Genomic DNA, 41,128 nt, shown 5'->3' with positions numbered 1-41,128 from the left:
AAACGGCTGGCGGCCAAAACCATGAATTGCACTATGGGGCAACAGGGGAAACGTCCCGAAGACGACATGAAGTGCGCGTTCCGGTCTGCCGGCAACAGCCGCGACCAGCTCGATCGCAAAGGCTGAATGGCCTCTATTTCAGATCCGCGGCAAGCCGTCTGCCGTCCTCCCGGCGACTTTCGCTTCGTCGCCGGTGTAACGCGCCTTCGATCGCATCCAGACCGGTTCCCATTCGCGCCTTCGCAACAAGAGGCAGGCCTGTCCTGCCGCTCACTTCGGCGCAATTTGGTAGCGCGTTCCCGTCAGGACAGGCTGGATCACCGCGTCGATTGCTGCGGACGTTCATGCCGGCCCGTTTCCAACTTCTTGACGATTGGAATTATCAGTTATGATAATTGAAAGTCCCAGCCGAAGAGATCCAGGGGCCTCCAATGCAAGGCTGAGATGCAAAATCCAGACGGCCGTTTTGTCACCGCCCCCGTCAGACCGGGTCGAACATGCCCGTAAACTCCGGATCGCTAAAATAGGCAAGTTTCTCTGCAAAAATTGGCCGTTGTCCGGCAAGGAACAGCAATTGTCCTTTTGCCGGCAGATTACGCACCTCATCAGGGGTGAGTAGCAGCCGGCCGGTATGTTGTTGGCTGTAGGAGATCCCAGTCTTATCGGAATCGATCGCTCCCGCCATCGTCTGGAATAAGACCGTTTCCTGCCCGAGCAAATCAGAGATGAGGCGGGCGCTGTCATGACCGTTGACGACGTAACCAAAACCCATTTGCTCAAGGAAATGACCGCCACCCATGCCGATCACAAAGGTGACGTTGAACAGGATGAACATAAATCCAAGAAGCCGTTTCCAGATCCGGAACGGCATGGTGATTAAAGCCAGAAATGCCCAAAGCGGATCACGCGCGACGGCTCGCATCATGTTCTTGAACGCGTCCCAAGAAAGCCGCAACCGGTTCATGGAGCACCCTGCCCGCTGTCGCCACCCTCTCCCTTGTCCGTCAGTCCTTGTCCGATGAGATCGTCAAACAGCGCCTTGTCATTATCGCGTGTCAGAAAGCCCGGCAGTTCGCGGCGCAGCCATTCACCGAGCTGTTTGCTGAACTCCTGATCACTCGAGGAATCCAGGTGATGCAGAACGAGCGAGCCGATCAGGACCTTGCGGCGCATATCGTTGTTGCGCTCGGTTTTCGAGAGCCGGGCCTTCAGCGCAGACCGTTGCGCCTCCAGTTCAGCCAGGCGCTGTTTTATGGTTTTCCTTGCCACGATTATTCCTTTCGATTGCGGTCGCACCGGAACGGCCCCTGTTAGCCACGGCTTCGCTCCTGGAAGACAGACCAGTTTCTACGGGGAGATCGGCATAGCGACTGAAAGAGGAGGTTGGACCCTATGGTTCATGATGCCGACGTCACCAGCGCAGATGAGATTTTCGCCCAAGAGCGAACAGAATGATTTTGAAAATCTGTCCATCCCTCCTGGCGTCAGACGCCGACCGCGCCACCAGATCAGCAAATTTTTTCTGAATAATTCCGGCGATGCGGACACGCTCGCGTTGCTTACGTTCCGGCAAAAACTCAAAGCTGGTCTTCATGTCTGCTCCGCTGATCCACGGTGTCCCGTATGGGCGAAACCAGAGCTCGCCCGAACTCCGGTTTTGATAGCCGCCAGGCAAATGCCTGCCTTCCCCGACTATGCGCCTTCGGTCCTGGCCAGCCATCTCTGATTGATGCCAATGGTATTGGAATACCGGCCGTCCTCAATAGCGAACATTGAAGGGTTCATTATCTCAGGTTGAATTTTGCTGACCACTTTTAGCAGTCGAAATGCCCGTTCGATGTTGCTAGCGTCGCCACCGGTAAACAGACAAGGGCAAGGTCGGCAACCCCCGCGATCCGGAGGTTCGGATAGGACCTCTCGCGAACGCTGCGCAATGGGAGAGGATTCAGGCCTATATCCGACTCGGCATCGACGAAGGGGCGACCCTGCTGACGGGCGGCACCGGGCGGCCGGCTGGAATGGAAAAGGGCTGGTTCGCCCGTCCGACAATCTTTGCCGGGGTCAGGAACGACATGCGCATCGCCCGCGAGGAGATCTTCGGCCCGGTCCTCTGCCTTATTGCCTATGACAACGAAGACGAGGCAATCGAGATCGCTAATGACAGCGATTATGGACTTCAGGCATATGTGCTCGGATCCGACCTCAGGCGTGCCGAAAAAATTGCCGAAAGGTTGGTGGCAGGCCGCGTCGTCATCAATGGCGCTCCTCATGATCCCCGCGCGCCCTTTGGCGGTTTCAAACAGTCTGGCATTGGCAGGGAAATCGGTGCCTTCGGCCTCGATGGCATGCTCGAACCGCGCGCCATTCTCACTCCGTGACACCAATTTTCGCCAGGCACGTGACGGCGCGCTCCGGTCTGCTGCACCCCGCGGCGTCAGCCGTGTCGGAACCGGCGTTCTGTGACGCAACACCAGGTCGAACCTAGCAGCCGGGACACGAGCAACATCCACCAGTCTCGGGTGGGAAATAATCGCAAAACTTATCATATGGAGAGAAATATGACCTACATACTTCATCCGGCGGAAACCGCACGCGGCACCGCGATGGTGCTTGGGTCTGCCATGGCCGCCGTACTGATGGCCTTTTCCCCGGCCCTTGCAGCGGAAACTGCCAAACCAGCACACTCGCTGACAGCCCGGGAAGACGATAGCATTCACCCGTTCCACGTGCATATCGACCAATCACAGATTGACGACCTCAAGGCGAGAATCAGAAATGCACGCTGGCCGGACAGGGAGACTGTGGGGGATATCTCCCAGGGCATCCAGCTCTCGCGGGTTCAGGACCTCGTTCGATACTGGGGCAGCGGCTATGACTGGCGAAACGCCGAAAACGAGCTCAACGCATTGCCTCAGTTTATCACCAGTATCGACGGTGTCGACATCCACTTTATTCATGTGCGCTCACGCCACCCCAATGCCCTGCCTGTCATCCTTACCCATGGGTGGCCGGGTTCAATCTTCGAGTTCACAAAGGTTATCGGCCCGCTGACGGATCCGACCGCCTATGGGGGCAAAGCCGAAGACGCATTCGATGTGATCATTCCGTCGATACCCGGTTATGGTTTTTCAGGTCACCCAACAGATCTCGGCTGGGGACCGGATCGTGTTGCACGCGCTTGGGACGTTCTTGTGAAGCGTTTGGGCTACACACGTTATGTCTCCCAAGGTGGCGACCATGGCTCGGTCATTTCCGATGCTCTCGCACGCCAAGCTCCAAAGGGTCTGCTTGGCATCCACCTCAATATGCCGGCCACAGTTCCCGGAACGCTGATGAGGGGTATCAGCAGCGGTGACGCTGCGCCGGCAGATCTCTCGCCTCCCGAACGAGATGCCTACAACGCTCTGCAGACGTTTTTCGGCAGAAACGCTGCTTACGGCGCGATGATGGTCACGCGACCGCAGACGATCGGATATTCTCTCTCGGACTCTCCCATTGGTCTCGCATCGTTCATCTATGAGAAGTTCGCGCAGTGGAGCGACAGCAATGGTGAACCCGAAAGTGTTCTTTCAAGGGACGAGATGCTCAACGATATCACCTTATACTGGTTGACCAACAGCGGCGCCTCTGGCGCACGCTTCTATTGGGAAAACAACAACAACAACTTCAGCGCGGACGCTCAGAAGACCCGCGACATTAAGATCCCCGTCGGTATCACGGTGTTTCCCAAGGAGATCTACCAGGCGCCCGAGAGCTGGAGCAGGCAGGCCTATCCGTCACTCGCCTATTATCATCAGGTGGATCACGGCGGGCATTTTGCAGCCTGGGAGCAGCCCGATATTTTCTCCCGTGAGCTGCGGGAAGCTTTCCGAAAACTGCGCTGAATCCCGTCAGACAAGCGCGGGATCAGCCCGCGCTTCACCACCTATTGCGTCTGGTCTTTCTATAACGCAAAGAAGCCGCCCCCGATTTGGGGCGGCTTTATACCAAGCCGAGCCATTTCAGGCGGCAGCAGCAATCCGTTCCTTCATCCACTGATCCAGCGACAGTCGCAGGGTTAAACGTTCGACCTCATCGGTTGAGGCAATTCCAATCAGGTATCTTGCGGCATCGACGGCCATGGCGCAGCCGATCGGAAGACGATTATCTTCGCAAAACTCATTTAAAACCTTGCGGATCTCCAGGAGCGATACGACTTCGTTGGACATCACGGTTCTCCATACTTGATAGCGACGTTGTGCCAATCGATGGGCAAGTCTTGTGTCTGGAGTTTTTCGTCAAAAGCCGGGAATGGTACCCGGATGTAGTTTCACCGGTTTGCGATACAATGAGCGACTGTCAACGGTGGCGATCGAAGCACGCGGCTGGCACTTTGGTGCTGGGACTTGACTGCTTCAGCCCGGCGTCGCCCTCAATATCCCGCCCTGTTCTGCACGAGAGCGGAAGCTCAAGCTGGATATCCTCCATCTCCGGCAGGCTCGCGATCCCGTCACGAAGGACAGGAGTTTCATCAGCTGGTCTGAACGGCATCGAAATCTCCATCTCCGCAGAAACCGGCCGCCGCCCGCTTTCGCCGGCAGCGGCGCCTTACGCGATCAGCCTTTCACAAAAGCCAGCAGATCGGGATTGATAACGTCTGCATGGGTGGTGAGCATACCATGCGGGTAACCTTTATACACCTTCAGCGTCCCGTTCTTCAGAAGCTTGACCGACAATTCGGCGGAGGCCGCAATCGGCACGACCTGATCGTCATCGCCGTGAAGGACGAGCGTGGGCACCGAGATTGCCTTCAGGTCTTCCGTCTGATCGGTTTCCGAGAAAGCCTTCACGCCATCATAATGAGCCTTGGCGCTGCCCATCATACCCTGACGCCACCAGTTCTGGATAACACCGGGATAGACCTTCGCGTCCGGACGATTGAAACCGTAGAAGGGGCCAGTCGGGACATCAAGGAAGAATTGGGCGCGATTATCGGCGACGCCCTTGCGGAAACTGTCGAAGACTTCGATCGGCAGGCCGCCGGGATTGGACGGCGTCTTCAGCATCAGCGGCGGAACGGCGGAGACAAGCACGGCCTTAGCGACGCGGCCCTGCGGCTCGCCGAATTTTGCGACATAGCGCGCAACCTCGCCACCGCCTGTCGAGTGCCCAATATGAACCGCATTTCTGAGATCGAGATGTTCGACGACGGCAAAGGCATCGGCGGCGTAATGATCCATATCGTGCCCGTCGCTCACCTGCTGCGACCGGCCGTGGCCGCGGCGGTCATGCGCCACGACGCGATAACCGTTCTCTACGAAGAACAGCATCTGCGCGTCCCAGTCGTCGGATGACAACGGCCAGCCATGATGGAAGACGATCGGCTGGGCATCCTTCGGGCCCCAGTCCTTGAAAAAGATATCGACACCGTCCTTGGTCTTTACGAATGATTCCGTCATTGGAAATGCTCCTTCGGTGGGAGATGGGGTGGAGTTTGAAAAAGCTGTCGATGGCATGGCCATCGCCGTGGAAAGTGCCGCGCCCGCCAGCAGAAGGTGCCGTCTGGAAAGCGCGAGCTCGATGGGATTGCCGGCCATTTCCTGTCCTGCGTTCAGCGCGCACGGCGCGTGGTTTCAAACAGGAACCATGTGCGCCGCTCGGTCTCGTCGATCCAGTTCTCGATGAGACTGGTGGTCGCGTGGTCGTTGAGGTCGGAGGTAAGGCTGTGCGTTTGCCGCAGGATGGCGGTCAGCTGTTTGTTATCCTCGCGCAGTTCGGCAAGCATATCCTCAGGCGTGACGAAGTCGGCGTCATTATCGAGGAGGCGCTGAAGGCGGGCGATATGTCCGATGGAGCGGATGGTGGTACCGCCGATCTTGCGCGCCCTTTCGGCGATGTCGTCGGTCATGGCAAAGATCTGGGCGCCCTGTTCGTCCAGCAGCGTGTGATAGTCGCGGAAATGCGGACCGGAAACATGCCAGTGGAAGTTCTTGGTCTTGACGTAGAGCGTAAAGACATCCGCCAGCAGGGCGGTCAACGCCGCGGCAATGTCGCGGCTTGCCTCCGCTCCGAGATCGGTCGGGGTTGCAAGTGGAAGCTTGCGGTTTCTGGAAGCTGTTGTCGTGTCCATGATCGTTCTCCTTTGGCAATTGACCGCCCGTTGTTGAGCGTCCCTGTTGCGGCTTTCTGATCGGCCTCGAGAATAGGGAGAAGAACGGGTGAGGAGAAATCCGCTGCTGGTACAGTCTACCCGATACCTAAGTGTAGTTTCGGCTAGCGCCGGCCCGGGATAACGTTTGCCCGTCGCCCCGCCCCTCGGCGATTGGCTCACAGAAGCCAGAAGCTCCGGCGTCCCCTCCCCGGAGCCGCGGATCTCCCTCCCGATCCGCAAAAGGCCGCCCCCGCCGCAGGAGGCGGCCTTTTTCATTTCGCCCTCTGGTGACCAGGCAACCTATGCATGAGTATGATGTTTAAGCGTGCGTACGTGGGCTAGCGTCGTGGCGCACGACAATCCCCAGGCTGCAAAATCGAAGGACATCCCACATGACAGAAGAACGCCCGGAAGGTATTGAAAAATATGATCATCCCGCCGGCGGTTGGGATGCGTTGAAAGCCGTCGCGAAAACCCTCGCCCACCAGCAGATCGTCGCCCAGGGCACCATGACGCTGCTCAAGGCAAATCAACCCGAGGGTTTCGACTGTCCCGGCTGCGCCTGGCCCGATCCCAAACACACCTCATCGTTTGAATTTTGCGAAAACGGCGCCAAGGCGATCACATGGGAATCGACCGCCAAACGATCCGGACCTGAATTTTTCGCACAGCACACGGTCTCCGAATTGTGGCAGTGGACCGACCACAAGCTCGAGGATGCCGGAAGGCTGACCCTTCCCCTGCATTACAATGCCGAGAGTGATCGCTATGAGCCGATCGCCTGGGACGATGCGTTCCGCCTGATCGCGCAGGAGCTCAACAAGCTTGGCGACCCAGACATGGCGGAATTTTACACGTCAGGCCGGGCGTCCAACGAGGCTGCTTTTCTCTATCAGCTTTTCGTGCGCGCCTTCGGGACGAATAATTTTCCCGATTGTTCCAACATGTGCCATGAGGCAACCAGCGTCGGCCTTCCGAAATCCATCGGCGTCGGCAAAGGCACAGTGACGCTGGAGGACTTCGATCATGCGGATGCGATCTTCAGCTTCGGCCATAATCCGGGCACCAATCATCCCCGCATGATGACGACGCTGCATAATGCCGCAAAACGCGGCGTGCCGATCGTCGTTTTTAATCCGCTGAAGGAACGGGCTCTGGAGCGTTTCGCCGCGCCGCAGGACCCGATCGAAATGGCGACGCTCTCTTCCACTCCGATCGCTTCCGCCTATTATCAGCTGCGCACCGGCGGCGATCTCGCCGCCCTGAAGGGCATCATGAAGGCGGTGTTTCAAATGGATGCGGAAAGCCTCGATGCAGGCGGAGCCGGCGCACTGGACCGGGCCTTCATCGAGCAACATACCTCAGGCCTCGACGTGCTGCGCAGCGATATTGATGCCACCTCATGGGATACGATCTGCTCGGTCAGCGGGCTGACGAGAGAGGCGCTAGAGAGCGTTGCCCGGGTTTATGTCAACGCCTCCAATGTCATTATCTGTTACGGCATGGGTATAACACAGCACGCCAAGGGTACGAGCAATGTCCAGCAGATTGCCAATCTATTGCTGCTGCGCGGCAATATGGGGCGCCAGGGTGCGGGGATAGCGCCCATTCGCGGCCATTCCAATGTTCAGGGTGATCGCACTGTCGGCATCACCGAAATCCCGAACAAGGCGCTGCTGGATGGAATGGAACGCGCCTTCGGTTTTCGCCCCTCCGCCGAAAAAGGCCACAATGCCATAGAAGCCGTCGAGGCAATCATCGCCGGAAAATCCCGGGCGCTCATCTGCCTTGGCGGAAACCTCGCCGTCGCTATGTCGGATACCGCCGCGACCTTCGAAGGTATGCGCAAACTCGATCTCGCTGTCCACATTGCAACGAAGCTCAATCGCTCGCATCTTCTGACGGCACGGACATCGCTGATTTTGCCCTGTTTCGGGCGAACCGATCTGGATACACAGGCCTCCGGCCCGCAGGCGGTGACCGTCGAGGATTCAATGTCGATGGTGCATGCCTCACGCGGTTTCCTCAAACCGCCAGGCGAACTTGTGCGGTCGGAGCCCGCCATCATCGCCGGCATCGCCAAGGCAACCATCGGAAACCGTCACGGCATTGACTGGGACTGGCTGATTGCCGATTACGATCGCATCCGCGACAAGATCGAAGAGGTCTTCCCTGACTTCAGGGATTTCAATAGCCGGGTCCGCGTGAAGGGCGGCTTCCGCCTTGATGTCGCAGCCTCCTTCCGCCGCTGGAACACAGAGAGCGGCAAGGCCAATTTCCTTGTCGCCACCGGGATCGAGGAAGATCCGCTGATCTCCAATCCGGACGCCCTCGTGCTGACGACCATCCGCAGCCACGACCAGTACAACACAACGATCTACGGCATGGATGACCGTTATCGCGGCGTCTTCGGCCGCAGGGACGTCATCTTCATGAATCGGCAGGACCTCGCCGAACGGGGCCTGAAGGATGGCGACCGCATCGATATTCACGGTATCGCCAAAGACAGTGAGGGGCGCCACCTCGTTCAGGGTTTCACGGCTGTTGAGTACGATATCCCGAAGGGCTCGGCAGCGGGTTATTATCCCGAGATGAATGCGGTGGTCGCGCTAGGCCGCTATGATCGCCTTTCGGGAACGCCTTCCTATAAAGGCGTACCGATTACGGTGAGTGCAGCAGCTGTCTGACGAGCAAAGGGCCGGCGCGTTGCAGAGGCCATGGGTGCCTGTGGACGACAGGTCCTGGATGCATATTTTTGCATATGGCCCCGCACCCATTTCCCGCTATCCTGATGTTAAGACGGCGGTGGCAACCAAGACCTATGTATAGGTCAGGTTGTGCTAAAAAAACCGTATTGTCGGCAAAAATCGCATCGGGGGAACAATGTCGATTGCGTCAATGATGTTTCGCGCGAGAGAGCCGGAGGATGGAGCCCACCATCTGCTTTTTGGAGTTGTGGCGCTGGTGCTGGCGGCCGGAGTATTTTACGTCGACACCTATACCGACATCGAAGGCGCGATCGCCGTTCTTTATGTGATCACGGTTCTTCTGGCCGCGCAGGCAGTGAGCTGGTCAGGACTCATCGCGATCTCCTGCACCTGCGCCATTCTATCGCTGCTGTCCTATGCGGCGACCCATGCGCAGGACGCCGACTTCCAGTCTGCCCTTCGATTGGTGGTCGCCCTTGCGGCACTGGCCGTTACCACCATGCTGCTGCTGAAAACCGAAACCGCGCGGCTGGCGATGCTGTCCGTCAACGCGGCGCTCAAAGAAAGCGAGGAGCGCTATCGCTCCATTTTCGACCGCACGCGCGTGGCGCTCTGGGAGCGGGACTATTCGAAGCTTCACGCCCTGTTGATGGGCCTCAAGCAACAGGGCGTCACCGATATGCGCGCCCACGCACGCGCCAATCCGGGTTTTACGCAGCAATGCATCGACCTCATTACGGTCGTTGCGTCGAATGAGGCCGGAAAGGAAATGCTCGGTTACGACTCCTCTCTGCGCGGAACCCTTCAGCGGTCGATCGTTTCGTCTTCCGGAAAATTCGTCGATGTCCTGCAGGCGATCATCGATAACCGGCGTGTTTTTGAAGACAAGGTGGTGGTGCGCACGGAAAGCGGTGAAGACAAGCTGGTGCTTCTTTCCATCAGCTTTCCGGCCGAGGCGGCAGCCTTCAATCGCGTGGTGGTGAGCATGGTGGATATCACCCAGCGCGAAATGGCGCTGAAGGCGCTGGCCGAAGCACAGGCAGAGCTGACGAAGGCTTCAAAGGCCGCGGCGGTGGGCGCCATGTCAGCATCGCTCTCCCACGAATTGAACCAGCCGCTTGGGGCCATCATCGTCAATGCACAGACATTGCTGCGGTGGCTCGACCGCGATCCGCCGGATCTCGCCGCGGCCCGCCGTTCGTCCGAACGCATGATCCGTGACGGCCAGCGCGCCAGCGACATCATCCAGAACACACGCAGTCAGCTCGCCCATACCAGCGGCAAGACGGAAACCTTCGATCTCGACGAGTTCATTGACGAAACGCTCAGCCTTCTCGAACACGAGCTCGCGCGCAGTGGCACCATCGTCCACGTGGATAAACAGGCCACTCCGCCAATAACGGCCGTCAGGATCGAATTGCAGCAGGTCCTCATCAACCTTCTCACAAATGCCATTCAGGCGATGGACGAGGCAGGCAGCATCAATCGAACCATCACGGTCCGGAAAAAACGCGAAGACGGTCACAATATCCATATTGCCGTTCACGACAATGGACCGGGTTTCCCCGCGCAGATGAAGGAAAAGCTGTTTTCACCATTCTACACGACAAAGGAGACAGGGATGGGCATGGGGCTATCGATCTGCCGCACCACTCTGGAAGCGCGCGGCGGCAGGCTGACCGGTGATAATCACCCCCTCGGCGGGGCGGTCTTTACCATTTCCATGCCGATCAGCCAGGAGATGGACCATGCCTGACCCACGCAAGCAGGCGAAGGAGCCACCCCAACCCGTCGTTTTCATCGTCGACGACGACGTGTCGATGCGTGAGGCGCTGACCGATCTGTTTCGCTCCATGAAGTTTGATGCCGAAGCTTTCGACAGCGCCACCGCCTTCCTCGAAAAAGCCAATCTGAACCGGCCGGGTTGCCTGCTGCTCGATGTGCGGCTTCCGGGCATCAGCGGCCTCGACTTCCAGATGCAGCTGGAACGCGTCGGCAACAGGATGCCGATCATTTTCATGACCGGCTTCGGCGATATCCCGATGAGCGTGCGGGCGATGAAAGCAGGCGCCGTGGATTTCCTGACAAAGCCCTTCAAGGAACAGGACATCCTGGACGCCGTCGCGGCAGCGATGGAACGGGATGCATCACGACGCCGCGAAAGCGCCCAGAACGAGGCCGTCTCCTCTCTTGCCGAACAACTGACGCCGAGGGAACGCGAGGTCATGAGCGCCGTCGTTCGCGGTCTGATGAACAAGCAGATCGCCTATGAGCTAGGCATCAGCGAGGTCACGGTAAAACTGCACCGCGGCAATGTGATGCGCAAGATGGAAGCGAGATCGGTCGCCGATCTCGTTCGCAAGGCGGAACTGATCGGCGAGAAGATGCGCCCACCTGTATCTTAGTATGGTATCTTTGAGGGCGGCATGGGCGCATAGAGGAAGAAAGAAAAACAGAAAAGGTCGCTTTCATTGCCCCCCGTTCCCGTCATTGCCGTCGTTGACGACGACCCTGCCATCCGTGAAGCCATGGACGATCTCATCATGTCCTTCGGTTACCAATGCCGCCTGTTTGCTTCTGCCGAACAGTTTCTGGACGCGCAGCAGCAGGCGGACATAGACTGCATCGTTGTGGATGTGAAGATGCCCGGCCTCTCCGGCATCGAATTGCAGAGTGAGTTGAACCGGCGCGGCGAGCATGCGCCGATGATTTTCGTGACCTCCTATGAGGATGACCGCACCCGCAACGCCGCCCTGAGCGGCGGCGCCCTCGCCTTTCTGCGCAAGCCGGTCAATATCGGCAAACTGATGGGATGCCTGGAATCGGTTCTCGGACCGCAGCCCTGACCTTCGGTTGACGCTCTCCCTTCGAACCCTGTTTTTTATGCCCCGGCCCCGTGGCACGCATTGCCGTTGACGGAATTCCTCCCGGCGTTTGCCATTCCGCCACGACCTTCCGCCATACCAACTAGACCTCTGTATAGGTGCCCGCAGCGCTGACCCGCCGTAGCCTTGTCCCAGTCAAACGCCTCCCTCCCGGACGGTCCTGACGACACGATCATCCATTTTGAGGAGCAGGGCATGACCTCCATCAGTCAGAAGACAGACGAGCGCAAACCTCGACATCTCAAGCTCGCAACGGTGCTGGCATTGGGCGCGACCGCAGTGCTCGCCGGCAACGCTCTCCTGATCAGGAATACCGAGCCGGCGCTTGCCGTCTCTGAAAACGTTGCATCGGCCAGCGCCTTCCGCATCCTCACGCCGCAGGCGATCGACAGGCTGGCCGGACTTTCGGGTCCTGTTGCTCCAGGGGAGGATGCGGCAACAGGCGTGTCAGCTCCGGCAAATGACGAAACGTCCTGCATCGCCATCCGCGCCGCCCGAAAAACGGACCGGTACGAGGCGCTCGAGCCAAAAGCCTTCTGTCAACTGCAGCACCGTCTCTTCAATGCCGAGCTGATTGATCGCATCGCCGCGCTCCAGCTCGCATCACAACCCGACGATACCGATACCTCGTCGCAACTCGCCATGAACAAGGAGTTCTGAAATGGAAGCTTTGACCAGACGCGCAGTCCTCGCAATCGGCGCCGTCGGCGGCACCGCGCTCGCTGCCAGCACCGCCGGGGCAGCATCTTTCGGCAATCCCGATCAGCCTGCGGAGGGAGCAATCAACGCCAATGCCGCGGGGCTCAGCGATCCCGGCCCGAAGAACCCTGTTATCAACGACCAGTTCCCCTCCTTCCAGAGTCCGCCCGCGACGGATGTCGGCGACATGCAGCTCTTCTGGGGTTCGTTCAACAATGCCGCCAAGCGTATCCAGAACGGAGGCTGGGCACGTCAGGTGACCAAATCCGATTTCGCGATTTCGGATGCCGTGTCCGGGGTCAACATGCGACTGGGACCGGGCGGCATTCGCGAGATGCACTGGCACCGCGCTGCAGAATGGGCGATCATGACCAATGGACGCTGCCGTATCACCGTGCTCGATACCGAAGGCCGTGCTTATGTCCAGGACGTCGAGGCCGGCGATCTCTGGTATTTTCCGGCCGGTTATCCCCATTCGCTGCAGGGACTTGGTCCCGACGGGTGCGAATTCGTCATTGTGTTCGACGAAGGCGACCAGTCCGAATATGGCACCCTGCTACTGACGGACTGGCTGGCGCATACCTCACCTGAACTGCTGGCGAAGAATTTCGGCGTCGAGCAGGATGTGTTCCGCAATATTCCACTGCAGAACCTCTGGATTTTTCAGGGCAAGGAGCCTGGACCTCTCTCCAGGGATCAGGAAGCCGTTGCCGGTGCAGGACTTCCCCCTTACCCCTTTACTTACAAGCTCACGGCCTCCAAACCGCTGAAGGAGAACGCTGCTGGCGTCATTCGCCTTGCCGACAGCAGCGCCTTTACCGTGTCCAAAACCATCGCCGCCGCCATCGAAACAATCAAGCCCGGCGGGGTGCGCGAAATGCACTGGCACCCCAACGCGGACGAATGGCAATACTGGATCAAGGGTGAAGGCCGGATGACCGTGTTCGACGCCGGTCCGCGCAGCCAGACCGCCGATTTCCGCGCCGGCGACATTGGCTACGTGAAACGGAGCCAGGGCCACATCATCGAGAATACCGGCAAGACCGACCTGCAGTTCGTCGCGGTCTTCAAGACGGCAGAGTATCAGGAAGTCAGCCTCTCTTCCTGGCTGACGCATACCCCGCCGGCGCTCGTTGCCCAGCACCTGAACGTCAGCATCGAGGATGTCGCCAGGTTTCCCGCAAACCAGCCGGCAATCATGCCAGGCTGAAGATCCTCTCCTTCCGCAGGGGCCGGCGTCTCGGCATATCCGATCCGCCGGCTTTCTCCCGTCGAGATGAACGAACGATCGCCAGATCGATATCAAAAGGCAGGTACGGCCATGAAACCCCTGAAAATCCGCATCGCTGGCGGCTCGCTTGCCGGGCTTTTCACCGCGATACTGCTTCAGCAGGACGGACACGATGTGAAGGTGTACGAACGCTCGTCATCCGGGCTTGCCGGGCGCGGCGCGGGACTGGTGCCTCAACAGGACCTGTTCGACGTTCTGAGGGAAATCGGCTGCGAAGACGTTGCCCAGATCGGTGTAGTTGCGAAGGAGCGCATCTACCTCGATGCCGGCGGACGCATTGCCCAGCGCCAGCAAACACCGCAGACGCAGGTCTCATGGGACTACCTCTTTGAGAGCGTATCCTCACGCCTCCTCTCCGATACCTATCGTCTCGGCCATCACGTCAACACTGTTCGCGAAGACCCGCAGGGAGTGACGCTCTCCTTTGCCGATGGCATGGAGGAACGTGCTGACCTCGTTATCGGCGCGGATGGTTTGGGTTCGGCCATCCGCAGCGCCGTCAACCGCCATTCGGCAAACGCCTATGCGGGCTACGTCGCCTGGCGCGGGCTGATCCCCGAAACAAGACTGCCTGCCGACGCCGCCCTGCTGCTGGACCGTTTCGCCTTCTACATCACGTCCGGAATTCATGTTCTGGGTTATCTCGTGCCGGGATCGCGCGGCGAGACCCGGCCGGGACAGCGTCGCTACAACTGGGTCTGGTATCGTCCAACGCCTGTAGAAGATCTTGCCCGAACCTTCACGGGCCGGGACGGCAGGCATTTCGAGCATTCACTCCCCCGCGGCGAGCTTTCCGACAGCCGGAGGGCGCAACTGCGCGAAGAGGCTTTTTCCCTTCTGCCGCCGCAAATGGCGCTTGCCGTGGACGTAGAGGAGACGCCATCGATCCAGGGGATTTTTGATTACCAGGCGGAACACATGGTCTCCCGGCGTATCGCTCTGGTCGGAGATGCTGCCTTTGTCGTCCGTCCCCACACGGCAATGGGTGTTTCAAAGGCGGCAGGCGATGCAATGGCGCTGCGCGACGCCCTGCGGCAAACGGACGATCTTCCTGCCGCCCTTGCGCGGTATCAGAAAACCCGCCTGCCGGTGGGCAAGGCAATCGCCGCCTATGGACGCCGACTTGGCGAAACCGCGATGTGAATACGGGTGAAAAATCGGCCACGCTCCCGCCTTGCGCCCCTGCGTGTTTGCGTTACGCTTGCAACCGGGAATTTCTCAATGGAGGGAATAAGGCATGTGCAATAGCTGCGTGATCGAGAACATCAAACAGAACATGCTGTCACGGCGTCTGCTGTTCAAGGGTGCCGTGGCGGGTGTAACGGCGATGGCGGCGGGAAGCCTCGCGGCCCCGGTTCTGGCGCAATCGCCCAGACAGGTCGTCGATCTCACCCATACCTACGATTCCACGTTTCCGACGTTCGATGGAAAACCCGGCATTGAGATGGAGTGGGCAGCAGATATCGCCAAAAGCGGCTATCAACTCCATAAGCTGACCATCTTCGAACACACCGGAACGCATATCGATGCGCCTTTCCACTTTAGCGCAGACGGCGCCAGCGTCGATCAACTCGAGCCGCAAAAGCTCGTCGCCCCTCTGGTCATCATCGACATTACGGATCGCGCGAGGGAGGACGCCAATTCCACGGTCGAGGCAGGCGACATCGAACGCTGGATATCGGAAAATGGCGACATTCCGGCAGGCGCAATCGTGGCTTTGCGCTCCGGCTGGGCAACGAAGGTGAAAAGCCCGGCCTTCCGTAATGACGATGCCGGAAAATTTGCCTTCCCTGGCTTCGGCAAGTCGGCCACCGACCTCCTGCTCACGCTGGATACAGTCGCCATCGGCGTCGACACACTCTCGCTGGATCCGGGCAATTCTGCAGACTTCGCTGTCCATAATTCCTGGCTACCCGCTGGGCGCTACGGGATCGAGGGACTGAACAATCTGGAAGCACTCCCGGCCAAGGGGGCGACCATCGTCGTCGGCGCGCCTGCCCACCGAGGCGGAACAGGCGGACCAGCCCGTATTTTGGCTCTGGTCTGACGCCGGTAGAGTTTGCCGCAAACCCGAAATCCGAGACGGATACCATCCGCTTGCCATCGCAGGTACAAAAGGGATTCTAAAATGAAAGGCCTTCGGAAGACCCTCGTTTTGCTCCTTTCGCCATGCCTGTTGAGCAGGGTTCAAGCTCTTGCCGCCGACAGCGTGGTCGTTCCCGGCTACGCCCCGGAAACGGAGGCGGAATATCTCTACCGTTCCCATAAAACCACCTCCACCGACATGTCGTTGTGGTTCGACAGGCCGGCAGCGATCATGCGCGGAGATTTTCGGCAGCGCATGACGGTTCTGTCGCGGGATGCGGAGGGTATGCGCGTGCGCTGGTCCCTCAGCGCAGATTTGCCTCAGGACGCCGAAGGCGCTGCAGACACTTACGCAATGAACGCTCTCTATCGGAACACTCTGTCGGCCTATGGCGTCCGGCACGTGGAATATGAAGCGGGACTTAACGGCTTTCCTGGCAAACTCGTCGGATTGGATGCGATCCTCGGCAACCTGCACAGCACCTCGGTTGTCGGACCGGATGGCAGCGTTGCGAACCAGACAGCGGGTTTGCGCGATATTGTCGAGGGCATCAAAAGCAATCCAATCCTGGTTATTCATAATCTCGCACCGGAGGCAGAGCTTCTTTCCACAGTACAGGAGCAGGATAGTTCCACATACGAGATCGGCCAGTCAGGTACGGCGTCGGTGGTGGAATATGCACGGGGAACGCCCATTCCCGTCGCCATCGAATGGACGCTCGAGACCGCAGATATCTCCGGACAAACAGCCACCTTCAGCCTCCAAAAAACCTACGACCGCGTTGCGCTCCAGCAATCACAGGCTTCTGCGGTGGAAGGAGTGATCTCAAGCTTCGGTGAAAAGGCCAAACAGCTTGGCGACGAGCAACTGGCGGCCGCCAGAAACGCAAGCAAAAACGTGCAGATGACTGTCGTCATGTCACTGCGCGATGGATCGACCCTCGAAGCGACGGAAACCGTTTTGGCGGAAAGCGGCGGCATTAAAATCAGGACCCAAACCCATGTATGGCGTGAGGACCTGCCACGAAATCTGCCAGACCTGCCGGACTGGAACAGTCACACCGTATCTGCAGCCTCCATTGATCCGTTGCCGGAACGTGGCGCCAATGCTGCGGCCCTCACGTCAGGCCTTACCGCGCCAACGGCACTTGAAGAAGGCCAGGCGGCCTATGACAGCGGCAATTATGGCGCCGCCCTGCGCTCGTGGAAACCGCTCGCCGATGGGGGAAGCGCGGCCGCGCAATATAAGGTTGCCGTTCTTTACCAGGCGGGTCTGGGCGTCGACTGATACGGCACTCGCCGCCGCATACATCCGCAAAGCGGCGGATCAGGGCTGGGCGGAAGCGCAAAGCAGCCTTAGCGATCTCTATGCGGTCGGCCAGGATGTTCCGCAGGACCTGGAACTCGCCGTGTCCTGGGGCCGCAAAGCAGCAGAACAAGGGCTGGCTGTCGCCCAGTACAATCTGGGGTACAGCTACGAAAGCGGCCAGGGTGTCGCTCAGGATTATGCAGAGGCGTTGATCTGGTATCGCCGTGCCGCCGATCAGGGTTTCGCAACCGCTCAGTACGCTGTCGGCCTGCTCTACGATCAGGGTCTCGGCGTTACCCGCGACTATGGTGAAGCAGTCAGCTGGTATAAAAAAGCCGCCGATCAGGGGCTTGCCGTCGCCCAGGGCAATCTAGGGAACATGTATGCAATGGGACATGGCGTTGCGCAGGATCGGGCCGAGGCCATCACATGGTTCCGCAAGGCCGCTGATCAGGGACTTGCGACTGCGCAGGAATCGCTAAAAAGGCTGGAGCAACCCTAGCTGTGGCCGGGTCGCCTTCTGACCGGGGGACGATGATGCCCCGGTCCTCAGCCAGATACTTTCCGTAGCGATTTTTCAATCTGCCCGCCGCAATAAGCGTCGCCATAGTCGTCAAAGGCGCGGCGGCTCAGGGCGGCCAGCGGGGCCGTCTCTTTCATTCGGCTGGAATAGGCCCAGATGACGGGCGACGTATCCTCGATTATGCGCCTGATGACTGGAAAGCGGTCTGCAACTGTCGTCCAGAGAATGGCCGTGACGACATCTGCGACGCCGGGTATCTCCGTTCCCAGCATGAACCCCGAATCGCCGGTCAGACCGTGTCTCGCCCCCGTGTCCTCGAAAATACGGATCCACTCCTGCAACCGGGGAACGAACGCCTCCCATTTTTCAGGGGTCCACATCTCGCGCCCACCGTCGAGCGTCAGTTCATCGATCACATCGTTGGCATCGTTTACGATCTTGGCAGTGAGCGCGCGGCCCTCGGCGCCCGGCGGCAGAAGCTGCAACCGCTCGCCGAGATAAAGGGCGATTGCGGGCATCTGCGAGAGAGCGAAATTGCGCTCTCGATCGATCAGCACCGGCGGTCCCATGAACGCTATGGGCTGCTTGCCGGCATCACGGCCCATGATCTCCTCGATTGCACCGGCATCGTGTTCGTCCCAGGTACACCCGCCATGCGCTAAAAGACCGCGAATGAACTGGCCTCGGAACGGGACCGGCCAGTAATAGAGTTCGAAGTTGCTCATTGCGGGCTCCTCATTGCGGTGCGCGGCGCGGGCGGCAGGTACGGAATTGGCCTCCCGGTTTTGACATCACCGGTGTGAAACGCGGATCGCACCCGCGTCACCGAGGCTGCGCTGGACAGCTGCAATCCGGCTGGATGCAATATCGGCGGACACCTCGATCTCGCCCTCATGCGGCGCATCGCTGCGAGGCAGGTCACCACGTGAAGATTGGGTGCCGGTCGTATTCTGCTCTGATGTGGACTGGATGAAGATATCCGGACGGGAGATCCCGTGCTGCTGGACCAGATGCTCGACGGCGATATCGGCTGCCTCGCGTGTTTCGAAAATGGCGCGAATGGTGACGGTGGCATCGTCGGCCATGGCTGTTCTCCCTTCAGGCTTAACTCAAACACCCAAACGCCCGGAGAGGCTGGTGGTTTCCAGGCTCCGTCAGTTTTTGCTCGGAGATACGCGTCCGTAGCGGAAAAGTAGTGCGCGGATCGACGATGCGGCACGGCAACGCCGAAGCATCACTTGCTCCGGCGTTGCTTTTGTCATGCGACCAAGCCCTTGGTAAGTTCCAGGGCCTGCCGCTCGAACAACCGGCGATAAATGCCGTCATTGAGCCGGATCAGCGCCTGATGGTCGCCCTCTTCAACGATCCTGCCCTTGTCGAATACGAGCAGACGGTCCAGAGCCCTGACGGTCGAAAGCCGGTGGGCGATGACCAGCGTGGTGCGCCCTTCCATCAGGCGTTCCATAGCCCGCTGGATCTGCACCTCGCTTTCGCTGTCGAGGCTTGAGGTTGCCTCATCAAGGATCAGCACCGGCGCATCCGCCAGAAAGGCGCGGGCGATCGCGACCCGCTGGCGCTCCCCGCCCGACAGCTTGACGCCACGTTCGCCCACCATGGTCTCATAGCCCTTGGGCAGCGACATGATGAAGTCATGGGCGCTGGCCTGTTTCGCCGCCTGCTCGATTTCGCGCCGCGACGCGTCCGGCCGGCCATAGGCGATGTTTTCCGCCAGTGTGCGGTGAAACAGGATCGGCTCCTGCTGCACGATGGCAATCTGCCCTCGCAGGCTCGCCTGGGTGACATCGGCAATGTTCTGCCCATCGATGCGGATTGCACCGGACCTGATATCGTAGAGGCGCTGGATGAGCTTGACGAAGGTCGTCTTGCCAGAGCCGGAGTGGCCGACCAGTCCCACACGCTCACCGGGCTTTATGGTGACTGAGAAGTCATCATAAAGCGGCGTGGCGTGCGCGCCATACTGGAAGGTGACGTGATCGAAAACGATCTCGCCTTTTCCAATATGAATCGGTTTCGCATCCGGCTGGTCCTCGACGCCAAGCGGCATCTTGGAAAGCAGCACCAGCTCTTCCATATCGTTGACGGCGCGCTGCAGGTTGCGGATATCCTGCCCCACGTCCCGCAGATATCCCTGCAGCACGAAGAACATGGCCAGCACGAAGGTGATGTCGCCCGGCGTCGCCAGTCCCTGTCGCCACATGATGAGGCCGGTGCCGAGAATGCCGGCCTGCATGGAAACCATCATGAAGCTCTGGATCGTGCCGTTTATCGTGCCGCGTTTCCATGTCCTGCGCGTGCGGGTATCCCACTTCACCAGCACCTGGCCGAGCCGCGTTTCTTCACGCGTTTCCGCGCCAAAGGCCTTCACGACCGAATTGCAGCTGATGGCATCCGCCAGCGCGCCGCCAAGCCTCGTATCCCAGGCATTGGCAAGCCGTGCGGCCGGAGAAACATATCCCATGGAAAGCCCCACCGTCACACCGACATAAATCAGCGAGCCGAGACCGACGATGAGGCCCATGACGGGCCAGTAACTGCCGAGCACGAAGGTGGCGCCCACCAGCATGACGAGCGATGGCAGAAGCGCGATGAGCAGGAGGTCATTGAGCGAATCGAGCGCCCACATTCCGCGCGTGATCTTGCGCACCGTGGAGCCGGCAAAGCTGTTCGCGTGCCAGTCCGTGGAGAAACGCTGCACCTTGTGGAAACCGTTATTGGTAACATCCGCCATGGTTTTCAACGTCAACCGGATGATGCCGTTGAAGATGAACCAGCGCAGCGCGACGCTGGTCAGCCCCAGCGCCACCACGATGACGAAGGCGCGCAGCGCCTGATCCGCCGCATCGCCGCCGGCGATGGCATCGACGATCCGCCCGGAGAAGACCGGCACCATGACTTCGGCCAATGTGCTGGCGATGACCAGAACGATGATGAAACCCACCAGCGCCGGCCGGTGGCTCCAGTGGTGAAAGACAAAGCCGAGCACATGGCGATAGGCATCGGCGCGGAAATCGAGCTTCTTGCGAGACATTTTTACCAGCACGGCGCCATTCTGCTCGGCGACCGGTCCTTGAAATGGAAGTTGGAAGGCACAGCCCGGGCCGGAGACAAAATGATCCCGTCAGATCAATCGGACTGTGAAGGAAAACAAAACCGCATGTCGGGCGCGCAAAAGGCGGGCCGCGAATGGATATGACCTAGTGTCTGGTCATTCCCTGCGGGAGGGTTTCGATGAATGCTGGTATCATGCAACGCCTCCCTTGGTTCGATCTGACGCGGTAAAGAAATTTCTAGCTGAACCTGGTAGACTTGCCAAGCCGGTTTTTGCAACCTTGTGGCAAGTGATGCGAAAACGCCACATTGGCGCTTGGCGACTATAGCCGTGGCCGATGCGGCCCGGCCACGGCCTTATGATGCCAAAAGCCCCGCCGCGCCCCTCTGGGGACGCAGCGGAAATCGGAAGATCGGTCTATCGAGCCCGATCAATCCATCTGGACATTTGCCGCCTTGACGACGGGTTCCCACTTGGCGATTTCAGCCGAGACATGGGTTTTCAGCTCCTCTGGCGTGGAGGCGACGATTTTGGCGCTGAAATCCGCCATGCGGGCGGAAACGGCCGGATCGGCAAGCGCTTTCTTGGCGGCGGCATTCAGCTTGTCGACCACCTCGGCCGGCGTTCCGGCCGGTGCAAAGAGCGCGTTCCAGGTATAGGTCTCATAACCCGGTACGGTTTCGGCGATCGTCGGCAAATCCGGGAAGGATGAAGCGCGCTCGCTGGTGGTGACGCCAAGTGCCCGCAAGGTGCCGGATTTCATGTGGCCCGACGAAGACGGCAGATTGTCGAACATGATGGAAATCTGGTTGCCGAGAAGATCGTTGAGCGCCGGGCCGGAACCCTTGTAAGGCACGTGCTGCATGCTGACGCCAGCCATGCTCTTGAAAAGCTCGCCGGAAAGATGAAGCGGTGTGCCGTTGCCGGAAGACGCATAGGCGTGTTTGTCCGGCTCGGCTTTCAGCAGCGCAATCAATTCCTCGACGCTGTTGACGTTGAGCTTCGGGTTAACGACCAGCACGTTCGGCACCACCACCAGCAATGAAACCGGAGCAAAGTCCTTTTCGGGATCATAGGGCTTGGTCTTGAGGATGAGCGGGTTGAGAGCATGGGTCGCCACCGTGCCCATCAGGAAAGTATAGCCGTCCGGTTCCGCGCGGGCAACGCGGTCGGCGCCGAGATTTCCGCCTGCGCCGGCGACATTTTCAACAACGATCTGCTGGCCGAGTTCGTCGCCCATCTTCTGAGCGATGACGCGGGCGACCACATCGGTGGAGCCGCCGGCCGCAAAGGGAACCACCAGCGTTATCGTCCGATCCGGAAAGCCCTGCGCGCTCGCCGTCATTCCCAACATGCCGAAAGAAACTGCCGCCGCGGCAAGTTTCAACACCATGCGCCGTTTCGAAAACCGGTAATTCATGAACCCTCCTGTAACATGGCCTCCCCGCCATGGCGGCATAGTAGCTCAAATGCTCCTGAGGGCAAGCCGTCGGGAAACATGGCCCGGCGGCGAAACGCGGCTAGGCTTTCATGCGCTCCTCCACGACGCGCCAGTTGACCAGCTTGTCGAGCACGGCGCGGATGTGTTCAGCCTTGCGGTTTTCATAATCGACGTAATAGGCATGTTCCCAGATATCGATGCCGAGATAAGCCGGCCGGCCGACGGCGACAGGGTTGTTGCCATCCTCATAGCCGATCAGCGCAAGCCCGCTGTCGTCACGCGTCAGCCACACCCAGCCGGTGCCGAATACGGTGTCCGAGACATCGACGGCGCGTTTGACGAAGCCGTCATAACCGCCAAAGGCCTTGTCGATTGAGGCGGCGAGATCGCCCTGCGGCCGGTTGGGGCCGCCCGGAACGAACTGATCCCAATATGCAACGTGGTTCCAGGCCTGGGCCGCATTGTTGAAGATCTTGACGTCCGCAGCTTCCTTCGACCGGGCGGATTCGACGACGATGCGATCGAGCTCCATATCGGCATAACGGGTGCCGGCGGCCAGCGTATTGAGCTTGTCGTAATAGGCCTTGTGATGCTTGCCATAATGCAGCCCCACCGTCTTTGCCGAAATCACCGGCGCAAGATCCGCCTCGGCGAACGGAAGTGCCGGCTGGCTGAGGGGAAGCGCCGCCCGCGCCACGTGCGGCCGGGGAAAGATGGCTGCGGCAGCGGTTGCCGCGCCGGCGGCGAGAATCGTGCGTCTGGTAATCTCCATGATGGTCCTCCTTATCAGTGACGATTAAGGCAAACCCTGAAGGACGCCGGAAGTTGCCTGGATTTCCCCGAATTGTCCGGGCGGATATCCCCGGTCAGAAACCCCGGGGCCATTTCGCAAAGAAGGAAAAGCAAAAAGGCCCTCCGGATGGAGGGCCTCGTCTGCTCAGTAGCGGTAATAATCGCGACGGTCTCGCCAGTCACGATACTCCCGCCGGTCACGCCACTCGTGCCATTCGCGCCGTGCCTGACGTTCGCGCCATTCGCGGCGACCCTCCCAGCGATCGCGCCGGTCCCAGCCACGCTCGTAGCGCGGTCCGTTCGGGCGGCAATAGCCGCGGGGTGTCAGATGAAAGCCGCGGCCGCAGGCATAGTCCACATTCTGAATGTGGGATGCCGAAGGTGCGGATGGTTGACCGACGGGCATGGCGTTCGCGCCAGTGCCCAACAGGGCGCCGAGAATTACTCCAGCGGTTAAAATCATCTTACGCATCGCATCTCCCTCCTTATGGGATAGAGCGATTTAGCGCCTCGCCGGGTGAACTGTGGCTGAATGAATCTGGGTGTTTTCGTGGCAATTCGGCGGCAGCACCGACTGATGAATTCCCGGAAAAACCGCCCTATCCCGACTTGCCGAATTCCTTTCTCAGCTTGTCCTTTGCCTCCTCCAGAACCTCCTTACGCTCCTTCGGAAGTTTGCCACCTGCCCGATTGATATAGAAAACCAGCATCGACATCGCAGAGCGGAACGGGTTGGCCTTGCGCCGTGTCGAGTGTTCCGCCGAGGCTTTCAGCGACCGGGCAATGCCGGTGGGATCCTTTTTCGTGAAAACATCCTTCTCGAGATCAAGCGCATCGCTTTCGCTGGTTACCTTCTGCGACCACTTCTTTTTCTTCTTGCCCTTTTTCATCGGTCTTCTCCCGACCCGGCGTCATTTTCGCTTCGGATCATGCGTGTGGTGGCTGTCGCGCTCGCCGCCACCGCCGGAGACCTTGCTTTGGGAGCGCCTGTCGCTGTCTGCCGGCGGCTTCTTGATGTCCAGCGGCGCCTTGGCGTTTTCATGGGACGCGCCGGGGCCGCCCTGGCGGATGCTTGCCGGTGTCTTTGTCGAGGTCGACATCGTTTCCTCCTGTCCTATTGGTCGTCCTTGGTCTTCATCGCGTCGGAGACGCGTTTTTTCCTTGGATCGCGCAGATTTTCGCCCACGGCGTCCCTGTCACGTTCTGGATCGTCCTTGGGCTTCACGTAGCCGCGCGGCCTGTTTTCTTCCGGCCCCTCCCAGCGCGGCGATTGGTCGGTGGTGCCAGGCGCACCGTCGCTTGGCGAATTATTGCCCATTTTTGCCTCCTGCGTCGTTTCGGTGGTCCCGAACCACTCAGCCCGGGTAATGTTCCCGGCCCGGCGACCAGGGCGAATTTTTCGAAACCATTCCGCCGGGTCGAAGTTAGGCGGTTTTGACACAAACTGGTGGAGCACGATGATGACGGACAAACCCCATGAGCCCGATCGCATCTCCCGGATCGTGTATGAGCAGCAGCAGGACTTCCTGAGGCGGTCGTCGCTGCAGTTCCTTGAATGCGCAATCCATCTCTGTGCGACGAACATGAGCATTTCCGAGCTTGCCGGGCGGCTGGAAAAGCAGGCGCAAATTTTGCGGGAATTCGGTTAGCGGCGGCGGAAACCCGCCGGAAGCCGCCTGGTTCTTGGGACACATCAATGCCAAGGTTTTTCTTCAGCATCGTCAGTGGCCAGCATATTCTCGATGATGACGAGGGGAGTGATCTCGCCTCGCTCGATCAGGCCATAGAGGAAGCCCACAAGGACGCCCGCGAACTGATGAGCGAGGCGATCCTTCAGGGACGCGACATCTCGGAAGGATGCGTCGTGATCCGCGATTCGGCCCGCGAGCTCTTAAAAGTGGTTCCCTTCGCCGATGCCCTCGACAGGAAGCCCTGAGGGGATGGGAATCTCTGCCCGCCATTGCGCCATCAGGCTTTCATATTCCTTTTCGGGGACACCATAGGTCACCCCCGCTGTCTCCTCGAGCACCTTGCGATCGATGATTCGCACATTGCCGCGTGTTGCCCGAATGGCCCGCATGCCCTCGAGGATATGCAGCTCATTGGTGATTCCCGGCCGTCGCACCCCCAATACACTAGACATGAACTCATGCGTAATGGGCAGATCATCGGTGTCCAGCCGGTCGTGGCACATCAGCAGCCAGCGGGACAGCCTTTCACGCAGGGCATATTGTCCGTTTGCGAGGACAAGCTGACCCACCTGAAGCAGACAGATATTGATATATCCCAGCAACAGGTCGCGAAGGCGTGCGTCCCGTTCCATCTCGCGCCTGAGATCGGCTGCAGCGATGACGAATCCCTCGCCCGCGACGCCCATCGTCGTCTCGTCGGGCGTTGTCCGCGCGCCCAGCAGAACAGGCCATCCGGTCATGCCCTCACGGCCGACAAGCATGTTCTCCATGCTTTTGCCGCCTTCCGTCCGGGCCACGGACGAAGCAATACCGCTCTCAATGAAACACACTCGCGAGATGGGCGTGTTGGCGCCGACCAGTTGATAGCCCACGGGCAGATTGATCATCTCCATCCGGGCGACCAGCCGCGAAAACCCCTCTTCACCCAACGCCCTCAGCAATCGGTTGCGCGCAAAAATACTCGATCCAGGCATAACCGTTACCCGCTTCCCCCTCGCTCGACGACACCAAACGCGCGGCAACTTAGCAGCTTGAAATTGCAAGGAAATGCCATGTACGTTTCCGTACCCTTGGGCACCATCGCGGCCTTGCGATCGAACCGGGCAAAACCAGAATCCCATCAATGCAGGCGACCTCACGGTTCGCTTATGGGTAAGTTATCAGCGCTTTGAGAAAACTCTCGGGACGATCCCTGGTATCGTTCAGCGCCCGGTCCAGATCATTCAGAGTATACCGGTGAGTATATAATGTCGACGGATCGAGCTCGCCCGCGGCAACCGCTGCCGCCGCCTTCCTCATTCCGCTGATATAGATGGCCGGATCTCTTTCATGCGCATTGATGACATCAAGCCCGCGCCAGTTCCACAATTGCATATTGATCTGGCGCGGCCCGTCCTGGTGATAGCCGGCGATGATCAACCGGCCGCGTTCGGCCGTCAGTTCGCCTGCGAGATCAAGCGGCCACTGTTTGCCCACCGCTTCGATGACACGATCGCAGAAGCGCCCGTCAGTCAACTGCCTGACACATTCAATGATCCGCCAGTGATCATCCATCTCGACAAGCTCAGTCGCGCCCATCCGTTGCGCTATTTCAAGCGAAAAAGGCCGCCGCGATATGGCAATGACCCGTGCCCCGCGGCGGGCGGCAAGCTGCGTCAACAACGCGCCGATGAAGCCGATACCGATGATGGCGACCGTCTGCCCTGCCTCAATCCCGCTGCGTTCGAAGATGTTCATGGCGCAGCCGAGGGGCTCGCCAGGAAATGGATGACCATCCAGCTCGAACGGCAGGCGCACCACGAGGCCGGCATCGGCAATATCATGGCTGGACTCGACATAGAGTTCCGGCAATTGTCGGTTTATGACGTGGCCAAGCTTGAAGAGCGTTTCGACCTCGTGATCTTCATGGGCGTATTTTACCATCTGCGGCATCCGCTGCTGGCGCTCGATCTCATCCACGAACATGTCGCAGCCGACCTGATGCTCTTCCAGTCGCTCCAGCGGGGTGACGGGAGAATACCCGACCTCGAAGAAGATTACCCGTTTTCCGAATGGGCCATGTTCGAGGATCCCGCTTATCCCAAACTGTTTTTCGTGGAGGAACGGTATGCGGCCGATCCAACGAACTGGTTCATACCCAACAGGGCCGCGGTGGAGGCAATGCTTCGCAGCGCCGGCTTCATCATAGAGCGACATCCGGAACGGGAGGTTTATCTATGCCGGCGCGGGGCACGCCACTATGCGGCAGATCCGCCGCCGGGAGAATAGCCCCGTGCCGACCGCAGCCCGCAAGAACCGCCCCCCACCGGCCTTTCAGCCCGATCATGCCGATGCGCCTTCACTCGCTGCGTTGCACAGGCAGGCCGAAGGCTGCGAACGTTGCGATCTTTACAAGAATGCCACCCAGCTGGTTTTTGGCGAGGGCAGAAACGATGCGAGCGTCGTGCTTGTCGGCGAACAGCCCGGCAATGACGAAGACCTGAAGGGCCATCCATTTGTCGGCCCCGCCGGCCGGCTGCTCGACGCGTGCCTGCAGGAAGCAGACGTCGATCGCTCGCCATGTTATGTCACCAATGCCGTCAAGCATTTCAAGTTTGAACAAAGGGGCAAACGGCGGCTCCATGCGCGCCCCAACAGCGGGGAAGTGCAGCGCTGCGCGTGGTGGCTGGGAGCGGAACTGCGGTTACTCAAACCAGAGCTGATCGTCGCCATGGGCGCGACGGCTTTTTATTCGCTCACCGGCCGTACCAGCGGAGTGACCGCGCAGCGGGGGCATCTCTCCACCACCCCTGGCGGAACACGCCTTCTCGTGACCATTCACCCTTCCTACCTGCTGCGCCTTCGCGACCGCGACGAGGCGCGACTACAACGGCAGGCCTTCGTCGCCGATCTGCGCAAGATAACGAAATTTCTGGCGGCGGCAGAATAAGCGGTCTGCTGGCAGCAATCATTTCCAGCCGCGGGAACAAGCTTCTTCAAGCGTGGTTAGGCACTGCCGAAAGGGAGGATTGATGGCGATGAAGAAGAAAATCGAATGTGAGATCATGGCACATGAAAATGGCTGGGCCGTTCTGGTCGGCAGCGTCATGGAGGCTGTTTATCCAAGCCGTTATCTCGCGGTAACATCGGCGAAGGCGCGGCACATGGACTTCATCCTTGTGGACGAAGCCATGCCACTGCGTCACTCGACGACGGACGTCATGGCGACCGACCGGGCGGTATCGCGCCGAAACGGTGAAGCGTTCCGGCTGACAGTCGCCGCGCCTTACCAAGTGGACATTCCCTTGAAACGCAGGCGCGGGGAAATAAACACGCCGGTCTCGATTGAAGGCCGGGACCTGGTCACTGGAAAATTTTAAGGGATACGGTATGGATGCCGTCCGAAAAAGATGCCGGACGGCATCGCTCCATCTATCCGCCAGGCGCCGGTTCAGCTGGCCAGCAGCCAGACGAGAAAGCCGCCGATAAGGATGAAGACCAGGATGACGCCAAGCAATCGCGCCAGCCCCTCATTGGTATTGGTGTCTGCGCCGACAATCGTCCAATAGATCGATTTTTCGTCTGTCCGTTCGCTCATCTGCCTCTCCTCGCGGGATACTTGTCAGGATACGCGGCCAGGATGCGTACCGACAAGGAAAGATAATGCAATCACGATAGCCAGTGCGAAGATAACCAAAGCATAAATCATCATCCTCTTCCATGTTCGCTTCCGTCCGCGAAAGGCACCGTCATCGACGCCGACGGGCGAATATTTGGAATCGAACTCCTCGCTGACAGGGCGATTGAGGTCCTCTTCCGGTTTTATGCGGTCGCGTGGCTCGGCCATCTTGTCCTCGTGCTTTCTGTTCCGGGTCTTAACGGCGGGGCGCGGCCGCCAAACTCCCTTTGCCGCCAGCTTTCGCCCCCCGAAAGAGCGGCAGCTGAGTATTTTCGATACCCGACGATGGGCCAAGCGGAATACCGGCCTCCAGGCATGCTGCAATCAAATGCTCTCTTGCAACCGCCGAAGAGCCGTTTCTCAACATGGCCAGGCGGCAACTCCTCAAAGCCCGAGCGTAATGGACGCCTGCCTTTTCAGGCCATTCCTCCTCCAGCAAACGAACCGCCTCATCCACGCCAGAAACGTTGAAGCAGCGGCCGCCCAGGAAAATTTCAAGCGGATATGCGCCGAGCAGCGGAATTGTCGTCATCTTTTTCTCCATCGCCGTGGCATTTGCCACGCGGTCGTGGACTATGCAGGGTTCGGGCGCGGAAACAGCCCGCGCCGTCACTTACGGGTCGACTTTCGCATCCGAAATGCGGAAGACGGACCAAGCGCTATTTCCGTCAGGCGGCTTTCTGGCTTTTCGGGTTGGCAACCGTCGCGGCGAGTTTCGTCAGTTTTTTATCGGTTGCGCCTTCTTCGTCGAGGTTTGCCTGAAGCAGCGGAACGCCTTCATCGATGCCCAGCTGGCCCGCCCACGCCACCAGAGTGCCATAACGGGCAATCTCGTAATGTTCGACGGCCTGCGCGGAGGCAATCAGGCCCGCATCGAGCGCCGGCGAATCCTTGAAGGATTCGATGATTTCCTCGGCTTCCGCAATAATGCCCTGAATGGCCTCGCAGGTCTTGCCGCGCGCATTCTTGCCGATGATTTCGAACACGCGCTCCAGACGCTCGATCTGGCCTTGCGTCTCATCCCGGTGCTGCAGGAAACCCTGTTTCGCCTCTTCGAGCTGCGCGCCGCGCGCCATTTTCGGCAAGGCCTTGAGTATCTGTTTTTCCGCATAATAGATGTCCTTCAGGCCATCCAGAAACAGATCATCGAGCGTTTTTTGACTAGCCATTTACGTCTCCTTGAGTGAACGACGCCCCGAACCCCGCGTGCCCGTAATTGTTCCGCTCTGGCAAAAAAGACCTGAAAAAAGCGCATCCGGACGTGCCGCGTTCATCGCCGGTGCATGTTCAGAACCACACAGTAGTGCTTTCTCGCATATATTTGATGAAATCGGATGAACCGACTACGGTTAGTTAGACATTATAGTATTGAATGGACATACGCATTGCCGGTGGCATGCGAGGAGCAAGGCATGCAGACTATCAAGCGTCTCCCTATACTGGTCATCGGCGCGGCCGACACAGTCACACCGGAAATAGCAAGAGCCTGGTCCCGAGCGCAGGTTGGCCTGATAGGTCCCTATACAGCCGACGTTATGGAAAATGACGATACGCTGCTGTTTTCCGCCGCCATCATCGATGTCCGCTACGAGGCCGAGATCATGCTTCGTCTGACCGATCAGCTTGAAGAGAAGGCCGTTCCCTACCTGTTTTTCGTGCCCCGACCGGTCTTCGAGAGCGAACCGGGACCTTTTGTGCTCTCCGCACGTTCAGAGGACATAGACAACATTGTCTCCGCCTTGATGGCGCAGGGAGGGGGCATAAGACACTAGCGAGGCAAAGTGTTATGCTGGAGCGGAGCAACGGACGAGAAGAAACGGGTTTCCTCCTTTCCCTTCTTGATGCGGAAATCCGGAGCGAAGTGCTGAAGGCGTCGACATCGTTGACACTTTCGCTTGGCGACAAACTTTTCTCAGCCGGTCAGCGCATCGATCGCGTGCTTTTTCTCGCCTCGGGCATAGCATCGATCGTTGTAGTTTCCAGATCAGGACGGAAAACCGAGAGCGGCATCGTCGGACATGAAGGTTTCATACCCACCGGCGCACTCGCCGGCGCGGAGGAGAACTTAACCGAGATCGTCGTTCAGGCGCCGGGCAAGGCGGTGGCTATGGACATGGAGGTTTTCCGCAGCCTGATGGCGAAACATCAAATATTCTCGGACATCGTGATCTGCGCCTCGCACGTCGCGAGGACGCAGGTGGAATGCACGGCCGCCGCCAACGCCACCGGCACGGTCAGCCAGCGCCTGGCGCGTTGGCTCCTGATGTGTCACGACCGCGTGCGTGGCGACCAGCTACAGTTGACCCACGATTTCCTGTCGATGATGCTGGCGGTGAGGCGCCCGAGCGTGACGGACGCCCTGCACGTCCTCGAAAGCGAACGCCTGATCCGCGCCGAGAGAGCGAAAATCACCATAAGGGACCGGCAAGCGCTGGAAACATATGCGCAGGAATATTACGGGCTGGCAGAGGAGGAAAGTGCGCGGGTATTCGCGCGCTTTCATGCGCAGATACCCGAAGTGGCCGGAAGACATAATCTCGCATTATAGGCAGATCGGCGCCTTCGGTACGGTCACGACCATTTACCTCCACTCTTTTCCGTATAAGATAGACAGGTGATCCCTTTTTCGGCCTCGCAAACGCAGCCGCCAAGGAGGTGAAATTGTCCGCCTATCGCGCCTATCAGAGTTCGGGTATCTTCCTGAATGACGATATCAATACGGTCAAGTCGGCTTATGACAGCGTCCTGGCCGGAGAGCACGATCCCAGCCTTTGCTTGGAGGACGTCGCCCGTTACGTCCTCAAAATGTATAATCGGGGCCTTGTCGATCCCGGCAAGCTCCATGAAATGTCGGCGCTTTATTTCAGAATGAGGCGCGCCGGCCAACGCCGGGCGTAGGCCCTTGGGTCGTCGATGCGGCGGGGCTAAGGCGGCCGTGCGGGCGGAACTTTCGGCGGACCGGATTGTTAGCTGACGGTAGCTGACCCACAAATCATTCGGACATTCCCATGAATTCTGAAGAGGGCCTCTTTCCCCGGTGGTGTCATCTTTGCATCGACATGCAGCGCATGTTTGCGGAAGAGACGCCATGGCACGTGGACTGGATGCCGCGCATCATCGACAATGTCGGGCGGGTGGTTGAGAACTCGCCGCACACGACCATTTTCACCCGCTTCATCCCACCGCCGGATGCCGACGCCGCCTCTGGGCGGTGGGGGCGTTATTATGAGAAATGGTGGATGATGACCGGCGAGTACCTTCGCCCCGAAATGACCGATATCGTCCGCGAGTTCGCGGGCTACGTTCCACCTGCGGAAGAATTCCTGAAAACCACCTATTCCCCCTGGACGGATGGTCGCCTGCACCGAAAACTCGTAGGCCAAGGGGTCGGCACGCTTGTCATTTCCGGTGGGGAAACGGATGTCTGCGTACTCGCAACCGTGCTGGGGGCGGTGGATCTGGGGTATCGCATCTTCCTTCTTGAGGACGCCGTCTGCAGCGCACGCGATGCAACGCATGATGCCTCGCTGACGGTATTGAGGGGCCGTTTCGCGGCACAATTGACCCTCGTCAGCACGCAGGACTGGCTTCAGGCCAAAGAGGAATTCCTGCGCAGCGATTAACCCCGAAAACGCCGCGTGGAAAATTAGCGACCGCGACGAAACGGACGGGAACAATCGCTCGGAAGCAGGGTTCGACTCGTTCGATCGAAACGATCAGCACCAGATGCGAACGAGGTTCAAAATGACCAGAAAAACGCTCCCCATTCCGAAAGACAACCAAACGGACAAGGGCCCGGGCGACAATGAGCGCCTCAATGCGGAGGAAGCCTCTTCTGCGAAGGAGAAGAACGCCTCCACCCGCACGGGACGACAGGCCAACATAAAAATCAACACCACCCATCAGGGACATCAGCAGGATCGATAGCGTTCTGCGGCGCCAAGGCAGAATTGCGGATCGGCCGTCCTTCTGAGCGCCGCCGCCTGCCCCCGTGACACGGCACACCCACTAGAGCGGCGAGAGGCTTTGCAAACAATAGAAGCCCCGCGTCTCCTCACGATGACAGATCGACGAAATGCGGAGGCATTCATGCAGATTCTTGCCGTCACGGCCGAGATGTTCCCTTTCATCAAAACCGGCGGGCTGGCCGATACGACGGGAGCATTGCCGGACGCGCTTGCCAAACTGGGTGCGGAGGTGCGCACGCTGCTGCCGCTCTATCGCAAACTGCGTCCCCTCATCCGCGGGCACCAGCCCTGCTTCTCCGGGAGCGTGCTGGGACAGGATGTTACGGTATATTCGCTCGTTGCCGACCAGAAGAATTTGCTGCTGCTCGATGCGCCCGACCTCTTTGACCGGGATGGGCATCCTTACGGCGAAAAGGACCACCCGTTTCCGGACAACGACCTCCGGTTCGCCGTCCTGTCCAAGACCGCGGCGGACATTGCCCTTGGATCAATGCCGGGTTGGAGGCCGGATATCGTCCACGTTCACGACTGGCACGCCGCCTTGACCTGTGTCTATCTCGCCAACGCGGCGCCGGGCGAGGTGCCGACCGTCCTGACCATTCACAACCTCTCATTTCAGGGTCAATATCCTTTTTCGCGCGCGAAGGTTCTGGGGCTTCCGGACGAGCTCTGCACGGTGGAATGCCTCGAATATTACGGCGACATCTCTTTTCTGAAGGGCGGCCTGACGACCGCATCGGCCGTCACCACGGTCAGTCCAACCTATGCGCGCGAAATCCTGACACCGGAAGCCGGTATGGGCATGCATGGCGTGTTCGGCACGCGAAGCGAAAGTGTGCGCGGCATCGTCAACGGCGTCGATCAGGATGTCTGGAATCCCGCGACCGATCCCTTCATTCTCGCGAATTTCATGTCGGCGACCGTGGCAAGGCGGAGCCTGAACAAATATGCGCTGCTTGAGGCTCTGGGCCTTGCCCACACACAGGGCCCGGTATTTGGTGTGGTAAGCCGCCTCACCTGGCAAAAGGGCGTTGATCTTTTGCTCGATGTTGTTCCCCTCATCATCGCGCGGAAAGGCAGGCTGATCGTTCACGGAGAAGGAGACGGGCAACTGGAAGATGGCCTGCGTGACCTGTCGAAAAGATATCCGGAAATGGTCTGTGCCCATATCGGGTATGACGAACGTCTGGCCCACATGATCCATGCGGGGTCGGATTTCATCATCCAGCCTTCGCGCTTCGAACCATGCGGCCTGACCCAGCTTTACGCATTGCGATATGGCGCCTTACCCATCGTCAGCCGCACCGGAGGTTTGGCCGAGACGATCATCGACGCCAACGACGCCGCCATAGATGCGGGGGTTGCTACCGGCTTTCAGTTCGAACCGGCAAATATCGACGACCTGCGGGCGGCGCTGGAGCGCGCCATCGCTGCGTTCAACAACAGGGAACTCCTCAAGCGCCTCCAGGCCCAGGCCATGCGTGCCAACTTTTCTTGGGAAAAGAGTGCGGCGCAATATCTGGCGCTTTTTGAAGGGCTCGTCAGCAAAGAGCCGCAGGAGTCGCTTTCGTTTCCCGACATATTGCCGGACGCATTTGCGAGAATGCGTATCGAGCGGCGGCAGGCCAGACAATAAGGCAAACGCCGACTTTACCGCGCATCAGAGGAGCCGGTCCTGTTTCCAGCGGACATAGGGAGCGAGCGACTGGCCAGGAAACCGGTTTTCGATCTCCGTGGCTGTCAAATCCACCAGTGCTTCCACTTCCTCAAGCCCCTCCTTCTCGCTCTTTGCTTCGAGTTCGCGCATCTTGTGGAATAATTCGTCGTCCGTTGCCACGCGGAGAAAGTCGGCAAGGTCGGTTTCCTGTGTCATGTCACCGTCTCTTTCTGTCTTCAGGTCAGCGATCGGGCGGCAAGCTGATGCCCGCCGAGCCGTCGTTTTGGCTGTTCAACGGCGAACGACGGCCAAACCCGTTTGTTCCTTTCATCAGCATATTCCCGGTGCGGAGGCAGGAACCGACCGACGGCGATCCGGTTAGGACCAAACGAGGCTGACTGGAGGTTCCGTGAATGTTCAACGCAATGAAATACCGCAAATGGGGCGTGCAATTCGATGCTGCAGGAGATGCGCGCTTTCGCATCTGGGCGCCCGGTTCTGATGCGCCGAGGCTCGTTATAAACGGCGCGGAATACGAAATGCGGTCTGAGGGGAACGGCTGGTACGAAGCCGTTGCAGCGGATGTGAGTGGCGGCGCCACCTATCACTTTGTTCTGCCGGACGGGCGTGAAATCCCCGATCCGGCCTCACATTGGCAGGAAGGCGGCCTGAACGGCCCGTCAACCATCATCGATCACGACTTTGCGTGGCAGCATGAGAACTGGACCGGCAGGCCGTGGCACGAGGCTGTGATCTACGAGGTTCACATCGGCACGTTCACGGAAGAAGGGACGTTCCGGGCAGCCGAAAAGAAGCTGGAACGACTGGCTGAACTCGGTATCACCGTTATTGAGGTGATGCCGCTCGCGAGTTTTCAGGGAAATCGCGGCTGGGGCTACGACGGCGTTCTGCAATTTGCGCCGCAGCGGGATTATGGATCGCCGGACGACCTCAAAGCCTTCATAGACACGGCACATAGCCTGGGGATGATGGTTTTGCTGGATGTGGTCTACAATCATTTCGGGCCGGAGGGGAACTTCCTTCAAACTTATGCGCCGGACTTTTTTCAGAAAAACGAAACACCCTGGGGCCCTGCTCCCGATTTCAACAGCGTGGATGTGCGATCATATTTCCTGCAAAACGCCCTTTACTGGCTTCAGACCTACCGTTTTGACGGGTTGCGGATCGATGCCGCCGACCATCTGGCCGGCGGCGGCGGCGAGGTGGATTTCCTGACAGAGCTTGCCCAGACGATCAGGCACAAGGTGACCGGCAGGCACGTGTATCTTGTCATAGAGGATGCAAGAAACACGGCAAAGCCGATGACGCCCGAAGAAGATGCTCCGCCGCTGGTAGACGCCCAGTGGAACGACGACTTTCATCACGTCGTCCACGTCATGACGACCGGCGAAGATGGCGGTCTTTATCAGGATTTCGTTTCGAACCCGGAGAGCCTGCTTCGTCGGTCGCTTGCGACCGGCTTCGTTTATCAGGGCGATCCGCGCCCTTCCCGGGACTTTGCGGGGAGCGGCGAACGCAGCGATCATCTATCCCCGCAAACCTTCGTGAATTTCCTTCACAATCACGATCAGGCCGGAAACCGGCTTTGCGGCGAAAGACTGCGTGCCCTGCTCGAACCAGTTCTTTTCAATATACTAGAGTGCATTCTCCTGCTCTCCCCCCAAACGCCGCTGATGTTCATGGGCGACGACCACGCATCGACGCAGCCCTTCTACTTCTTTTCCAACCACCCGCAACACGATCGGGAAGCCGCGATAAAAGGGCGGTTGCGGCAGGCTGAAATGTTTCAGGGAGCTCTTCCCGAAAACGCGCGCGATCTTGTCCAGGACCCCAATGACGTGCGCACGCGGCTCCTCTCTACCTTGAACTGGCGTCAGGCAGATGAGGAAGATGGGAGACGGGCAAGCGAGATCCTTGCGGGATTGCTTGCAAAGCGCCGGCAGTATGTCTGGACCCTGCTCGCTTCGGAATTCGGAGGCGGGACGGCACTCGGTTCGCCTGCGCGAACGCTTGCCATAGACTGGGTGTTTGCGGCCGGCCGGTTGCAGCTCAGGGCAAATTTATCCGATGCTCAGGCGGATCTGCCACCGGTGGAAGGGGAAATCTTCCACCGGCTTGGCGACATCGACGGGCAAAAGGGGAAATCCTGCAGCTACAGTGTGCTGTTTGCAGTGGCCCGCTGATGTCAGGCGAGATTGCGCCGCAGGGATTCGCGGGCGCGGTTGACGCGGCTCTTGATGGTGCCCACCCTGCAGCCGCAGATGGAGGCTGCATCGGCGTAGCTCGTTCCTCCGGCAACGAGCAGCAGCGCCTTCTTTTGATCCCCATCCAGATCGCGGATTGCGCGCATGACTTCATCGTGCTCCATCCGCCATTCCTGACTGGCGGGGACCGACATCGTTTGCTCTATTCCCGCCGGCAGCCCGACGCATTCGCGCCTTGCAACCTTGTATCGGGTACAGAAGGTGTTCCGCAAAATAGTGAACAGCCACGATTTCAGGGCTGTTCCGGGGGTGAAGCGGTGCAGGGAACGAAGCCCCCGCATCATGGTTTCCTGAACGAGATCGTTGACATCCTCGTCATTTCTGACGAAACGACGCGCAAACGCCGTCAGCGCTGGCGCGAGATCGGCAATTCCGATACGCAAGGTCTCAAGTTGCGCTTCGCTTAGTGCGGGGCCGGACTCTTCATTTATAGCGTGTTTGGCCATGGTCCTTCCTTTCACATAGAAGGGAAATGGCCCATCTACCGCTTGGTTGCCGTACGCCAACGTACAATGCGTATTTTTTCGGCGGTGCCAGAGGTCCTAGTGACCCGAAAGGGACGCGGTCTTCTCAGACGTCTCCGGCGACGAGCGGGAAAGACGCAGCAGACGAAAATACCCGGTTGGGGGAATCGTCCTGTTTTCCGCCAGATGGAAAGACGGGTTGCTGCGCAACCAGTCCTCAATCCCGTCCAGACGAAATGCCGAACTGAGCCCGATGTTATGGGCCACCGGCGAGACCATCTGTTCTATGCGGCGAACTGCGCCGCTGCTGTCGGTGATCTTGCTGACGATGACGATCTCGCCACGCGGCTTCAGCACTCGGGCGCATTCGGAAAGCAGCCGGCCGGTATCGGGAATAAGCGTGATGACGAAGGGCAGCGAAATCACGTCGAAGGACGCATCCGGAAACGTGGTTTCGCAGGCATCCATCACATGCAGTGCCTTCACATGCGGCAGTGAACCGCCTGCCACCTTTGTTTTGGCCTTCCGGAGCATGTCCGCTGAAATGTCGATCCCGGTCACGTTGCTGGCCGGAGGATAAAGCGGAAGGACCAGCCCCGTGCCGACGCCGATTTCGAGAATGTCGCGACCGGCACCACCCACACATCTGGCCAACTCCATCTGCGCCCGCTTGAGAAAGAAGCCGTAGACACGGTCATAAACCGGGGCCCAGAACCGATATGCCTTTTGCTGCTGTGCCCGGTTCGGGATGCTCGATACCGTTTCGTCGCTCACTCGCCTCTCCCTCAGCGTGAAATGAACTTGTTGAAGCGGCTCTCGCCGCCCGACGTTCTGTCCTGATAAAGGAATGCCAGCTTCCTGTCCTCGAAGATTTCAAAAAACTCGTCCCATGATATGGCCTTCAGCGCATCCTCCGGCTCACCGAAATCGATCCTGAGGATCCCTCCATCGCCCGAGACGTCCACTTTGGCAGGGTGGCCATCGCGCTGCTCCGCCCATTTCCGTATCGTGTCATGATCGGTGGTTGTTGCCGATTCCGTCATCGTTGTTCTCCTTGTCTTCGTCGCGTCCATACCGGGAGCGCCTTTCGCGTTCGGCATTTTCTGTCGCCTTTTCACGGTCTTTGCGTCTTTCATCGCTTTCAGTCGAGCGTGCGTCATCGGTGCCGGGTTCGGGCCTGACATCGTCCTGTGATCGGGTCATCGCGGAAGCCCCTTTTTTTTTAAAACATCCTGCAGCGCAGACCCTGCGGTCCGCTCTCTCCTCCTAACCCCGGGGGCAAAAAGCGGTTCCGTACTGATGGTTCGAGGGAACAGCATTGGCGTAAAAAGGTTAGGGACAGACAGGAGGATGCCATGACGAAGAAAGACAAGCTCGAGCAGATTCACAAGGACAGCGCGCCCCAGTTTGCTCCCGGCAAAAAGACCTCGACCAATAACGGCGTTGCGAGCGCGAAGCCGAGGGTCATCACCGGCTCGGACGACGCAACCGCCAACAAGCTACCACCAGGCACAAAAAAGCCGGAAAAAGACTGGGACATCAATTACGACGAGCGGGAAAGCAACGAGGGCGACTTTCGCGGCTAGAGGCGCGGCGCCCTTGCCGCGCCGAGTGTTCGCGAAGCGGCTACCGAGCCAGGTCCTCGACAACCAGTTCGATGGATTGCGGCTCGGCGCCCTCCTTCGTCTGCACGCTTAGAACACTTCCGGTGTTCAGCACGCCTTCGAGGAGCGTCCGACCGTCGATGATGATTTTGACCACCTTGGGGGTTGCGGCCTCTATGTTCAGGCTGTTGCAGGTCTCGTGATCAGTTTCCGGGTCCACGTGCCGACCTCCATTGGGATTGAACGTGCCGGCCTAACTACGGTCGGCTCCTGTTGTTCCCGAACGGCGGCCATGACTGGCGATATGATCGCGCGGGAACCACAAACGGCATGCGAAGTTCGATAGCGGCGGATCAGCCGTGCGGCCGGAACCCGGCGCAATCATAAAAGTATGCTCTGACGATGGACCTTTCCGATGATGGTTCGCGAGACTCCCGGTTTTCATCTGTCGGTTCAGGCAGGCCGGCTGTTGATATGGTGTCTCGCAGCGATGGCCTGCCTGGGGGGCTGGCTTCTGACCACGCCGAAGCCGGTCTTCGGACCGAACGACATCGGATCATCGCCCGGCGATCCGCAGCAGGGAAAACTGGTATTTCTGGCTGCAAGCTGCGGGTCCTGCCATGCCACGCCGGGACAGCCGGACTCGCTCGTGCTCGGAGGCGGATTGGCGCTTTCCTCCTCCTTCGGCGTTTTCCGTCCGCCGAATATATCCCCCGACATTGCCGATGGGATCGGCTCCTGGACCGTTGAAGATTTCGCAAATGCGCTGGTCGCCGGCATATCGCCTGGCGGCCGCCATTATTATCCGGCCTTTCCCTATACGAGCTATACGGGAATGAAGATCGAGGACATAAAAAACCTTTACGCCTATCTGCGGACCCTGCCGCCTGTTTCCGGCAAAGCGCCGCCGCATGATCTGTGGCCACCCTTCAGGTTGCGCCGTGCCGTTGGCGTCTGGAAGCTTTTGTTCTTTGAAGAGGTCGGCAAACCGCAGGCGATCACCGGCGATCCCGCTCTTGATCGCGGCTCCTATCTGACGGAGACGCTTGCCCACTGTGCCGAATGCCATTCCAGCCGTAATATCTTCGCCGCCATCCGCCCGGAAACCCGTTTCGCTGGTGGTCCCGACGCGGAAGGCACGGGCTTTGTGCCAAACATCACGCCGGCACGTCTCAGCAGGTGGACGCAGACCGACATCTCTACCATGCTCGCAACAGGCCAGAAGCCACAGGACGGACATGTCGGGTCCGCAATGGTGGACGTGGTCGCCAATCTTTCGCAGTTGCCACAGGAAGATCGCGACGCGATTGCCCGCTACATCAAGGCCCTGCCGGCAAGGCAAACCCCGCATCCGTGACCCGTCAGTGAGCATAAAGATAGGCCGCGACATGGCGCGCTTCGGCCTCGGTGATACCGGTTTCGGGCATGGCGCTCTGCCGCGAAAAATGCGTCGGCGAGACAATCCAGCGAATCAGGTTGTCCGGTGTGTTGTTGAGGCCGTCACCGATATAGACCCGCTGGCGAAGTGAACGTAGTTCGCCCCCCACCTTCCCGTCCGCACCGGCAACGCCGGGGATCGCGTGGCAGCCCGTGCAGCCGTAGCGCCGGAAAATCCCGCGCGCCAGGCGCGCATCACCGCCAGTCATTGCCGTGGCAACGGCGCCGCGCTGTGACACGTTCTTGACGATTGCGACCGCAATGCCCGTGGCAAGCGCCGCCGAAAGCACCGCAACGAGTATAAGGCCGGTTCTAGAGAAGGGACGCGCCATATCGGTCCTCCCTGCCCGACCGGGAAATCCACATCGCCAGCATCGCGAGCGCCGCCCCGGCATAGATGACACCGCCAGGCACCCACATCAGGAGACCGGCAAGCTGCTGGTCCTCGAAGGGCGTCAGGCCCCATGCCGGCGCGTCTCGGGTCTGGGCCACGTAAATCACCTGTGGCGCTAGCGCGATCAGGGCGCCGAGAATGCTGGTATGCATCATCGTGACAAACAGGTGCCAGGCCGCAAGCCCCCGGTCCGCGCGCCAGAAAACTGCCCACCAGAACAGGATCGCGGTCAGAAAGAAAAAGAGATGCTGTATCCGGTGCAGTGGCATGTCGCTCACCGTCGCATCGAACAGCGCAGGCGCATGCCAGCCCCAGATGGCAAGCCCGTGCAGTGATGTTGCCACAGCCCCGCCGGCAAGAACATTCCAGCTGGCCCGCACGCGCCTGTCGGTCATCACCGCAGCCAGACGACGACGAACCATGCGCGGCATGCTCCAGAGAAAGATACCGACGGGGCGCGCCAGCACGATCAGCGGCGCGGCAACCCCCATTACCATCTCGTGCTCTATCATGTGGAACGTAAACAGGTGCTCGCCCATGGAATGGATCGGAGAGACAAGTGCAGCAACCAGAACAAGCCAGCCGCCGGAAAAGGCGAAGGCGGACCTCGCCATCCACCGGCGGGTGCCCGACCGTCTCCACAGCCGAAAAAAACCGATACTGAAAAGGCCGGCTGCGACGAGCAGCGGTCCGATGATCCAGCCATCGAAAGTCCATATCATCGCCGTCGGATGCGCCTCCCCCTCATGGGCCGAGAGCGGCCCGGCGCTGACCAGCAACAGGAAGATCAGTGTCAGCGCGCGCATGGGTTCAGCAGCAATGTCGCTGCCCCCTGAAGAAGGAGTGCGAAGGAAAAAACCAGCGCGACGAGGACGCCCAACGAACGAGGTCCATCTTGCCGGCAAGGCTGGGCACCCAGAAGGAATGAATCACATCCGGGCTTTCGAGCAATACCCGGACATTCCGCCCGACCAGGATGTGCATTTCGTTGGCGGTCTGAAAACCGCCATCCGGTGTCGCATCTTCGTATATGAACT

53 protein-coding genes and 2 pseudogenes (1 of these 55 cut by a window edge) are annotated in these 41,128 nt (G+C 59.3%); 26 read left to right on the top strand and 29 right to left on the bottom strand.

The annotated features are described in order from the left end of the window. Window positions 1–481: 481 nt before the first annotated feature. The 3 genes and pseudogenes from DOU54_RS03880 to DOU54_RS03870 all read right to left on the bottom strand — a co-directional run. Window positions 482–802: pseudogene (locus DOU54_RS03880) on the bottom strand (type IV secretory system conjugative DNA transfer family protein); the annotation flags it as partial. A 158-nt stretch (window positions 803–960) separates the two neighbouring features. Continuing rightward, entirely contained in the window at window positions 961–1,269 is a 309-nt protein-coding gene (locus DOU54_RS03875) for a mobilization protein (RefSeq protein ID WP_146617325.1), read from the bottom strand. 142 nt (window positions 1,270–1,411) lie between these two features. Then, a complete protein-coding gene (locus tag DOU54_RS03870) occupies window positions 1,412–1,594 on the bottom strand; it encodes a hypothetical protein (RefSeq protein WP_286079857.1) in 183 nt (60 codons plus the stop codon). A 280-nt stretch (window positions 1,595–1,874) separates the two neighbouring features. Here DOU54_RS03870 and DOU54_RS03865 point away from each other — a divergent pair. Both DOU54_RS03865 and DOU54_RS03860 read left to right on the top strand, forming a co-directional pair. Next, a pseudogene (locus tag DOU54_RS03865) lies at window positions 1,875–2,378 on the top strand (aldehyde dehydrogenase family protein); the annotation flags it as partial. A 180-nt stretch (window positions 2,379–2,558) separates the two neighbouring features. Further along, the gene (locus DOU54_RS03860; protein WP_113730730.1) at window positions 2,559–3,884 is read left to right on the top strand and encodes an epoxide hydrolase family protein; all 1,326 of its coding nucleotides are present in this window, start codon (window positions 2,559–2,561) and stop codon (window positions 3,882–3,884) included. 117 nt (window positions 3,885–4,001) lie between these two features. Here the strand turns inward: DOU54_RS03860 and DOU54_RS03855 are convergent, their stop codons facing one another. The 3 genes from DOU54_RS03855 to DOU54_RS03840 form a co-directional block, all read right to left on the bottom strand. After that, complete coding sequence (locus tag DOU54_RS03855; RefSeq protein ID WP_034497773.1) at window positions 4,002–4,208, bottom strand: hypothetical protein; 207 nt, start codon at window positions 4,206–4,208, stop codon at window positions 4,002–4,004. 387 nt (window positions 4,209–4,595) lie between these two features. Continuing rightward, window positions 4,596–5,576, bottom strand: coding sequence for an alpha/beta fold hydrolase (locus DOU54_RS03845; RefSeq protein ID WP_113730728.1), 981 nt, complete (start codon window positions 5,574–5,576; stop codon window positions 4,596–4,598). 14 nt (window positions 5,577–5,590) lie between these two features. After that, window positions 5,591–6,109 carry a Dps family protein gene (locus DOU54_RS03840; protein ID WP_006700527.1) on the bottom strand — a complete coding sequence of 173 codons (519 nt, stop codon included), beginning with the start codon at window positions 6,107–6,109 and terminating at the stop codon, window positions 5,591–5,593. Between the two features lie 413 nt (window positions 6,110–6,522). On the opposite strand from DOU54_RS03840, the gene DOU54_RS03835 reads away from it, so the two are divergent. From DOU54_RS03835 to DOU54_RS27845, 10 genes are all read left to right on the top strand, one after another. Then, window positions 6,523–8,817, top strand: coding sequence for an FdhF/YdeP family oxidoreductase (locus DOU54_RS03835; protein ID WP_113730726.1), 2,295 nt, complete (start codon window positions 6,523–6,525; stop codon window positions 8,815–8,817). 196 nt (window positions 8,818–9,013) lie between these two features. Then, the gene (locus DOU54_RS03830; RefSeq protein ID WP_113730724.1) at window positions 9,014–10,594 is read left to right on the top strand and encodes a PAS domain-containing sensor histidine kinase; all 1,581 of its coding nucleotides are present in this window, start codon (window positions 9,014–9,016) and stop codon (window positions 10,592–10,594) included. After that, complete coding sequence (locus DOU54_RS03825) at window positions 10,587–11,243, top strand: response regulator transcription factor (RefSeq protein WP_113730722.1); 657 nt, start codon at window positions 10,587–10,589, stop codon at window positions 11,241–11,243. Before DOU54_RS03830 ends, DOU54_RS03825 begins: the two co-directional genes overlap by 8 nt. Window positions 11,244–11,309: 66 nt before the next feature. After that, window positions 11,310–11,684, top strand: a complete 375-nt coding sequence (locus tag DOU54_RS03820) for a response regulator transcription factor (RefSeq protein WP_004444449.1) — start codon at window positions 11,310–11,312, stop codon at window positions 11,682–11,684. Window positions 11,685–11,918: 234 nt separating this feature from the next. Then, window positions 11,919–12,383, top strand: coding sequence for a hypothetical protein (locus tag DOU54_RS03815; protein WP_113730720.1), 465 nt, complete (start codon window positions 11,919–11,921; stop codon window positions 12,381–12,383). A 1-nt stretch (window position 12,384) separates the two neighbouring features. Continuing rightward, window positions 12,385–13,632 (top strand): oxalate decarboxylase family bicupin, encoded by a 1,248-nt coding sequence (locus DOU54_RS03810; protein ID WP_113730718.1) that lies wholly within the window; start codon window positions 12,385–12,387, stop codon window positions 13,630–13,632. 111 nt (window positions 13,633–13,743) lie between these two features. Further along, window positions 13,744–14,856 (top strand): FAD binding domain-containing protein, encoded by a 1,113-nt coding sequence (locus DOU54_RS03805; protein ID WP_113730716.1) that lies wholly within the window; start codon window positions 13,744–13,746, stop codon window positions 14,854–14,856. A 94-nt stretch (window positions 14,857–14,950) separates the two neighbouring features. After that, window positions 14,951–15,760 (top strand): cyclase family protein, encoded by an 810-nt coding sequence (locus DOU54_RS03800; RefSeq protein ID WP_113730714.1) that lies wholly within the window; start codon window positions 14,951–14,953, stop codon window positions 15,758–15,760. An 81-nt stretch (window positions 15,761–15,841) separates the two neighbouring features. Beyond that, a complete protein-coding gene (locus DOU54_RS27850) occupies window positions 15,842–17,086 on the top strand; it encodes a sel1 repeat family protein (RefSeq protein WP_286079856.1) in 1,245 nt (414 codons plus the stop codon). Further along, on the top strand, window positions 17,049–17,609 hold the full coding sequence (locus tag DOU54_RS27845) for a tetratricopeptide repeat protein (protein ID WP_286079855.1): 561 nt from the start codon (window positions 17,049–17,051) through the stop codon (window positions 17,607–17,609). Before DOU54_RS27850 ends, DOU54_RS27845 begins: the two co-directional genes overlap by 38 nt. 47 nt (window positions 17,610–17,656) lie before the next feature. Here DOU54_RS27845 and gst read toward each other — a convergent pair whose 3' ends face one another. The 9 genes from gst to DOU54_RS03745 all read right to left on the bottom strand — a co-directional run bounded on the left by gst (window position 17,657) and on the right by DOU54_RS03745 (window position 24,251). Further along, the gene (gene gst, locus DOU54_RS03790) at window positions 17,657–18,355 is read right to left on the bottom strand and encodes a glutathione transferase, Atu5508 family (protein ID WP_113730712.1); all 699 of its coding nucleotides are present in this window, start codon (window positions 18,353–18,355) and stop codon (window positions 17,657–17,659) included. A gap of 66 nt (window positions 18,356–18,421) precedes the next feature. Further along, on the bottom strand, window positions 18,422–18,715 hold the full coding sequence (locus tag DOU54_RS03785) for a hypothetical protein (protein ID WP_080823111.1): 294 nt from the start codon (window positions 18,713–18,715) through the stop codon (window positions 18,422–18,424). A gap of 173 nt (window positions 18,716–18,888) precedes the next feature. Beyond that, window positions 18,889–20,679, bottom strand: coding sequence for an ABC transporter ATP-binding protein (locus DOU54_RS03780; protein WP_113730710.1), 1,791 nt, complete (start codon window positions 20,677–20,679; stop codon window positions 18,889–18,891). 451 nt (window positions 20,680–21,130) lie between these two features. Continuing rightward, entirely contained in the window at window positions 21,131–22,120 is a 990-nt protein-coding gene (locus DOU54_RS03770) for a Bug family tripartite tricarboxylate transporter substrate binding protein (protein ID WP_113730708.1), read from the bottom strand. Window positions 22,121–22,220: 100 nt separating this feature from the next. After that, window positions 22,221–22,913, bottom strand: a complete 693-nt coding sequence (locus tag DOU54_RS03765; RefSeq protein ID WP_064264266.1) for a superoxide dismutase — start codon at window positions 22,911–22,913, stop codon at window positions 22,221–22,223. 165 nt (window positions 22,914–23,078) lie between these two features. Beyond that, on the bottom strand, window positions 23,079–23,405 hold the full coding sequence (locus DOU54_RS03760; protein WP_113730706.1) for a GCG_CRPN prefix-to-repeats domain-containing protein: 327 nt from the start codon (window positions 23,403–23,405) through the stop codon (window positions 23,079–23,081). A 127-nt stretch (window positions 23,406–23,532) separates the two neighbouring features. Next, window positions 23,533–23,823 carry a DUF3175 domain-containing protein gene (locus DOU54_RS03755; protein WP_004444471.1) on the bottom strand — a complete coding sequence of 97 codons (291 nt, stop codon included), beginning with the start codon at window positions 23,821–23,823 and terminating at the stop codon, window positions 23,533–23,535. Between the two features lie 21 nt (window positions 23,824–23,844). After that, window positions 23,845–24,033 (bottom strand): hypothetical protein, encoded by a 189-nt coding sequence (locus DOU54_RS03750; protein ID WP_034497806.1) that lies wholly within the window; start codon window positions 24,031–24,033, stop codon window positions 23,845–23,847. Between the two features lie 14 nt (window positions 24,034–24,047). After that, window positions 24,048–24,251 (bottom strand): hypothetical protein, encoded by a 204-nt coding sequence (locus DOU54_RS03745; RefSeq protein ID WP_113730704.1) that lies wholly within the window; start codon window positions 24,249–24,251, stop codon window positions 24,048–24,050. A gap of 142 nt (window positions 24,252–24,393) precedes the next feature. Between DOU54_RS03745 and DOU54_RS03740 the strand changes: the two genes are divergently transcribed. Both DOU54_RS03740 and DOU54_RS03735 read left to right on the top strand, forming a co-directional pair. Continuing rightward, complete coding sequence (locus tag DOU54_RS03740; protein ID WP_004444474.1) at window positions 24,394–24,582, top strand: hypothetical protein; 189 nt, start codon at window positions 24,394–24,396, stop codon at window positions 24,580–24,582. A gap of 47 nt (window positions 24,583–24,629) precedes the next feature. Next, complete coding sequence (locus DOU54_RS03735; RefSeq protein WP_044458863.1) at window positions 24,630–24,869, top strand: DUF6894 family protein; 240 nt, start codon at window positions 24,630–24,632, stop codon at window positions 24,867–24,869. Here DOU54_RS03735 and DOU54_RS03730 read toward each other — a convergent pair. Both DOU54_RS03730 and DOU54_RS03725 read right to left on the bottom strand, forming a co-directional pair. Further along, the gene (locus DOU54_RS03730) at window positions 24,825–25,598 is read right to left on the bottom strand and encodes a Crp/Fnr family transcriptional regulator (RefSeq protein WP_044458864.1); all 774 of its coding nucleotides are present in this window, start codon (window positions 25,596–25,598) and stop codon (window positions 24,825–24,827) included. The genes DOU54_RS03735 and DOU54_RS03730 overlap by 45 nt on opposite strands. 172 nt (window positions 25,599–25,770) lie before the next feature. Beyond that, the gene (locus DOU54_RS03725; RefSeq protein ID WP_234800352.1) at window positions 25,771–26,283 is read right to left on the bottom strand and encodes a zinc-binding dehydrogenase; all 513 of its coding nucleotides are present in this window, start codon (window positions 26,281–26,283) and stop codon (window positions 25,771–25,773) included. Between DOU54_RS03725 and DOU54_RS27840 the strand changes: the two genes are divergently transcribed. The 3 genes from DOU54_RS27840 to DOU54_RS03710 all read left to right on the top strand — a co-directional run bounded on the left by DOU54_RS27840 (window position 26,167) and on the right by DOU54_RS03710 (window position 27,983). After that, complete coding sequence (locus DOU54_RS27840; protein ID WP_234797366.1) at window positions 26,167–26,892, top strand: class I SAM-dependent methyltransferase; 726 nt, start codon at window positions 26,167–26,169, stop codon at window positions 26,890–26,892. The two genes, DOU54_RS03725 and DOU54_RS27840, sit on opposite strands and share 117 nt — an antisense overlap. Before the next feature lie 4 nt (window positions 26,893–26,896). After that, window positions 26,897–27,553 (top strand): UdgX family uracil-DNA binding protein, encoded by a 657-nt coding sequence (locus tag DOU54_RS03715; RefSeq protein ID WP_286079854.1) that lies wholly within the window; start codon window positions 26,897–26,899, stop codon window positions 27,551–27,553. Between the two features lie 82 nt (window positions 27,554–27,635). Next, on the top strand, window positions 27,636–27,983 hold the full coding sequence (locus DOU54_RS03710; protein ID WP_052808795.1) for a hypothetical protein: 348 nt from the start codon (window positions 27,636–27,638) through the stop codon (window positions 27,981–27,983). Window positions 27,984–28,054: 71 nt separating this feature from the next. On the opposite strand, the gene DOU54_RS27325 is transcribed toward DOU54_RS03710, so the two are convergent. The 4 genes from DOU54_RS27325 to DOU54_RS03695 form a co-directional block, all read right to left on the bottom strand. Beyond that, a complete protein-coding gene (locus DOU54_RS27325) occupies window positions 28,055–28,201 on the bottom strand; it encodes a hypothetical protein (RefSeq protein WP_157952787.1) in 147 nt (48 codons plus the stop codon). A gap of 24 nt (window positions 28,202–28,225) precedes the next feature. Continuing rightward, the gene (locus tag DOU54_RS03705) at window positions 28,226–28,450 is read right to left on the bottom strand and encodes a hypothetical protein (protein WP_004444479.1); all 225 of its coding nucleotides are present in this window, start codon (window positions 28,448–28,450) and stop codon (window positions 28,226–28,228) included. Window positions 28,451–28,478: 28 nt separating this feature from the next. Then, on the bottom strand, window positions 28,479–28,814 hold the full coding sequence (locus tag DOU54_RS03700; RefSeq protein ID WP_193603292.1) for a DUF982 domain-containing protein: 336 nt from the start codon (window positions 28,812–28,814) through the stop codon (window positions 28,479–28,481). Window positions 28,815–28,950: 136 nt separating this feature from the next. Further along, a complete protein-coding gene (locus DOU54_RS03695) occupies window positions 28,951–29,451 on the bottom strand; it encodes a YciE/YciF ferroxidase family protein (RefSeq protein ID WP_113730698.1) in 501 nt (166 codons plus the stop codon). Between the two features lie 243 nt (window positions 29,452–29,694). Here DOU54_RS03695 and DOU54_RS03690 point away from each other — a divergent pair, with 243 nt between their 5' ends. From DOU54_RS03690 to glgA, 6 genes are all read left to right on the top strand, one after another. Next, window positions 29,695–30,054, top strand: coding sequence for a hypothetical protein (locus tag DOU54_RS03690; protein WP_113730696.1), 360 nt, complete (start codon window positions 29,695–29,697; stop codon window positions 30,052–30,054). 14 nt (window positions 30,055–30,068) lie between these two features. Continuing rightward, window positions 30,069–30,830, top strand: coding sequence for a Crp/Fnr family transcriptional regulator (locus DOU54_RS03685; RefSeq protein ID WP_072493714.1), 762 nt, complete (start codon window positions 30,069–30,071; stop codon window positions 30,828–30,830). A 113-nt stretch (window positions 30,831–30,943) separates the two neighbouring features. After that, window positions 30,944–31,180 (top strand): hypothetical protein, encoded by a 237-nt coding sequence (locus DOU54_RS03680; RefSeq protein WP_072493715.1) that lies wholly within the window; start codon window positions 30,944–30,946, stop codon window positions 31,178–31,180. A gap of 110 nt (window positions 31,181–31,290) precedes the next feature. Next, window positions 31,291–31,905: a cysteine hydrolase family protein gene (locus DOU54_RS03675; protein ID WP_112552864.1), complete on the top strand. Its 615-nt coding sequence runs from the start codon at window positions 31,291–31,293 to the stop codon at window positions 31,903–31,905. 121 nt (window positions 31,906–32,026) lie between these two features. After that, complete coding sequence (locus DOU54_RS03670) at window positions 32,027–32,209, top strand: hypothetical protein (RefSeq protein ID WP_004444486.1); 183 nt, start codon at window positions 32,027–32,029, stop codon at window positions 32,207–32,209. A gap of 162 nt (window positions 32,210–32,371) precedes the next feature. Continuing rightward, entirely contained in the window at window positions 32,372–33,886 is a 1,515-nt protein-coding gene (glgA, locus tag DOU54_RS03665; protein WP_113730694.1) for a glycogen synthase GlgA, read from the top strand. A 24-nt stretch (window positions 33,887–33,910) separates the two neighbouring features. On the opposite strand, the gene DOU54_RS03660 is transcribed toward glgA, so the two are convergent. Continuing rightward, window positions 33,911–34,123: a hypothetical protein gene (locus DOU54_RS03660; protein ID WP_044458872.1), complete on the bottom strand. Its 213-nt coding sequence runs from the start codon at window positions 34,121–34,123 to the stop codon at window positions 33,911–33,913. A gap of 197 nt (window positions 34,124–34,320) precedes the next feature. Between DOU54_RS03660 and treZ the strand changes: the two genes are divergently transcribed. Further along, window positions 34,321–36,111, top strand: coding sequence for a malto-oligosyltrehalose trehalohydrolase (gene treZ / locus DOU54_RS03655; protein WP_113730692.1), 1,791 nt, complete (start codon window positions 34,321–34,323; stop codon window positions 36,109–36,111). A 2-nt stretch (window positions 36,112–36,113) separates the two neighbouring features. Here treZ and DOU54_RS03650 read toward each other — a convergent pair whose 3' ends face one another. From DOU54_RS03650 to DOU54_RS03640, 3 genes are all read right to left on the bottom strand, one after another. Then, on the bottom strand, window positions 36,114–36,638 hold the full coding sequence (locus tag DOU54_RS03650; RefSeq protein ID WP_113730690.1) for a sigma-70 family RNA polymerase sigma factor: 525 nt from the start codon (window positions 36,636–36,638) through the stop codon (window positions 36,114–36,116). Window positions 36,639–36,734: 96 nt separating this feature from the next. Further along, complete coding sequence (locus DOU54_RS03645) at window positions 36,735–37,430, bottom strand: class I SAM-dependent methyltransferase (protein ID WP_113730688.1); 696 nt, start codon at window positions 37,428–37,430, stop codon at window positions 36,735–36,737. A gap of 11 nt (window positions 37,431–37,441) precedes the next feature. After that, on the bottom strand, window positions 37,442–37,699 hold the full coding sequence (locus DOU54_RS03640; protein WP_048902941.1) for a hypothetical protein: 258 nt from the start codon (window positions 37,697–37,699) through the stop codon (window positions 37,442–37,444). Between the two features lie 312 nt (window positions 37,700–38,011). Between DOU54_RS03640 and DOU54_RS03630 the strand changes: the two genes are divergently transcribed. After that, the gene (locus DOU54_RS03630) at window positions 38,012–38,242 is read left to right on the top strand and encodes a hypothetical protein (RefSeq protein WP_004444504.1); all 231 of its coding nucleotides are present in this window, start codon (window positions 38,012–38,014) and stop codon (window positions 38,240–38,242) included. A 40-nt stretch (window positions 38,243–38,282) separates the two neighbouring features. Here DOU54_RS03630 and DOU54_RS03625 read toward each other — a convergent pair whose 3' ends face one another. Beyond that, window positions 38,283–38,480, bottom strand: a complete 198-nt coding sequence (locus DOU54_RS03625) for a hypothetical protein (protein WP_113730686.1) — start codon at window positions 38,478–38,480, stop codon at window positions 38,283–38,285. Window positions 38,481–38,750: 270 nt separating this feature from the next. Here DOU54_RS03625 and DOU54_RS03620 point away from each other — a divergent pair, with 270 nt between their 5' ends. Further along, window positions 38,751–39,617, top strand: coding sequence for a c-type cytochrome (locus DOU54_RS03620; RefSeq protein WP_113730753.1), 867 nt, complete (start codon window positions 38,751–38,753; stop codon window positions 39,615–39,617). Between the two features lie 4 nt (window positions 39,618–39,621). On the opposite strand, the gene DOU54_RS03615 is transcribed toward DOU54_RS03620, so the two are convergent. The 3 genes in view from DOU54_RS03615 to DOU54_RS03605 are tightly spaced (at most 4 nt apart) and all read right to left on the bottom strand, a layout consistent with a single transcriptional unit that may run on beyond the window. Further along, window positions 39,622–40,029 (bottom strand): c-type cytochrome, encoded by a 408-nt coding sequence (locus tag DOU54_RS03615; protein ID WP_072493721.1) that lies wholly within the window; start codon window positions 40,027–40,029, stop codon window positions 39,622–39,624. Then, window positions 40,010–40,897 (bottom strand): cytochrome c oxidase assembly protein, encoded by an 888-nt coding sequence (locus DOU54_RS03610; protein WP_113730684.1) that lies wholly within the window; start codon window positions 40,895–40,897, stop codon window positions 40,010–40,012. The genes DOU54_RS03615 and DOU54_RS03610 overlap by 20 nt, the downstream gene beginning before the upstream one ends. Before the next feature lie 4 nt (window positions 40,898–40,901). Next, window positions 40,902–41,128 carry the end of a cytochrome c oxidase subunit II gene (locus DOU54_RS03605; protein ID WP_193603291.1) on the bottom strand. It continues 376 nt past the right edge of the window, so 227 of the gene's 603 nt are visible here — the last part of the coding sequence; its start codon lies off the right edge, out of view — the gene reads right to left on this strand; it ends in the stop codon at window positions 40,902–40,904.

The sequence above is a fragment of the Agrobacterium sp. MS2 genome (assembly GCF_003261015.1).
GTDB lineage: Bacteria > Pseudomonadota > Alphaproteobacteria > Rhizobiales > Rhizobiaceae > Agrobacterium > Agrobacterium pusense.
This window is presented reverse-complemented; position numbering and strand designations above follow the sequence as displayed.

What these genes read in the sequence shown, in the direction of transcription:
- gst (WP_113730712.1), bottom strand. Translation starts at nt 18,355, where the DNA reads ATGAGCAACTTCGAACTCTATTACTGGCCGGTCCCGTTCCGAGGCCAG.
- DOU54_RS03700 (WP_193603292.1), bottom strand. Translation starts at nt 28,814, where the DNA reads ATGACGACAATTCCGCTGCTCGGCGCATATCCGCTTGAAATTTTCCTG.
- DOU54_RS03860 (WP_113730730.1), top strand. Translation starts at nt 2,559, where the DNA reads ATGACCTACATACTTCATCCGGCGGAAACCGCACGCGGCACCGCGATG.
- DOU54_RS03610 (WP_113730684.1), bottom strand. Translation starts at nt 40,897, where the DNA reads ATGCGCGCGCTGACACTGATCTTCCTGTTGCTGGTCAGCGCCGGGCCG.
- DOU54_RS03755 (WP_004444471.1), bottom strand. Translation starts at nt 23,823, where the DNA reads ATGAAAAAGGGCAAGAAGAAAAAGAAGTGGTCGCAGAAGGTAACCAGC.
- treZ (WP_113730692.1), top strand. Translation starts at nt 34,321, where the DNA reads ATGTTCAACGCAATGAAATACCGCAAATGGGGCGTGCAATTCGATGCT.
- DOU54_RS03785 (WP_080823111.1), bottom strand. Translation starts at nt 18,715, where the DNA reads ATGGCCGACGATGCCACCGTCACCATTCGCGCCATTTTCGAAACACGC.
- DOU54_RS03810 (WP_113730718.1), top strand. Translation starts at nt 12,385, where the DNA reads ATGGAAGCTTTGACCAGACGCGCAGTCCTCGCAATCGGCGCCGTCGGC.
- DOU54_RS03750 (WP_034497806.1), bottom strand. Translation starts at nt 24,033, where the DNA reads ATGTCGACCTCGACAAAGACACCGGCAAGCATCCGCCAGGGCGGCCCC.
- DOU54_RS03670 (WP_004444486.1), top strand. Translation starts at nt 32,027, where the DNA reads ATGACCAGAAAAACGCTCCCCATTCCGAAAGACAACCAAACGGACAAG.
- DOU54_RS03805 (WP_113730716.1), top strand. Translation starts at nt 13,744, where the DNA reads ATGAAACCCCTGAAAATCCGCATCGCTGGCGGCTCGCTTGCCGGGCTT.
- DOU54_RS03855 (WP_034497773.1), bottom strand. Translation starts at nt 4,208, where the DNA reads ATGTCCAACGAAGTCGTATCGCTCCTGGAGATCCGCAAGGTTTTAAAT.
- DOU54_RS03840 (WP_006700527.1), bottom strand. Translation starts at nt 6,109, where the DNA reads ATGGACACGACAACAGCTTCCAGAAACCGCAAGCTTCCACTTGCAACC.
- DOU54_RS03830 (WP_113730724.1), top strand. Translation starts at nt 9,014, where the DNA reads ATGTCGATTGCGTCAATGATGTTTCGCGCGAGAGAGCCGGAGGATGGA.
- DOU54_RS03845 (WP_113730728.1), bottom strand. Translation starts at nt 5,576, where the DNA reads ATGGCCGGCAATCCCATCGAGCTCGCGCTTTCCAGACGGCACCTTCTG.
- DOU54_RS03705 (WP_004444479.1), bottom strand. Translation starts at nt 28,450, where the DNA reads ATGGCCGAGCCACGCGACCGCATAAAACCGGAAGAGGACCTCAATCGC.
- DOU54_RS03650 (WP_113730690.1), bottom strand. Translation starts at nt 36,638, where the DNA reads ATGGCCAAACACGCTATAAATGAAGAGTCCGGCCCCGCACTAAGCGAA.
- DOU54_RS03685 (WP_072493714.1), top strand. Translation starts at nt 30,069, where the DNA reads ATGCTGGAGCGGAGCAACGGACGAGAAGAAACGGGTTTCCTCCTTTCC.
- glgA (WP_113730694.1), top strand. Translation starts at nt 32,372, where the DNA reads ATGCAGATTCTTGCCGTCACGGCCGAGATGTTCCCTTTCATCAAAACC.
- DOU54_RS03765 (WP_064264266.1), bottom strand. Translation starts at nt 22,913, where the DNA reads ATGGAGATTACCAGACGCACGATTCTCGCCGCCGGCGCGGCAACCGCT.
- DOU54_RS27850 (WP_286079856.1), top strand. Translation starts at nt 15,842, where the DNA reads ATGAAAGGCCTTCGGAAGACCCTCGTTTTGCTCCTTTCGCCATGCCTG.
- DOU54_RS03735 (WP_044458863.1), top strand. Translation starts at nt 24,630, where the DNA reads ATGCCAAGGTTTTTCTTCAGCATCGTCAGTGGCCAGCATATTCTCGAT.
- DOU54_RS03640 (WP_048902941.1), bottom strand. Translation starts at nt 37,699, where the DNA reads ATGACGGAATCGGCAACAACCACCGATCATGACACGATACGGAAATGG.
- DOU54_RS03770 (WP_113730708.1), bottom strand. Translation starts at nt 22,120, where the DNA reads ATGAATTACCGGTTTTCGAAACGGCGCATGGTGTTGAAACTTGCCGCG.
- DOU54_RS03690 (WP_113730696.1), top strand. Translation starts at nt 29,695, where the DNA reads ATGCAGACTATCAAGCGTCTCCCTATACTGGTCATCGGCGCGGCCGAC.
- DOU54_RS03710 (WP_052808795.1), top strand. Translation starts at nt 27,636, where the DNA reads ATGGCGATGAAGAAGAAAATCGAATGTGAGATCATGGCACATGAAAAT.
- DOU54_RS03825 (WP_113730722.1), top strand. Translation starts at nt 10,587, where the DNA reads ATGCCTGACCCACGCAAGCAGGCGAAGGAGCCACCCCAACCCGTCGTT.
- DOU54_RS03800 (WP_113730714.1), top strand. Translation starts at nt 14,951, where the DNA reads ATGTGCAATAGCTGCGTGATCGAGAACATCAAACAGAACATGCTGTCA.
- DOU54_RS03675 (WP_112552864.1), top strand. Translation starts at nt 31,291, where the DNA reads ATGAATTCTGAAGAGGGCCTCTTTCCCCGGTGGTGTCATCTTTGCATC.
- DOU54_RS03630 (WP_004444504.1), top strand. Translation starts at nt 38,012, where the DNA reads ATGACGAAGAAAGACAAGCTCGAGCAGATTCACAAGGACAGCGCGCCC.
- DOU54_RS03760 (WP_113730706.1), bottom strand. Translation starts at nt 23,405, where the DNA reads ATGCGTAAGATGATTTTAACCGCTGGAGTAATTCTCGGCGCCCTGTTG.
- DOU54_RS03730 (WP_044458864.1), bottom strand. Translation starts at nt 25,598, where the DNA reads ATGCCTGGATCGAGTATTTTTGCGCGCAACCGATTGCTGAGGGCGTTG.
- DOU54_RS03660 (WP_044458872.1), bottom strand. Translation starts at nt 34,123, where the DNA reads ATGACACAGGAAACCGACCTTGCCGACTTTCTCCGCGTGGCAACGGAC.
- DOU54_RS03745 (WP_113730704.1), bottom strand. Translation starts at nt 24,251, where the DNA reads ATGGGCAATAATTCGCCAAGCGACGGTGCGCCTGGCACCACCGACCAA.
- DOU54_RS03835 (WP_113730726.1), top strand. Translation starts at nt 6,523, where the DNA reads ATGACAGAAGAACGCCCGGAAGGTATTGAAAAATATGATCATCCCGCC.
- DOU54_RS03695 (WP_113730698.1), bottom strand. Translation starts at nt 29,451, where the DNA reads ATGGCTAGTCAAAAAACGCTCGATGATCTGTTTCTGGATGGCCTGAAG.
- DOU54_RS03615 (WP_072493721.1), bottom strand. Translation starts at nt 40,029, where the DNA reads ATGGCGCGTCCCTTCTCTAGAACCGGCCTTATACTCGTTGCGGTGCTT.
- DOU54_RS03870 (WP_286079857.1), bottom strand. Translation starts at nt 1,594, where the DNA reads ATGAAGACCAGCTTTGAGTTTTTGCCGGAACGTAAGCAACGCGAGCGT.
- DOU54_RS03740 (WP_004444474.1), top strand. Translation starts at nt 24,394, where the DNA reads ATGACGGACAAACCCCATGAGCCCGATCGCATCTCCCGGATCGTGTAT.
- DOU54_RS03780 (WP_113730710.1), bottom strand. Translation starts at nt 20,679, where the DNA reads ATGTCTCGCAAGAAGCTCGATTTCCGCGCCGATGCCTATCGCCATGTG.
- DOU54_RS03620 (WP_113730753.1), top strand. Translation starts at nt 38,751, where the DNA reads ATGGCCTGCCTGGGGGGCTGGCTTCTGACCACGCCGAAGCCGGTCTTC.
- DOU54_RS27325 (WP_157952787.1), bottom strand. Translation starts at nt 28,201, where the DNA reads ATGAGCGAACGGACAGACGAAAAATCGATCTATTGGACGATTGTCGGC.
- DOU54_RS03815 (WP_113730720.1), top strand. Translation starts at nt 11,919, where the DNA reads ATGACCTCCATCAGTCAGAAGACAGACGAGCGCAAACCTCGACATCTC.